The organism is Saccharomonospora sp. NB11 (genome assembly GCF_015910535.1).
In the GTDB taxonomy this organism is placed as follows: domain Bacteria; phylum Actinomycetota; class Actinomycetes; order Mycobacteriales; family Pseudonocardiaceae; genus Saccharomonospora.
The window spans coordinates 57,672-115,342 of sequence record NZ_JACBJG010000010.1; the positions used below are offsets into that span (position 1 = coordinate 57,672).

Below are 57,671 nucleotides of genomic sequence, written 5' to 3' on the forward strand. Positions count from 1 at the left end.
CTCGTCATCGCAGTGCGCTTCGACCGCCGGGATCCGACGTCGGTGACGACAGCCCACCACACTCTCGACCGGCTGTACGAGGGGCTCGTCGAGGCCGGCTACCACCCCTACCGCCTCGACACCGCGCACCGCCGCTCCGACGTCCTCCCCGACACCGACCTCACGTCCACTCTCGCCCGTCGGATCAAGTCAGCAGTCGATCCCGCCAACGTCTTCGGCGGCTCCCGCTATTTCGCCTGACAACCCTCGAGTGAACGGAAACGACATGACCGAGCAGAACATCGACTACGACGTCGTCGTCTGTGGCGGCGGCCCCGCCGGTTCCATCGCCGCCCGGCAGAGCGCCCAACTCGGGTTGCGGACCCTCGTGCTGGAGAAGGACGCATTCCCGCGCTTCCACATCGGGGAATCCCTCCTGCCCTACATGAGCGGACTGCTCCACGAACTCGGGCTCCTCGATCACGTGAAGAGGGAAGGCCACCCCGTCAAGACGGGCGCCGAATTCAGCGACACCACGGGCAAGTTCCACCGGGTCTCGTTCACCGACCAGGGCGAGGGTCGGTTCCACACCACGTTCCAGGTCGACCGCGCACGCTTCGACCAGTTCCTGTTGGACGCCGCGGTCGACGCCGGGGCCCGCGCGGTGACCCAAGCGAACATCACCGACATCGACCTGCAGGACGACGACACACCGCACGCCGTTCACTACACCGCTCCGGACGGCGAGCACGTGGTCCGCGCGAAGGTCGTCATCGACGCCACCGGTCGTGCCGGGTTGATCTCCGCCAAGCTGGGACTGCGCAAGACGGTGCAGCAGCTGAAGATGGTCGCCCTGTATCACCACTACGTCGGCATCCGGGAGGAGAACAATCCGGGCTGGCGGGGAGACATCCAGATCGGCAACCACGACGACGGCTGGGTCTGGGCCATCCCCAACGCCGCGGGCATGCTGAGCGTGGGAACCGTCATGCGACGGTCCACTTTGCGCGGTGCTGACCGCGAAGCCCTGTTCCAGGACCACGTGTCCCGGGTCCCCCGCATCGTGCAACGCCTCGGCTCCGCCCAGGTGCAGGGCCCGCTGCGCACGGAGTCCGACTACTGCTATTACGCAGAGCAGGTCGCCGGGAACCGGTGGTTCCTGGTCGGCGACAGCGCCGCCTTCGTGGACCCGGTTTTTTCCGGTGGCGTGTACCTGGCGATGGTCACCGGACGGCAGGCCGGTGTCGAGGCCGCCGCGATCGTCAACGGCTCCGAGCGCACGGAGGAGTGCGCGGACCGGTTCACCCGCCTGTACAAGACCGGGTACGACACCTACTTCCGTCTCGTCCAGGGCTTCTACGAGTACAACTTCGACTTCGGGGCGTTCAAGGCCGACCTGCCCGACGAGGTCGACGCGCGCTCGGTCTCCCTGCTGCTCGGCGGTGACTTCTGGGGTCACGCCAACACCTTCGCGAGCGAACTGCGCAAGGTCGAACGTTGGCGCATCTTCGAGCCGTTCGACGTGTACTACGGCTGCCCCGCCTACCCGGAGCTCGAACTGGCCGAACGCACCGCGCTGGCCGAGCGCAACGGTTCGATCGTCGGAGCGACGTCATGAGCAGCCTCGACGAGCGGACCGTCGACGTCGTCGTGGTCGGCGGCGGTGTCCCCGCACTGATTCTGGCCGGGCAGCTCGCCGAGCGGTCCCCCGGCCTCGTCGTCGAAGTTCTCGAACGCGCCGACGCCGGGGTTCGCCCGGCGCGGGGCGTGTTGGTCCACCCCGTGACCCACCTGCTGTTGGAGCAAGCGGGATACGGGCTGCCGGAAGGCACTCGGGTCGGCGTGGTGGAGCGGTTGGAGGAGTACGACCGCGGCGAGCTGCTCGGGGAGTACCCGGCCGGTCGCCGTGCGACGGACTCGGACCGGGTCCACCACCCGTACAACCTCAGCCTGTCCGTGTTGGCCGAGGCGGTGGAACCGGCGCTGTCCCGCTTGCCGAACTGCACCGTGCGGTACGGCACCACGGTGACCGAAGCCCGGTCCGACGACCACGGGTGGCGGCTGCGGACCACAGGCCCCGACGGCGATTCGTTGCTGTCGTGCCGGTTGCTCGTGGCCGCCGACGGCAAGGACTCGGCGTTCCGCGGGGCGGGCGCCTTCACGGTCCGGCAGCGGGGGTTCCCCGGGCGGGTCGACCTCTTCGCCGTCCCGCAACGGCGGCAGCGCCGCCCCGCGATCAGCATGGTGCTCGCGGAGAACGAGTCGACCACTGTCGTCGACAACGGGATGGGACCGAACACTCTGTTGTTCGACATGCGCCCCGACGGGAGCGAACCCACCACGAGCCCGACGATCAGGCGCGAGGTCGTCGACCGCGTCCGGGCAGCGGGGCTCGATCTTCCCGCCGAGCCGAAGCCGCTGTTCACGATGAGCTTCCGCTCCGTCGTCGTCCAGTGCGACACCTGGTACCGGGACCGCCTGTTGCTACTGGGGGACGCCGCACACGCCATGCACAACCTCGGTGGCCAAGGCTTCAACATCGCCGTCCAGAACGCGTTCGCACTGGCCGACCCGCTGAGCGCCCTGCTGGAGACCGGGGACGAGGCCCCGCTGCGTGAGTTCGAACGCTTCCGGCTGCCGTACGTGACAAACCTGCAGAACAGCCAGTCGACCTTCTACGACGACCTCTCCCGCGGAGCACCGACGGACCGCTCCTGGTTCCGCACGACCTACCTGTCACTCGTCGGCGGACAGCCCGGACTCTCGCGGTTCCTGCCGACAATGAAGGAGACCGTCGATGCATGACGCGAACATGAAAGTGCTGCTCGCGGTCACCGCGGCGCTGTTCGTCATCGTGATCGCAGCACGGCTCTGTGGCCGACTCGCACTCAAGCTCGGTCAACCCGCCGTGGTCGGCGAGATGGTCTCGGGTGTGTTGCTCGGCCCGACGCTGCTCGGCGCGCTGGCCCCGTCGTTCAGCGACTACGTCTTCGGCGAGACGACCAAACCCACGCTGTACGTGATCAGCATGACCGGCCTGAGCCTGTACATGTTCCTCGTCGGGCTCGAACACGAACACCACCCCGCCTCGCGCAAGGAGGCCCTGACCCCCATCGCGCTCGCCCTCGGGGGCATCACGCTGCCTTTGTTGATCGGCGGTGCGGCAGCCTACGCAATCGCCGACGACTTCCGCCCCCAGCACGTCAGCGTTCCCCTGTTCATGCTGTTCGTCGGCGGCGCGCTGTCAGTCACGGCGTTCCCGATGCTGGCGAGAGTCCTGCAGGAACGGCGTATGGTGCACACCGACTTCGGTGGGGTGGCGATCCGGGCGGCGGCCGTCGACGACGCCGCGGCGTGGTGCGTCCTGGCGATCGTGTCGGCGCTCTACGTCCACGGCAGTTGGGTCGACTCGTTGGAGACGATCGTGCCGGCCCTGGTCTTCGTCGTCGCGGCCTTCGTGTTGCTACCCCGGTTCTTCCGCAAGCCCATGCAGAGGGCCGTCGAGGCGGGTGCCGTCGGCGACGGGCTGCTGGTGGCGTTGCTGTGTGTCGTTCTGGGATCGGCGTGGTTCACCGACTACATCGGCATCTACTCGGTGTTCGGCGGGTTCGTCTGCGGTGTCGCCCTGCCTCGCGTTCCGGGCTTCGCCGAGCTGGTGAACGTGCGGCTGCTGCAGGTGGTGCGGTGCTTGTTCCTGCCGGTGTTCTTCGCGTTCTCCGGCCTCAACACCGACCTCACCAACGCGCTCGATCCGAGCTACCTGGTCGCGCTGGCGATCATGCTGGTCGCCGCGTTCGCCTCGAAGACGGTGGCCTCGCTGGTGGTGATGCGGTCGTTCAAGTGGAGTTGGGGCGAGTCGATGGCCATGGGCGGGCTGATGAACGCCCGGGGGCTGATGATCCTCATCTTCATCAACATCGGTCTGGCACTGGGCATCATCGGAACACAGCTGTTCTCGATCCTCGTGCTGATCGCCGTCCTCACCACGGCGTTGGCGCTTCCGGTGTACCGCTTCCACTTCACGCCCGAACGCGAGGCGGAAGCCCGGGACGTCTGGCGGCGGCGTAACCGACGTCCCGCGGTCGACTCGGAGAAGGAGGACGCGGTGAGCAGCGCGGTGACGTGATCACGATCGTCGAGTTCGCAGCTGGGTCTTGAGGAGGAATCAGTGAGTCGGGAACACGTGCCGACCGTGGAAGTACGCATCAAACAGGTGCGGGTCGAGAACCCGGACGTACGGACGTTCGTGCTCGAACCCGCGGACCCGCGCGAGACGACCCTGCCGTACCGGGCCGGGCAGTTTCTGACCTTCTTCCTGCCGGTCGAGAGCGAGAAGCAGGTCGTGCGCACCTACTCGGTGTCGACCTGTCCCGTCACCGACGACGATCTCGCCGTCACGGTGAAGCGGGAGCGCGGGGGCAAGGGTTCGGGGTGGTTCTTCGACGTCGCCGAGCCCGGGACCACGCTGCGGGCATACCGGCCCGCCGGGGACTTCACCCTCACCGACTCCGGCGACGTGGTGTTGTTCGCGGCGGGTGTCGGGATCACCCCGGTGTACTCGCTGTGCAAGAACGCGTTGGCCGCCGGGCGGTCGACGTACCTGCACTACTCGGTGAGCCGACGGGACGACGCCGTCTTCGCCGACCGCTTGGAGCAGCTCCGATCCCGTCATGAACGGCTCGCGCTGGACGTCCGGGAGACGAAGGTCGAGGGCAGGCTCGACCGGGAGGCGGTCCGCACCATCGGACGACGCCATGCCGGAGCGACCGCGTACGTGTGCGGGCCGAGCGAGTACACGACACTGGTGGTGGACGGCCTGCTCGACGCGGGCTGGCCGGTCGCGGCGATCAAAACCGAGTCGTTCGGACCACCGCCCGAGACGAGGTCGGTGGCCGAGCCGACCGCGGTGGCGGCGTCGAAGGCCGTCGCCACCGCGGTCGTGCGGGTCGACGGTCAGGACAACACCGTGTCCTGGCCGGAGGACACTCCGTTGATCCACGTCCTCGACGCGGCGGGCATCGACGTGCCGAGCTCCTGCAGGCAGGGTGAGTGCCTCACGTGCGAGTGCCGCGTCCTGAAGGGTCGGACCACCATGCGCAAGAACAACGTCCTCGACGAGGACGATCTGGAGGCCGGATATGCCCTCGCGTGTCAGCTCCTGCCGAAGGAGTCCGAGGTGGTCGTGAGCTTCGACGAGTAGCCGGCTGCGCGTTCCCGGGGCCTCACGCCTCGTCCTTCAGCCCTGCCGGGATCACGCCGTGATCGGAGATCGACAGGTCGACGACGCTGTCGAGCAGCCCCGGGAAGCGCTTCTCCAACTCGTCGGTGCGGAGCCGGACGAAGCACCGCGTGCCCTCCTCGCGGGTTCGCGTGATCCCCGAGGAGCGCAGGACCTTGAGGTGATAACTCAGTGTCGACTTGGCCACCGGCACGTCGAGTTGTCCCCACCCACGTTCCTCGCCGTCGCTGAGCAGTCGCACCAGTCCCAACCGAACCGGGTCGGCCAGGGCGTGGAGCACGGTCGGCAAATCCACGTCCGCCAAGTCGGGGTGCGTTGCAGGAGCCATGCTCGCAGACTACATTACGGTGCGTTATTCGATGTTCGACGAACATAGGAGATTGGATGTCGACCTCCACCACCGCGAAGTACCCGGTCTGGCTGCTGGCGTTATTCGTGGGGATGCTCGCCCTCGGGACCGACGAGTTCGTGATCTCGGGGATCCTGCCCGAGGTCGCGGACGACCTCGGCGTGTCGCTCGGGTCCGCGGGACAGCTCGTGACCGCGTTCGCCTTCGCGTTCGCCCTCGGCGCACCCGTGCTCGCGTTCCTCACCGACCGGCTCGACCGCAAGAAGCTGCTGACTGCCGGGCTGCTGGTCTTCGCACTGGCCAACGTGGCGGTGGCGATCAGTGACTCGTTCGTGCTCACGCTGGTGCTGCGCATCGTCGCGGGCCTCGCAGCGGCCGTCGTGTCGCCGACCTGCATGGCGATCGCGGGCATGGCCGCCCCCGAGGGTCGGAACGGTCGCTACCTCGCGGTGGTGACGGCGGGGCTCACCGTCGCGTTGTTCACCGGTGTGCCGTTCGGCTCGTTCCTCGGCCACGCCATCTCGTGGCGCGCGACGTTCGGTCTGATCGCTCTGGTCAGCGCGGTGGTCCTGGTGCTGTGCCACTTCCTGGCTCCCGCCGTTCCGGGTGGCACGACCACCGGTCTCGCTGCTCGCCTGGCCCCGGTCCGCAATCCCCGGGTGCTGTTCCTCGTCCTCGCCATGTTCCTGTCGGGGTGCGGCGGGCTCATGTTCTACAACTACCTCGGCGGCATCTTCACGGCTCAGCTCGACGCGTCGGCGACCCAGATCACCGTGGCCCTGCTGATCGTGGGGCTCGTCGGCGTGCTGGCGGTCTTCTTCGGTGGCACGCTCACCGACAAGACGGGTCCGCGACGGGCCGCCGCGACGATCCTCGGCGGGCACTGCCTCGCGCTGGGCGGCCTCGCGGTGTACCTCAGCACCACCGCGAGTGGGGTCACGCTCGCGATCTTCGTCCTCGTCGGCGTGTGGTCGGTCTTCGCGTGGGCGTTGAGCCCCGTCATGCAGGCCGGCATCATGACCGCCTCGCCCGAGCAGCCGATGTTGGCGATGTCGCTGGGCATCAGCGGCCTCTACGGCGGAAGCGCCGTCGGCGCCGCGGTCGGCGGTTACCTGCTCGACCAGCACGGCCCGTCGATGATTCCGGTGGTCGGGACCGTGTTCCTGGCCGTCGCCGTGGTGAGCGCCGTCCTGGGCACTCGCCCCGTCACCGCGACGCCGCCGGTCACCGAGCCTGCCCCCGCCCAGAAGCCGGCCGTCTGATTCGACTGCGGGGAGCCGGCGTGCGTCGGCTCCCCGATGTCCGGCGTTCGACGACGGCTCAGCGGATGCTGCCCAGGGTGACCGTCAACAGCTCCGGGTCGCCGTGGTTCACCTTGCCGCTGTGGTCCTCGTCCGGATTCGCGCTCACGTCGTCGTAGGCGAACGCGTAACCCTTGCCGTCCGGCAGGTTCTCGTGCACCACGCGGGCGTAGTGGTTCGTGATCGGATGCCGGTAGAAGGTCGCCGGGTCCTCACCGTGCGGCTGCCGGTTGTTGATCAGCAACGTGGTGCGGTTGAAGGCCGCGGCGAGGCGGGGAACGATCGCCTTCCGCTGCTCGCTGTCGGTGTCGGGGTTGTTCGCGAACGGTCCGCTGTTGCAGCCCCAGATGTCGGCGGTGCTCGGCTTGCCGAAGCGTTCCGCACCGAACACCAGCTCGTCGCCTTCGACTCGCCCTTCGAGAATGCCGATGTCGGCGCGCTGTGAGTCGACGAGCAACGGCTCGGCCGAGTACTTCTGCCACACCTCGTCGACGTAGCCCTCCAGGTATCCGGCGAACTCGCCCGCCCGGTGGTTGGGGTTCAGCACGCGCACCACGGTGCCGTCCGCCTCCTGTACGCACGTCGGCCAGGCCCCACCCTGGGTGCGCAGCGAGTCGGCGATGCGGTCGATCGCGCCCGCGGGCAGCCCCGGCACCTCCTGCGTACCGCCCGCGTGTGTCAGGTGCAGGCCGACCGGAGCGGCGACGAAGTCGACGTAGCTGATGTTGGCGTACACCTGCTCGGCGTTGAGCGTGAACTCGGCGAAGGTCCAGTTGCGGTGGAAGTTCGGGTCGGCGTCGGAGACGAAGTTCGGGTGCACGACCGCAGTTCTGCCGTCGGCGGCCTGCAACGCGAAGAACTCCAGTTTGTCGTCGGTCACGAAGTACACCCGCGCGCCGAACATGCGAGGCACCAGCACTTCCGTCGAGCCGTCCACCGGAACGGCCGGGTCCTCTCCCAACGGTTCCGGCACGGGACTGCTCGCCGTCGGCCGGAACACGCTGCCGTCGGCACGGACGAAGATCGCGCTGCCGTCCCCGTCCGCCTGACCGGTGATGTAGGCGAAGGCGGGCCGACCCGAGTTGTTGACCAGCCGGAACCGCAGCGTCTCCGGCGCGGCCGACGCGAACGGAGCGGTCACCGCCCCGGCCCACAGTGGCGAGGTGAGTGCAGCGGCGGACAATCCGAGAAACTGTCGGCGTGAAACCATGAATTCCCTCCGAGAACCGCGTGCCGTTTCGACGAATGGGATCCGCCACGCAGTGTTCCGGCCGCGCTCGACACGCTGGTACCGCCGAAAGTCGTTCCGAACGAGTGGTGACACGGCCAGGCCGTCAGCGAACTGCGTTCCCGTGGCTGCCCGGTAGAGTCGGTGAGCGGGACGACCACGAACGGAACAGGAACGCCATGCCGCGCTTCGCCACCGCCGAGCACGTCGACCGTGACACGCTTCTGCAGTTCTTGCGCCCCCGCCACAAGGGCGTGCTGGTCACCACGCGCTCGAACGGCCTCCCGCAGATGTCACCGGTCACCTGCGGCGTCGATCCCGAGGGTCGGATCGTCGTGTCCACCTATCCGCAACGGGCCAAGACCCGCAATGCGCGGCGAGACCCCCAGGTGTCGATCTGCGTTCTCTCCGACGACTGGAACGGCCCGTACGTGCAGGTGGACGGACACGCCCAGGTGCTGGACATGCCGGAGGCGCTGGAAGGGCTCGTCGAGTACTTCCGCTGCATCTCGGGTGAGCATCCAGACTGGGACGAGTACCGCGAGGCGATGGCCCGGCAGAACAAGTCGTTGCTACGCATCGAGATCGACCGCTGGGGACCCGTCGCCACGGGCGGCTTCCCACCCGACCTCGCCTGAGTCGAGTCCTCGTCTTCAGGCGCACCCCACCTCAACCGAGGCTCGTGAAGCACACGAGTGTCGCGTTCTCGTTGACGAGCAACGACCAGTACGGCCGGGAGTCTTACGGACCTTCCCGACAGTGGTCGGCGCTCGCGTTCGCCGGCGCCTGATACACGCCCGCCACGAGCAGGATGTAGTCGTACTCCACCGGAATACGGTCGGCTCCGCAGTCCACGGCGGTGAAGGTGCCGAGCGACGCGACCCCGCCCGCTCCGTCGCCCTGGGCGAGAATGCAGAACCGGGGCACCCACACGCGCTCCAGACACAACGTCGTGGTTCCCGACCTCCCCTGGTAGCTCCACCACGTGTGCCCGGTGCCCGTGCCGCACTCGGCGCTGCTGCTGCCGACGCCGGTCACCTGGAACAGTCCGGCGTAGCTGGAGCTGCACGACACCGGGTCGGGCGGCATGGAATGGCTCCACTCGCTTCCGTAGCCGGTCATGTAGACGGGCAGGCAATCGCCCACCGCGACTGATCGGAACGCCTCCTCCGTGGGGTCCGGAGGCAGCGTGGTCGTGGTGGTGGTCGGGACGTACTCCGGCGGCGGAGCGTCGATTCCCGCGTCCTCGTCGCCACCGATCTCGATGTCGGGGCCGAGGTCGATGTCGGGGCCGAGGTTCACCTCGGGGCGGAGGTCGACGTTCGGCCCGTCGTCGCCCCTGCTGTGCTTGCGACCGCATCCCGTCAACGCGACGACTAGCACCAGTCCGACCGCGCACCAGCGCCGAAATCGATTCCGTGCCTGTGCGTTCATGACGTCCCCTTGCGCCGCTGGGTCGATCGCGCGAGCGCGCTTCCGTAGGATGCCCGACGGCCTCGGTCGGTTCCCCTGGATTTCCACTCGGCCGACACCGGTTCACAATTTTCGCAGAGCGAAAACGATGATTCATTCTTCGGTTCAAGACAGTCGCTCGCGGCATCGACAGAACTCATTGCCAGCCTCGCTGCGCGCCCGGATGAGCCTCTGCCGACAGGTTTTCTCGCCGTGTCGAACGGACCGCATGTCCCAGCACGACCCCGACTTCTCCCACGATTCCGTGGCGCAACGCGGCTCATCGACGAATCTCCGACGCAACGACGGCACTCGGCGGCAGGTTCGAGGGCCGGCGGCTGTGTGTCCTCACCACCGGAGCCATCGCGACGTCCGGGCCTGCCGTACCACGGCGACTGACGTCGTGTCCGACCACGACTCGCGCATGGAGGGCGACGTGGCGAGACCCGTCGACCGACCTCGCGGTCGATCACCCGGCTCGCACCGCGGTCAACCGCCGATCCGCTTCGCCAAACCCTCGATGAGGTCACGGCACTCCAGCGAATCGAGCCATTCGGTCGGCACGGCCGCGACGCCGTCGCGGGCACCCAGGAGGTTGCCCGCGAGCGAACCCGTGGAGTCCGAGTCGCCGGAGTGGTTCACGGCGATGCGCACCCCCTCCCGTAGATCGGGCGCACACAGCGCCGCACACACTGCGATCGCGAGCGCCGACTCACCCGTCCACCCCCCGCCGAGGTTCCGCTCGACGTCGTCCGGATGCGGGATTCCGTGGCGGGCCAACGCCACCGCGGCACGCAGGGCCTGCTCGGTCTCCACGCGGTCGTGCTCGTCGGCGCTCTCACGCAGCACTGTGAGACCCACGTCGACCGCCGACTCGACCGACGCGGTGGTCAGCAAGCACCGCACCATCACCGCGAAGACCCCGGCGGAGAGCCAGCCCGACGGATGGCAGTGGGTCAACCGCGCAAGCTCCCCGGCGAGCGTGAAGACCGCCCGATCCGACTCCTCCGGCGCGGCCGTCAACGCCACCGGCGCGACCCGCATGACCCCGCCGCAACCCTTCGAGTCGTTGGCGGCGGTCTTGCCCGCGGCGATCGCCTCCAGCGCGGACAGGCAGGTCAATCCCGGAGCACGGCGAGCGTGCAGGCGTTCGTCGGTGACGAGGTCACCGGTCCGGTGCGGCACGGCTCCGCCCTGGGTGGCGAACCAGTCGAGGTAGGCCGCCCGGACCTCGGCCACGGGGTCGGTGCCCCGATCCCGGGCACGCAGCAGGCCCTCCAGCGTGAACAGGGTCATCTGGGTGTCGTCGGTGATCGCACCCAGCCCGAATCCGCCCCGGTCGGTGTAGTCGGTGATGCCACGCGGCCCGAACGTGCGCTCGATCGTGGGCCAGGCGTCGAACTCGACGGGCGCGCCCAACGCGTCACCGGCGGCACCGGACAGCAGGCATCCTCGGATTCTGTCTGTGTCGATCACGGTCATCCCCCACTGTCGTCGAGCGCCGATCGCGCGCCCGACACTACCGACCGACCACGACGGAAATCCTCCACGACGTCACTCGGCCGCCTCCTCGCGCCAGTAGTCCCGCGCGCCCCAGCGGTCCCACTCCGCATCGGCCCCGGGCGGCGGCGACCCCATGATCCGGTCGACGAGGGCGACGTAGCCGTCGCGGTACAGCCGTCGCTTGGCCGCCAGCGCCGTTCCCGAGAGGTTCGGCGGCCGGTTCTCCGAGTCGTAGGAGACCCACCAGGCACGGGAGTAGCCGTCGGCGGCGACGAACTCGGTCAACGCGTCGGCGGTGGCGTAGTGGTCGGGATGGTCACCGGGGTTCAGGCCGCGATCGTGGTCGGAGGCGTTGACCCAGGGGTGCGCGTTGGTGGCCCCGCCCCGTTCCAACGCCAGGACGGCACGCAGGGTCGACACGACGTCGGCCCACGACGCGTAGTGCTGCGACGGCAGTGCCCTGGTCGGCAGACTGTCGAGCCCGTCGATCTCGCCGTCCCGCAACCGCGCGAGACTCCGATGCCCGGTCGCGGGGAACCCGGAGCCGTCGACGTTGCCGTCGGGCAGCCGCAGGAAGTAGCACCCCCACCGGCCGGCGCGGTACCGCATCACCTCACGCCCGTTCACCGTCACCGGGTCCGCCTCGAACTGCTCCCCCGTGGACACGCGGAAGGCGTCGACGAGCCCGTGTTCGCGAGCCCACCACCAGTCGTCAAGCCGACCCGCGTCCCCGGCGGTGACGACGACGCCGACCACCTTCACGTCGGGCCAGTGCAGATCGCCGTGCAGCAGCTCGCCCTTGAACAGCAACACGTCGTCGGGATGTCCGGCCACGTAATACACGACGTGCGGCACGCCCCTCACCTCTCACCGATGTCGACGACCCTGACGTGGTGACTCTTCGGCGAGTGCGGAGAAGCACTGGACGGAACGAGCACGAGCCGTACCCGAACAGCCCAACCGGCGTGGCGTCAGTCCCCGAACACGGACACGGGGAGTTCCTCCAGACCGCGGATCAGCGTGCTGTCCCGCCAGCGCAGCTCTTCCGGGTCGACCGCCAGCGACAGGTTCGGGAAGCGTCGCACCAGGCGGCCGATCGCGATCTGTGCCTCCATCCGCGCGAGGGGCGCACCCAGGCAGTAGTGGATTCCATGCCCGAACGCGAGGTGGCCTCCGGACTCGCGATCGGGGTCGAAGCGGTCGGGGTCGGGGAACCGGTCACCGTCACGGTTGGCCGAGCCCAGCGCCACCACCACGAATTCGCCCTCGGGAATCTCCACGTCCCCGATGCGCACGGGGGCACCGGTGTAGCGGAAGGTCGCCTGGGTCACGGGGCTCTCGTACCGCAGGAACTCCTCGACGGCCGCAGGCACCCGCGACGGGTCCTCACGCAGCGCGGCGAACTCGTCGGGGTGCTGCAACAGACACAGCACGCCGTTGCCGATGAGGCTCATGGTCGAGTCGTGTCCCGCGATCATCAGCAGGAACGCCATGGCGATCAGTTCCGACTCGGTGAGCTTCCCATGGTCGGTGTCGCTCGCCTGGATCAGTTGGGTGAGCAGGTCGTCGCCCGGGTGTCGACGCTTGTTCGCCACCAACGACGTCAGGTACTCGGCCAGGGAAGCCGAGGCCTGAGAGACCGCGTCGGCGTCGCCGTCGCCCATCGCCAGCAACGTGCCGAACCATCGGCGGAAGTCCTCCCGGTCGTGCTCCGGCACGCCGAGCATCTCGCAGATCACGGTGATCGGGAGCGGGAACGCCAGTGCGTCGAGCAGGTTCACCGTGCGCTGCTCCGCCATGCGGTCGAGCAGTTCGTCGGTGATCTCCTCCACCCGGGGACGCATCCGCTCGATCGCCCGCACGGTGAACGCCTTGGCCACCAGCGTGCGCAACCGGGTGTGCTGAGGCGGATCGCTGTTGAGCATGTGCTCGGCGGTGTCCGCCGCGAACACCGGGCGGTCGTCGCCGAGAGCGCTCATGTGACGCTCGTAGAGGTCCAGGGTCGATTTCGCGTCCTTGCGCAGGTCCGGATGGGCGAGTGCCACTCGCGCGTCGGCGTATCGGGTCACCAACCAGGCGCGCAGCCCCAGTGGCATCACCACTTTCCGGACCGGCTCCTCCTCCGCCCGGAGCATGCGGTAGAGGTCGTACGGGTGCTGGATGAACTTGTCGTCCAGCTCGATCTCGGCCGTTCCGGTCTCCGGCATGGGTCCTCCCTCCTCGACGAGTCTTCGGCGCCTCACACGGGAACGGCTTCGATGATCGACGGCGATCCGGCGGTCGGGGTGACGTCGGTGAGCCGGAAACCGGCGCGGGCAAGCAGGTCCGCGTACTCGGCCCGGGTGCGATGCCGGCCCCCGAACGCGACCAGCACGTCGAGGTCGAGCAGCTTGCCGAAGTGCGGGGAGGCGTCCTCCGGCAGAACCATGTCCATCACCAGCAACGTCGCTTCGGGCTTGATGGCCGAGCGCACGTTGCCGAGGATGGCGAGCGCCTTGTCCTCCGGCCAGTCGTGGATGATGTGCTTCAGGATGTACGCGTCGCCCCCGGTGGGAACGGAGTCGAAGAAGGAGCCGCCGCGTACGGTCGCGCGGTCCTCGACACCGGCATCGGCCATGACCGTCGGAGCCGCCTCCACAACGGATTCGAGGTCGAACAACACGCCGTGCGCTGACGGCGTCCGCTGCAGGATCGCGGCGAGCAGCCGCCCCTGACCACCACCGACCTCGACGATCGTGCCGAACCGGGAGAAGTCGTAGGAGTCGAGGATCGCGGGGATCTCGATGGCGGAGCTGAACGTCATGGACTCGTTGAACAGGTCCGCGTAGTCGGGGTCCTTCGCCAGGTAGTCGAACACCGGCATCCCGTGCAGCTTCTCGAACGCGGACTTGCCCGTGTCGACCGAGTAGGCCAGCTCGCCCCAGTGTCGCCAGGTGATGGGGTGTCCGGCGACGAGAACGATGGGGCGCACGGAGTCGGGGGCGTCGGAGCGCAACGCCTGCGCCATCGGAGTGAGCCGGAACCGACGACCCGGTTCCTCGGCGAAGATCGAGCGCGTGGTCAGTGCCCTCAGTAGACGGTAGGTGGCGTCGGGATGCGAGCCGACCCGGTTCGCGATCTCCTCGGCCGTCGCGGGGCCTTCCGCGAGCACGTCGGCGATGCCGAGCTTCGCGGCGACGTAGACGGCTTGAGCGGTGGCACCACCGATGGCCATGTCGAGCAGCCGGGCGTGCTCGTCCGGCGTGGGCGCCGCTGTGGCGTCGGCGGTCATGGGATCTCCTTGCGTGTCCTCGCGTCCGATGGTCGGTGTCGGGTCGACCCGACCGCAGGCCCTGCGGCCGGAGGTCAGGCTAGCCACGCAAGTTGGCGGCTCGCGGACATGCGAGCGCCACCTTCTGCGCCACGACGTCGCAGGTCACGCCCGTGTCTGTCACCGGCAGTTCGGGCCGACTACGGAGAACGTGACGTGATCACGGAGAGTGCTCCGAGCCGGTAGGAGAAATGCACGGTGAATGGTCGACTCACGTCGATACGGGGCATGACCGGATCACAAACAGTCCTGATCGGACATTGAGAAAAAAAGTGAACACATGTACGCGAAAGTGGCGCAACTCGGCGAATTCACGCGGATTTCATCGACCTTCGCGCACCCAAGACCGCCCAGGTGGCCGAAGATTACCCGGTCGAGAACACGGTGATCAACTCTCCTTGCGAGCGCCACTGAAAACCACGTACAGTGCCCAAGGAGGCCACCCACACCGGGTGCGCCCACGGACTGATTCCGCCATTTGGGGGCATTGACATACTCCAGAGTAATCAGTCATCAAATTCTCGGATTTGATTTGGTCGATTACCGGGGGCGCGTGCTGGAGTGTGGTCTGTGCCGACTGTTCTAAGCAGAGTGACCGTCGTCTACAGGGGGCTCGATGCTAGGTAACGGGGCACATTGGGACTTGGCCCATGTGGTCCAACAGTTGCGACGCAACGCAGGGCTCACGCAGAAGGAGATGGCAGAACGAGCCAACATCAGCCTGGCCGGTTTGCGTGACCTCGAACAGCAGCGAGTCACCCGGCCCCGGGTGAGCACGCTGCGGCGGATCGCAGCAGCCCTGGAACTCTCCCCGAGCGAAGCGAAGGAGTTGGTGCGCCTGGGATCCCAGGGCCCGGTACTGGCCCACGACCTGCGCCTGCAGGTGCTCGGGCCCCTGTCCATCACGGTCGACGGAACCCCCGTGAACCTCGGCTCGGAACGTCAGCGGACGATGCTCGCCATCCTGGCGCTCTCCCCCGGTGTACCGGCGACGATCGACACTCTCGTGGACGCCGCGTGGGGCGGACAACCCCCACCCACGGCGGTCGACCTGGTGCGCTCCCAGATGTCCCGGCTACGGCGTCGTATCCAGCCCAAGGGCCGGACGGCGCCGGTGCTCGTCGCCATCAACGGCGGGTACGCGCTCCGCGTCGACGACAACCAGTTGGACCTCCTCGCCTGCCGTGGTCTGGTCGCCGACGCGCGGCGCGACCGCAAAGCAGGCCGACTCGATTCGGCGGTCAGCGCCTACAAGCAGGCGATGGACCTGTGGCGCGGCGAACCGTTGTGGGACCTGCCCGGTCTGCACGAACAGCCCGCCCTGGCCAACCTCCGAAGAGAGCTGGAGACCGCGCTGCTGGAGTACGCCGACACGGCGAGCGCCCTGGGCCGGCATGAGGAGGTCTTGACCCCGCTGTACCGATTCACCGAGGCGAATCCACTGCACGAGCCCGGCCACGCCCGGCTCATGACGGCGCTCGCGGGTGCCGGGCAACGAGCGGTGGCGCTGGAGGTGTTCGAGAACCTTCGCCGAGCACTGTCCGCGGAACTCGGTGTCGATCCCGGAGTGCTCGTTCGCGAGACCCACCAGGCAATCCTGCTCGGCGAGCCGACGCCCGCGCAGCTGACCGTCGTTCCGCCGCAGAGCACCACGACGGTGGCGAAGCAACCGGTTCCGACGCAGCTTCCCGCCGACGTGTACGGATTCACGGGCAGGGCACGGGAGTTGGCGCACCTCGACGCCGTGCTCGACGACGGCCGACGACAACCCACGATGGTGGTCGCGGCGTTGCTCGGCAGACCGGGAGTGGGCAAGACCAGCCTGGCGGTGCACTGGGCACATCGGATCGCCCGCCACTTCTCGGACGGCCAGCTCTACGCCGAACTCGGGTGTGCCGACCCGGCCGACGTGCTGCGCAACTTCCTGCTCTCGCTCGGGGTTCCACCGAACCAGGTGCCCGAGAGCCTCGCCAACCGTGCCGCGCTGTACCGCAGCCTGCTTACGGGCAGGGAGATGCTGGTTCTTCTCGACAACGCGAAGAACGCCGACCAGGTACGGTCGCTGCTGCCCGGCTCCCCGGGGTGCGTGGTCGTCGTGACGAGCCGCGATCCACTGGCCGGGCTGGTCACCGCGGAAGGCGCTCGGCCGTTGACCGTCGAGGCGTTGACCGAGGCCGACGCACTCACTCTGCTCCACCGCAGGCTCGGACCGGCCAGGATGATGGCCGAACCCGAGGTGGCGCGGGAGATCGTCGCGCGGTGCGAGGGCCTGCCCGCCGCACTCGCCGCCGTGGCCACCCGCGCCATCACCGACACCCAGTTGCCGCTGGCGAGCCTGGCCGAGGAACTGCGGGGCACGGCGGCGACCGGTACCTGGCCGGGACGCCCCTGGCGCGGACGCAACGTGTCCTGACACGACGAGAAGGAGGGGCCGTCGGCGACGACCCCTCCTTCGGTGTTCCGGCGCTCAGGAGCGCGTGGTGCGAGGTACGGCGTAGGAGAACCGTTCCCCGGACCAGGCCGACCGCGGCACCGTCTCCTCGATCTCCCGCAAGTCGTCGGAGGAGAGGACCACCTCGGCGGCCGAGGCGTTCTCCACCAACCGCTCGCGGCTGCGGGTACCGGGGATGGCCACGACGTCCTCGCCCTGAGCCAGCAACCACGCGAGAGCCAACTGGCCGGGAGTGATACCCCGCGCCTCGGCCAGCTTCGTGAGCTGGGCCAGCCGCGCGGTGTTGGTGGCCAGGTGCTCACCGTGGAAGCGCTGATCGGGCAACCGATCGTCGTCCTCGCTGAGCGCGTCCACGCTCAACTTGCCGGTGAGGAACCCCCGACCCAGCGGGCTGAAACCGACGATGCCGATGCCGAACTTGCGCGCCAACGGCACCACGTCGTCCTCCAGCTCCCGCCAGAAGAGCGACCACTCGTACTGCACGGCGCTGATCGGTGCCGTCCGTGCCGCCCGTTCGAGGTCGTCGGTGCTGCACTCGGACAACCCGAGATACCGCACCTTGCCTTCCTCGACTAGTTCCGCCATCGCACCGACGCTGTCCTCCACCGGCACCTGGGGATCGACCCGGTGCAGGTAGTAGAGGTCGATGTGGTCGGTGCCGAGACGGGAAAGCGATGCCTCGCAGAACTCGCGAATCCGCTCCGGCCGGGCGTTGAGGCTCGGAGGATCACCACGGTTCTCGCGGTAGATCCCGAACTTCGTCGCCAGCACCACCTTGTCCCGCCGACCCGCGATGGCCCGGCCGACGAGTTCCTCGTTGTGCCCGGCCCCGTAGCTCATCGACGTGTCGATCAAGTTGACACCGACGTCGATCGCCCGGCGCACCACCTCCACGGACTCCGCGTCGTCGGCCGGTCCGTAGTCCTGCGACATGCCCATGCAACCCAGGCCGATCGCGGAGACGGACAGGCCGTGACCACCCAGGGCACGCGTGATCATGACGGCAACCGGCCCGGGAGCGAGCAGTAGTTCACCACGAGCACGTCGCGGTGTGCCGGCTTGGTCTTGTCGACCGCCTCGATCGGCGTCACCTGGTGGTAGGTGCGCTGGTCGTCGCCCAGCAGCAGGTCACCGCGCTCGGAGAGCGTGACCGTGCGGAGCAGGTTCTGCTGCTCGTCGTACGTGGTGCTCTCACCGCCGGTGATGTTCAGCCGGTCGAGGAGAAGCGAACCGACGAACGTGACACCGTCCCGGTGGCGACCCTCCGGGGCGGGCTGTCCGATGTTCTCGCCCGCGATGATGCGCACCGGGTGCAACTTCACGAGCCACCGGCGGGTGTCGTCGACCGTGGTGAAGATGTGGCCGAGTTCGATGACGAGCTTGCGGAGCAGCGGGTCGTTGACGAACTCGTCGGTGAGCGGCTCGTAGACCCGGTCCACGCCACCGTTCAGCTTGTTGAAGAACTTTTCCTGCCGGTACGGCTCGTGCGGCAGCAGCGTGAGCTCGTCGGTGAACGGGTCCAGCTCGAACTGCCCGTACCGGCGATAGCGGTAGGTGCCGCCGTCGGCCATGAACGTGTCGAGCTTGAGATCCTCCCAGTTCTTCGCGAACCGGGCCCAGTCCTCGGCGCTGGCCCCGACGATCGCGGACAGGTCAGCGGACGCGACCAGGTGCTCGCCGGTGTTCGACAGACCGTCGACAACGGCGCGCGCCTCCGTACTCAGTGTGGTGATGCCAGACATGGCGGTCCTTTCGGCGCTGGTTGGAGCCTCGCTCCCATGCTCGCGGCGGCCACGGACGGCAGGTGGACAACTGTCCGACAGGACGGCCACGGCGATCCCACTGGTAGGGCGCGACACTGACGGCACAGAGATGGATCGGCTACGGGCGAGCCGTCCCCGTCGCGCGTCCGGGTGAGGGCCGCGGCACGTCGGTCCGTAGGAAGCCCGTAGCCGCTCGCGGCCCGCGTCGCCGCACGGTGGCCGACCTGCAGGACGCAGGCGACGAGACCGGCAACACGCCGCCCGGAGACCGGCGGGACGCCGGACCACCATGGTGCATCCGAGTCCACTTGTACGCGCACGCGGGAGAGCCATGACCTCAGGCCAGCTGATCAAGCCGACCATCCCCCGCCGCCGGGTGGCCGGCGGCCCCGCACCGTTGTCCTTCGCACAGGAAGGCGTCTGGCTCGCCGACCAGCTCGCCCCAGGAGAGCCGACCTACACCATGCCGATGGCGCTACGGCTGCGCGGGCACCTGGTGCGGTCGGCCCTCGCCGGGGCACTCACCGACGTGGTCGCCCGGCATCCGGCGCTGCGGACCACTGTGGTGGCTCCGGAGGGCACGCCGGTGCAGCTTGTCCGTCCCACGGCGACCTCCGTGCTGTCCACGACAGACCTGTCGTCGCTGCCCGGCGCCGAGCGCTACCCCGAGGCGCTGAGGCGCGCGGAACAGGAGGCGCGGCAACCGCTGGACCCGACCCGATCGATGCTGCGGACCCGGCTCTACCGACTCGACGACGACGACCACCTGCTGTTTCTGGCCGTCCACCACATCGTGTGGGACGGCTGGTCGATCAGTGTCTTCTTCCGGGACCTGTCGGAGTTCTACCACCGCCGGACGGTGGGTGGCGGCCCGGACCTGCCCGAGCTGCCCATCGAGTACGCGGACTACGCGGCCTGGCAGCGCGCGCAGTTCGACTCCGCCGCCCTCGCCGCCGACGTGGCGTACTGGCGCAGGGAACTGGGTGACGGACTACCGCCACTGGAGGTTCCGTCGGCACGTCCCCCTGACCCCTCCGACCGGGGTGCCGCCGTGGCACGACACCTCGTGCCCGCGGACACGGTCGCCTCGATGTCGGCACTCGCCAAAGCGGAGCGCGTCTCCCCGTTCATGGTGCTGACCACCGCCCTGCACGCGGTGCTCCACCGGCTCACCGGCGTGCCGTCGGTCCACACCTCGTTCGCCTCGGCCAACCGCGACCGCGCGGAACTCGAGGACCTGATCGGCCTGTTCGTCAACCAGCTCGTCCTGCGCACCGACTGCGGCCACGACCCGACGTTCCGCGAACTGCTCCGTCAGGTGCGTACCAAGACACTCCGGGCGTTCCAACACGCCGCACTGCCGTACGAGGCGCTGCTGCGCGAGCTCGGCGCCGGTCACGACGCCGACACCGACGTGGGCCAGGTACGACTGGGATACCAGAACGCCACCGACTCCTCGTTGCTGTCGCTGCCCGGCCTGGAGACCGAGGTGATCGATCTCCACAGTGGAGCGAGCCGCGAGAAGCTCGACCTGGTCGCCACCGAGGAACCCCGAGGGCTCGACCTGGCGGCGGTGTACGCGACGGGCAGGCTCGACGAGCGGTCCGTCACCCACCTCCTGCGACGCCTGGACCGGCTCACCGCCGCGGGGTGCGCGGACCCCGACCTACCGATCTCACGACTTCCGCTGCTGGTGGAGGGTGAGGCGGTCGAACTCGTCCGCACCGGCAGTGCCGATACACCCACCGAACCGGCCGACACCGTCATCGGCACCATCCGCGCACAGATCGCCAGGACCCCGGACGTGGTGGCGATCGTGGACGGCGACCAGACCATCACCTACACCGAACTCGGTGAGCGGGTGCAACGACTGTCCGCGATCCTGCACGACCGTGGGGTGCGCCCGGGCGACGCGGTGGCGGTGCGGCTGGAGCGCTCGACCGACTTCGTCGTCACCGCGCTGGCACTGTTCGACCGCGCCGCCCACTACGTCCCGCTCGACCCGAGCCTGCCGACCGCGCGGTCGGAGTTCATGCTCACCGACGTCGAGCCCGTGCTGGTGGTCACCGCCGACCCGGACGTCGACCTCCCGGTGCCCACGCTCGTGCTGGAACCCGGCTGGTTCGACCGCGCCGACCGTCCCGCCGTCCCGTCCGCGGACCTCGACCCCGGCGACTGCGCGTACGTCATGTACACGTCGGGCTCGACCGGGCGCCCGAAGGGCGCGATGGTGCCCCACGCCGGGGTGGTCAACATCGCCCGTCACCACCAGCGCCTCGTCCCGCTTGGTCCCGGCGACCGGGTCCTGCACAGCGCGTCGCTCGCCTTCGACCTGTCGGTGGTGCAGCTGTACTGGCCGCTCGCGACCGGTGCCACCGTGGTGATCGCACCGCACGAGGCCACCGCCGACGTCCGCGCGCTCACCGACCTGGCCGGCAGCCAGCGGGTGACCGTCGTGTCGATGGTCCCGTCGGTGCTGAGCACCTACCTCGCCACCGATCCTCCCCCGCTGCCCGAACTCCGCGTCGTCTTCGCCGCGGGCGAGGCCCTGAGCACGGAACTCGTGCGCCGCACCCAGCGGTACGCACCGGTCCCGGTGATCAACTGCTACGGACCCACCGAGGCCACGGTCATCGCCGTGATGTGGGAGCTGTCTCCCGACGACGACCTTCCCGCGACGATTCCCATCGGCCGTCCGGTCACCGGCGTGCGGTGTCACGTGCTCGACCCCGACCTGCGTCCCGTCCCGCTGGGCGCGGTGGGCGAGCTGTATTTGGGCGGGGTCGGCGTGTCGCCGGGATCGGGTTACGTCCACCGGCCCCGCCTGACCGCGGAACGCTACGTGCCGGACCCCTTCGGCGAACCGGGAGGACGCCTCTACCGCACCGGCGACCTCGTGCGCATGTACGGCGACGGCACCCTCTACTACCTCGGCCGCGCGGACCGGCAGCTCAAGCTGAACGGGGTACGCATGGAGCCGGGCGAGATCCAGGCCGTCCTGGAGGAGCATCCGGACGTGGCCGATGCCTACGTGACGGTGCGCGACGACCGGCTCGTCGCCTACGTCGTCGGCCGCGAGGGTCGGGTGCCCACGGACGGCGACCTGCACGCCGCCGCCTCGGCGTCCCTGCCGAGGCAGATGGTGCCCACGCGGTTCGTCACGCTCGCCCGGATGCCGTTGACCCCCAACGGAAAGCTCGACGTCAACGCGTTGCCCGACCCCGGAGCGGTCACGGCCGTCGAGCGGCCGTTCGTCGCACCTCGCACCCCGACGGAACGCACGGTGGCCGCGGCGATGGCGCAGGTACTCGGGCTGGACCGCGTCAGCGCCACCGACGACTACTTCCTCCTGGGCGGCACGTCGTTGCAGGCGGCACAGCTCGTCCACGACCTGCGCGAAACGCTCGGCCTGGAGGTACGACTGCGCGAATTGTTCGGCGCGCCGGTGGTCGCGGACCTCGCGGCCCGGCTCGACTCCCTCGGAGCCGCCTCGGACACGAGCTCGATGGTGCCGCTGAACGTCGGTGAGGCGGGTCCGCTGAATCTGGTGCACCCGGCCTCGGGGAGCGTGTTCTGCTACACCGACCTCGCCCGACGCCTCGACGGCACACTGGCCGTGACGGCGTTCCAGGCCACCGGCATCGAGGAGGACACCCCACCGCTCACGTCGATCGCCGACCTCGCCCGCCACTACGTGGACGCGCTCACGGCGCGGCAGCCGGACGGCCCGTACCTGCTCGGCGGCTGGTGCGTCGGCGGGATCGTCGCATTCGAGATGGCGAGACTGCTGGCGGAGGAGGGCCACGACGTGACCCGGCTTCTGCTCGTGGACCCGCACCTGCCCGAGGCCCGGCCGACGGACTTCACCGACGAGGAACTGACCTACGGCTTCGTCGAGGAACTGGCGGCCATCGCTCACGTCCCGGTGCCCGTCTCCGCCACCGAGGTCGCCTCCCTGCCGCCGGACGACCTCGCCGCGATGCTGCGCTCGGCGAACCTGCTGCCCGAGGGCACGGGAACCACGGCGTTGCTGCGGCGGATCGAGGTCTACCGGGCGAACGTCCGCGCGGTGACCGACTACCTGCGTGCACCAGCCGTCGCCCGGGACCTTCCCCATCCGGTGACGGTGCTACGCGCGGCGGAGTCGCCGTCGTTGGTGCCCGCCTGGCGCACCCGCGTGGCGAGCGAGCTCGACGAGCGGACGGTGCCGGGCGACCACTACTCGATGCTGCGGGAACCCGGGCTGGCCGAGGAGATCCGTCGCCTCACGACGTGACGACGACAAAAGGACGACGAAAGGACGACGAAAGAAGGGGGCGGCACCTGGTGGTGCCGCCCCCCTTCCCGCATCTCGGCGAGCCGGTGCTCACTCCGTCACGGCGGTCTCCGGGCTGCGGAGGCTGACGGCGCTCGGATCGGGCGCGTACCCGAGCAGCAGGATCAGCGCGATCTCTCGACCAGCCGGAACGTTCAACGCGGTGTAGAGGTCGCGCCGCATCCGCGCGAGTTCGTCGGTGTAACGTCCCCCGATCTTCGCCAGTTCGTCGTCGTGACAGGCGTACAGGAACAGCGGCACCGCGGGACGCGCCGACAACCCCGCCGCCGTGGCCGCCACCCACACGCTCTCCACCGCCTGCCCGCCCCTGACGTAGTCGACCGGCTCACTGCCCGGGGTGAGCACGGCCACGAGCGCCGGGTACGACGCCACGAGAGCCCGGTCCTGCAACCCCCGGGTGGTGGGGTCGTCGGTGGCGGCCAGTTCCGACATCACGTCGCCGCGCCGCACGAGGTCGAGGACGGGCGCACCCACCCCGAGTTCGAGCGATCGCACGTCCAGACCACGCTCGACCGACTCGACGCGCGGGTCCCGCAGTTCCGCCACCATCTCCCGATGCAGGTCGGGCACCAGATACCGCAAACGGTCGGCTCCGGCGAGGATCTCCCCCGCCGTCGTCGCGGCATGCCCTCCCGTCACGACCGTGAGATCACCTCCGTGCTGGCGGGCCTCGGCGGTGAGCGTGGCGAGAACGTCGTCGGGGACGGGCCGCTCGGTGTCGACGGCCTGCCGGTTCGTGACCCGACGCAGCATCGGCTCGTACGCCTCGGCGAGGCGCGTGGACCGGCCGCTCCCCAGCCGCAGCTCGGCGACGGCGGAGTCGTCGGGGAACAACTCGACGTCGCCGAGAACCGCCCTCGACGCGGCGGCGATCCGCATGTTCTGCACCGCCGCGCCGATCGCGACGTAACTGGCTCGACAGCCGACGTCGATCGCCGAGGTGTACTTCTCGTCGAGCTCGATCCGGACGGCACCGTCGTGGGCGGCGATCCGCCACGGCTGGGAGTTCCCCGGGGACGGAGCGAGTTGTGCCGCCCGCACGATCGTGTCGACGTCCGACGCGGGCTCGGACAGGTTGCGCCACGGTCCCACCGGCTCGAACGGGGGCAGCTCCTCGGGCACCGGCGGTTCGGACAGCTCGTCCAGTCGTGCGGCGACGTCGAGCTGCACCCGTCCGGACGGCAGCTCGTCGATCCGGCGCGCGGCCGCGACGACGCCCGCCGCAGCCTGCAGGACGTCCCCACCGAGTTGTGGCCACGCGGGCAGCGACTCGCCGATCACGAACATCGAGGCCGCCATGCGGGCCGAGATCCCGTCGGCGCCGAGGATTCTCGGCAGGAACGGCACCGAGGCCACGGCAGGGAGGCCGGCGAACATCTCGGCGGTGAAGTCGTTCAGACGACCGTGGAAGGGAGCGCGGTCCGGATCGAGGTCGAACCGCTCCACGTCGACGGTGCCGCGATCCGGTGTCGCCGACACCACCGGAACCCGCCGAGCACGCGCCTGTTCCCGCAGCGCCAACCGGATCGCCAACTCGTCGGTGGCATCGACGACGAGGTCGGCACCCTCGACGAACGACTCGACATCGGCCACCTCCAGTCCCTCCGACCGGACCTCCACAGTGAGGTACGGGTCGAGCTCGGCGATCCGGCGGGCCAACGCCACCGACCGGTTCAGACCGACGTCGACGAGCGCACCCGGGAACTGGTTGAGGTCGGTGACGCCGACCTGCTCGCGATCGGCGATGCGCACGGTCCCGGCCAGACCCTCCAGCGCCAGGCCGAGCGCGACGACGTGACCCGCCGCGGCACCGGCCACGGCGACGACCCGGCTCGCGTGGGCCCGCTGCTCACTCGGCAGGATCTTGTTGCGGTTACGGGAGAGGCGGAGCGCGCGATAGCCCTCCGGCCCGAGCACCCGCAACAGCGTGGCCCGCCACGGGTAGTACACCCACCGGCTTCCCTCGGCGTCGTCGACCGCGTGCTCGCCCGCCGCCGCGCGCAGCTCGGCGACCTGGCCCGGCCAGAGATCACGGACGGTGATCCGGGGCAGCGCGCGCAGTCTCTCGACCTCGGCCGCCTGGTCACGCTCGTCGAGCACCGTCGCCGAGCACGTCATGTCTGAGTGGACGGTCACGTCGTACCAACCTCTTTCGTTCCAATGACAGTACCGATGTGGCGGAGGAGACTGCGCCACGCGGGATCGTCCGGGGAGAGTCGTTCGCGAGGCACCCCGAGCTCCCTCGCCACCAGCTCCAACAGACGATCGGTCGCGATCGGCTCGGGGTAGGACACCTCGGCACCGGCCTCCTCCGGGTTCGGTACGCGCACCACGACACGTCCGATGAGGTCTCGGTCCTCCTTGAGGGCGTAGGCCTCGCTCACCCGGTCGAACGGCACCACGTGGGCCACGGTCGGCCGAACCTTGCCCGACGCGAGGTACTCGGCCGCCCGACGCAGGTACTCGGCTCGCCGCTCCGGGTGGCGAAGGAAGTACTTCTTGATGTTCAGGCTGTGGAAGCTCTGGTTCTCGACCAGCCGCGACAGATCCAGTCCCGTGGACGACTGGAGCCCGAACACCGCCGTCTCGACGTACCTCCCGCCAGGAGCCAGGACGTCGATCCCCTGCTGGGTCGCGTCACCACCGAGACTGTTGATCACCACGTCGACACCGACGCCGTCGGTGCGCCGCAGCACCTCCTCGACCACGTTCTGTCGCCCGTGGTCGATGGCGTGGCGAACCCCGAGCCGCTCCAGGTACTCGATCTTGTGGGGTGCGCTCGCGGTGGCGACGACCTCGGCACCGGCGAGCTTCGCCAACTGCACCGCGACGAGACCGTTGGTGCCGGTGGCGGCCGGGATCAGCACCCGCTCCCCCGGCCGCACCTCGGCGCGCTCGAACGCCAGGTACATCGCCAGGAACGGGACGGCGAAGCCGCACGCCTCCTCGTGGCCGACCTCGGGCGGCTTGGGCACGACGAAGCTCTCGTCGGTGACCACGACGGACGCCTGTCCTCCCATCTCCGGCCGAGTCAGCGCGATCACCTCGTCGCCGGGCCGCACACTCGTGACCCCCGGACCGACGCGGCGCACCACGCCGGACACCTCCACGCCGGGGGTGAACGGGAAGTCGGGCATCAGTGGGTAGAGCCCGCGGGCGAGCAGGAAGTCCGAGAAGTTGATCGGGAAGGCCTCGACCCGCACCTCGACCTCACCCTCGGCGGGTGCCACCGGCTCGATCGGCACGATTCGCAGCTCCCGTGGGCTTCCGGGACGCTCGAACCGCACCGCACGGAAGCCACCGCGCTCGGGGGCGACCGCTTGCGTGGCGATCGACTCCGTGGCCGTCGGCTCCGTCCTCGCGGGAGCGAACCGGGCCGTGAGTTCGGCGCCGTACCGGTCCACGAGGTGGGCGCTGAGCGCCGCCACCGTCGGGTGGTCGAACACGACCACGGTCTTGAGCACCACCCCGATCGCGTCGCTGAGCCGGTTCGCCAACTCCACGGCGACGATGGAGTCCACCCCCAGTGAGGGCAGCGAGACGTCGGGGTCGACCTGGTCGACCGCCAGCCCGAGGCACTCGGCGACCCGCTCGGTGACCAGTGCGCGCACCGTGCCGTCGAGCGAGTCGCTCCGCATCGGCCCGGCGTCCTCGGCGCTCGGCCGCACCGTGCTCGCCGGGGACGGCACCACCGTCGTCGGACGTTCGCCCACCGACGCCCGGGACGGCACCGGCGCGTCCTCCGGCACCGCGGCGGTGAACACCCGCTGCGGCAACGGAACCGGCGAGTCCGCCCGGCCGAGAACGGTCACGTCGGTGAAACCGGCGGTGTCCAACCGGTGCCGCCACAGGTGTTCGTCCAGCAGCGGCGAGTGCGGCAGCCTCCGGTGTTCGTCGGTGTAGTGCCACCAGCCGTCGAGCAACCCGAAGGTGACCGTGTGGAACGGCTGGACGGCGGTGACCTCGGTGAGCACGAGTCGTCCGTGCGGAGCGAGGAGCCGCCGGACCTCGCCCAGTGCGGTGTCGAGGTCGCGGACCGCGTGCAGCACGTTGCCCGCGAGCACCACGTCGTAATGGCCGGAGGAGAAGCCCTGTTCCTCGACCGACCGCTCCACGTCGAGTTCCCGGAACCGCACGTCCGCACCCGCGCGGTCAAGCCGCGCCTCGGCCTGGCGGACCAGCCCCCGCGCGACGTCGGTGAAGTCGTACTCGACGGCAACCCCGGCCCGCCGCAACGCGGCCAGCACCACCTCGCTGGTGGCACCGGTGCCCGCACCGAGTTCGAGCACCCGCAGTGCACGCCCGACGCCCCACGCGGCGGCCACGACCTGCTCGGCGACGACCGCATTGCAGTAGTCGACCAACGCCTCTCCCCGATAGATCGCGGTCACCGCCTCCATCGATCCCCGGGGGAACAGCACCTCCGTGCCCGGCCGAGCGCCGGTCAGGACTTCGGGCAGCGCCACGACGCACCGTTCCACCAGGTCGAGGCGCGCGGCGAGGCCAGGGAACCGCCGTCGCAACGGCGCAGCGTCGGGCCGTTCCGGGCGCGGTGCCGTGCCGGACACGGTGACACCACCGCCCTCCTCGACGAGGTACCCGGCGTCGAGAAGCAGGTGGAGCAGCGCGTCGACGAGCCTGCGGTACTTCGGCAGTGCCCCGAACCGGTCGGCGAGGTCGCCCCGGGACCGAGCCGCGCCCGCGTCGACCACTCCGAGCCGATCCACCACGTGCCACACCGCAGCACGCACGAACGCGTCGAGCGCCTCCTGCTCGGCGGGTTCCACCCCGAGGTCCGTCACACCCGTCGTCCGGGTCGCGGCGACCTCGCCTTCGACGCCGATCGCGTCGAGGACCGTGGTGTCGGCGTGCAGCGCCACCAGCTGCCGCTCGTCGGAGGACAGCACCCGCTCGACTGCGGCCAGCCCGAGCGACGTCGTGATGGGCGTGTAACCGCGCGCGGTCAGACTGTCCCGATAGGACTCGTCGGCCACCCGGCCGACGGAGGCCCACGGCCCCCAGTTCACCACGTACACCGGGTAACGCGCCTGGGTGGCGAGCCGGTGCGCGAACGCGTCCTGCGCGGTCGAAGCGGCGGCGTAGTTCGCCTGCCCCACCGCCCCGGTGAACGACTGCACCGAGCTGGCCACGAGCACGAAGTCCAGCGGCTCGGACGCGAGCACCTCACCGAGCACCCTCGTGCCGTCGATCTTCGGAGCCAGCACGGCGTCGAACTGCTCCTGGGTGAGCCGCTCGACGATGCCGTCGTGGAGGACCATGGCCGCGTGCACGACGCCGTGCAACGGGCCCTGCGCCCTCGCCTTGGCGACAACGGCCCGGAACGCGTCCACGTCGGTGATATCGGCTTGCTCGTAGGACGCCCGCCCACCGAGCCGGGTCAGCCGGTCGAGAGCGGCACCGATCCGGCTGTCGAGCGGTGAACGTCCCACGAGGATCACTCGCGCGGAAACCGTGGCCGCGAGGTGCTCGGCGAGCGCGAGCCCGATACCGCCCGCACCGCCGACCACGAGGTAGCACCCGCCCTGTCGGAAGGGCGTCCGGGAGGGCTTGGGCACGATCACCGGCCGAAGCCTGCGCACGAGGCGACGGCCACCGGTCAGAGCCACCTCGCGGTTGTTCTGGCGAGTGGGTTCGGCCAGCAGCAGGTCGGCGGCCCGGGGAGCGTCGAGGGGCTCGTCACCAAGGTCTACACAGGACACGTCGAGACGTGGGTACTCACGGGCCAGCGACTTCGTGAAGCCGAGCAACGCCGCGCCCGCCGGGTTGGTGATCCGACGGCCACCGGCGTCCTGCGCGCCGACCGTGACCGAGCGCAGGGTGTCGATCCGCTGCAGCAGGTCCAGCTCCGCCAGCACCCGAACGAGTCGGAACAGCAGACGCGCACCGTGCGCCTTGGCCGAGGAAACCCCGCCGAGGAACCACACGTGCCGGACATCCGTCATCCGGCGCAGGCAGTCGGTGAAGTCCGGGTCGGCGACGTCGACCTCCCAGGCTCGCTCGCCGACGGGCCGGTTCCGGTTGCCGAGTTCGATCCGCCACACCAGGCCGTCCGCACGTGCGGCGAGGGCCCGGTCGAGCCCGTGGCACTGCGCGGGGTGCACGATCAGGAAACCGCCACGCGGCCGTTCGGTGACCGGTGCGGGCCGTTCCGTCCATTCGGGGCGGTAGAAGAAGCCAGCCAACGGGTCCGGCTCGGCGCGCACGGACACCTCCCGGAAGACCACGCGAGGTGAGCCGTCCTCGTCGAGCACCGTCACATCGTGCGCACCGTCGGGCAACTCCCGCACGTGCACGTGGCCGCGCCGTGGCACCCGACCACGCACCTCCACGGCCTCCGCCGAGAACGGCAGGCGTGTGCGTCCCGGTTCGCCACCGTCGAGCACGGTGATCGCCTGCAACGCGGCGTCGAGCACGGTCGGGTGCCACGTCACGTCGGTCGGCTCGGCCTCGGCGACGAACCGGGCCAACACCTCGCCGTCACCCACCCAGGCCTCGGTGAGACCTCGGAACAGCGGGCCGTAGCGGATGTCCATCCGTTCGAACATCGCGTAGACGTCGGTGTCGTCGAGCTCGGTGGGGCAACGACGCCGCACGGCGTCCACGTCGACCGGGGACGACGCGGGCCACTCACCCTCGTCGCGCACCCAACGGCCGGTCGAGTGAACCACGACCTCACCGTCGTCGCCGGTCTCCACACGGTGGGTCAGCATCCCGTCGCTGTCCACGAGCCGGACCAGCACCTCCCGCCCCTCGTCGGGCACGAGGAGGGGACTCGTCCACGACAGGCCGGTGAGCCGGTAGGTGCCGGTGCGGTGCCGAGCCAGCGCCGACGCGACGAGGTCGAGCTGCACCACTCCGGCGAGCACCCGCTCGCCGTGCACGCGGTGCTGATCGACGCGCGGGTCGTCGGCGGCGAGATATGTCCGGACGACCACCTCACCGTCGTCCGCCGGAACGACCACGGCATGGTCGCCCTCCGACCTGCCCGCGAACCCGGTGTTCGTGGGTGCAGTCGGCACCTGCGACGGCGGACGCGGCACCCAGTAGCGGTCCCGGGCGAACGGGTAGGTCGGCAGGCTCACGCGGCGCGGTCGACGCCCGACGTGCACGGTGGTCCAGTCGACGGGCCCCCCGGAGACCCACCGGCGCGCGAGGGCGTGGAGGTCGCCCGAAGTCGCCTCCACCTCGGGTTCGGCGTCGGAGGTCCCGATCACCGTGCGTGGCCCGGGTGAGCCGGTGTCGGCGAAGGCACGCAACTCGTCGGCGAGGGTCGCGGCGGAGTCGGTGACCACGGCCAGCCGGTGCCGCATCGATTCCCGACCCACCTGGAGGGTGTAGGCGATATCGGCGAGTTCCCCGGCAGGCGACCCGGCGTCGGCGCTGTCGGGTCCCAGGGCGGCCAGGTCGGCGATGGTGCCTGCCGCGAGCACGCCAGGCTCGACGACCGGCCATCCGGCGTCGACCAGCCGGTCGGACAGCAGCCGCGCGTCGGTCCCCGAGACGCCGAGGTCGGTCAGTGGCTCGTCGACGACCACGTCCTCGGGGGTCACGTCGAGCAGGTCCGCCACCGCCAGGGTCAGCGCGGCGAGCGCTGAGGCGCCGGGCGCACGCTCACCAGTCGAGGGACGCACGGCGTCGGCAAGCGCGGCCGCGTACTCGCGCAACCGATCGGTGTCACGGGCCGAGAGCACGAACACCTGCTCACCGGTGCTCGGGCTCGCCGGGGCGGCCCGATGTTCCTCCAGCACGACGTGGCCGTTGACCCCGCCGAATCCGAACGAACTGACCCCCGCCCTGCGAGGGAGTTCGGTGCCGTCGGCCGCCGTGCGCCGAGGCCATGCGGTCGGTTCCTCCACGATGGACAGCGGGCTGTTCGCCAGGCGGATCTGCGGGTTGAGTCGGTCGAGGTGCAAGGTGCCAGGAAGGCGACCGTGCTTCATCGCGAGGATCACCTTGAAGATGCCGGCGAGCCCGGCTGCCGACTCGGCGTGCCCGATGTTCGTCTTGACCGAGCCGATCAGGGTCGTCGGTTCGGTGAGGCGTGGCAGTCCCGCACGGTCGCGCAGTTCGGCGAACGCCCGCTTCACCCCGTTGATCTCGATCGGGTCGCCGAGTGCGGTACCGGTGCCGTGCAGTTCCAGGTATCCCACGGTCGCCGGGTCGACGCCACCCTCCTCGAACGCGCGAACGATGACGTCCGCCTGGGCCGTCGGGTTCGGCGTGGTGAGCGTGTTGACCTTCCCGCCGTGGTTCACGGCGCTGCCCAGGATGACGGCATGCACGTGGTCGCCGTCGCGCTCGGCCGCCGACAACGGCTTGAGCAGCAAGGCGCCCACTCCCTCGGCCCTGACGTAGCCGTCGGCCGCGGCGTCGAACGTGCGGCACCGCCCGGTGGGGCTGAGCATCCCGGCCCTCGCGAAGGAGATGTAGACCGTCGGTGAGAGCAGGAGGTTGACCCCACCGACGATCGCGGTGTCGCAACTGCCCGCGCGCAGCGACTCCACCGCTGAGCGCAACGCCACGAGCGAACTCGAACATGCCGTGTCGACGGGGAAACTGGGACCGGAGAGGTTGAGCAGGTACGACACGCGATTGGCGAGGATGGCATGAAACATGCCAGTGGTGGTGAACGCCTCGACCGGCACACCCGCGTCCCGCAGCAGGTCGTAGTAGTCGTGGCTGCCGACCCCGACGAACAGGCCCGTGGTCCCCTCGGCGAGGTCGGACGGCCGGTAGCCCGCCTCCTCCACCGCCTTGTAGGCGGTCTGCAGGAACAGCCGTTGCTGCGGGTCCATCAACTCGGCCTCACGCGGTGAGATACCGAAGAAGCCGGCGTCGAACGTGTCGACCTCGGGCAGGAAACCGCCCCACTTGCTGTTGGTCCGGCCCGGGCCCGCTGTCGTGTGGTACCACTCGCGCCAGTCCCAGCGATCCGACGGAATCTCCGTGACCAGATCGCGTCCGGCGTCCAGGTTGCGCCAGAACTCGGCCAGATTGGAGCTGCCGGGAACAATGCCGTGCATGCCGATCACCGCTATCGGCTCCGGACCGGCCTCCTCCCGCGCAGGGGCCGGGGTGGTCGCGACGACCGGGGCCGGGGCGGCCGTGCCCGTGGTGGTCGTGCCTGTGGTGGTCGGGGGCGGGTTCGTGGCCGGTTCGGGCTTCGCCTGCGGGAGGTGCGTGGCGAGCTCGGTGGGATAGGTGGTGGTCAGGTGCTCGACAACCGCATCCACCGTCGTGTACTCGAAGAACAACGCGGGGGTGACGTCGACCCCGAGTCGGTCGACGAGCCGGTTGGCGAGCCTGCCGAAGGCGAGGGAGTCAAAGCCGTAGTCCCCGAGAGCCCGGTGCGGTTCGACCCGCTCACGGTCCAGTTTGACGACGTCCGCGATCTCGTCGACGAGCAGCGCCCGCACGGCCTCCGCGAGCCCGTCGGAGGTCGACGACCGGCCACCCTCGCCCGGACCGGCGGCTACTCGGCTCCCGGCCTGTTCCACGCCGAGCTGCCCGGCCACCGCGTCGCCGTCCCCCGGCACGAACACGACCTGGCGGTCGGGACCGCCGAGGATCGCGTTGAGTGCGTCCAACCCCGCCTCGGTCTCCAACGGCCGCAGGCCAAGGGTGGCGCGAAGCCGTTCGGCGACCTCGGCGTCCACTCCCATACCGCCGTCGGCCCACAGGGGCCAGTCGACGGACACGGTACGGCCCGGCCAGGCGTCCGCGTAGGCGTCGAGGACCGCGTTGGCGTAGGCGTACCCGGCCTGCCCCACGGAACCCAGCGCCGAGGCGAGCGAGGAGAACAGGCAGACGACGTCGAGGGACCGACCGCGCGTGGCGGCGGCCAGGTTCGCGGCGCCGAGCACCTTGCCCGCGACCACCGCTCGCAGCTTCTCCGGGGTCTGCCGCACCAGATAGTCGTCGCGCAACACACCCGCGCAGTGCATGATGCCGTGCAGGGCGCCGAATGCGTCGTCCGCGGCGGCGACCGCCGCAGCCGCACCGTCGCGTGTGGACATGTCGGCCGTCACGTAGCGAGCCTCGCCTCCGGCGGCGCGGACCCGGTCGAGCACGCGACGCACTCGTGCGTCCTCGGCGCTGCGTCCGGCGAGCACCACCCTGGCCTGGCAGGTGCGGGCGAGCCACTCCGCCACCAGGGCACCGAGTCCACCGGCGCCCCCGGTGACGAGGTACACGCCGCCCTGCCGGAGCACGGAGTCCCGACCGGCCTCGGGCCGGAACCTCTGCCAGCGGCGCACCAGTCGCCGTCCTCCGGTGTGGCGCACCTCCGACCCGGCTGTCGCCCCGAGCGTCTCGGCCACGAGCTGAGCCGACGTCGCGCCCTCGACGACCACGAACGAGATGCGCGTGCTCTCTAGCGCGACCGTGCGCAGGAAACCGCCGAGCGCCTGGTACTCCGGCACTGCGGACGGGATCGCGCAGACGAGCCGGACGGGGCGCTTGTCGGAGTCCGTCACCAGCGCGTGAACGAGGTGGAACAGCGGGAGCAGTCCCTCTTCGATCCTCGTCGTGACGTCTTGAGCAGGTCGACCGGTCCAGGCGAACACCACGGTGTCGACCGCTCCGAGGCGAGCAATTAGACGTGCGGCGTCCTCGCCGATCTCGGGCCGGAGCACGAATCGCTCGGGGCTGCGCTCGGCGAACGCCGCCCCGGGCACGGCGACCACGGTCCGCTCGGCGTGTCGGCCCAATCGTTCGGCGATCGCGCGGCCCTCGTCCTCCGCGTCGGCGAGCACGAGCACCGAGCCCGGGGAACGACGCTCGGAGATCTCCGCGTCGACCCAGTCGGGGCGGAAGAAACTGCCCGTTTCCGGTCGCGGGGGCGTGCCGACCGCTGCCTCACGAGGTGCCTGCCACGGACGCACCCAGAAGTCGTCCACCCGCAACACCACCCGACCGTTCTCGTCGGCCAGGCGTATCTCCAGCTTGGTGCCGCCCTCGGTGACCGTGCGCAGCACGACGTGGGCGAACCCGCGCGACGGTGTGGGACCGAGGACGTCCACCCGGCCCATGCTGAAGGGCAGGTACAACCGATCGAACCGCCGACCGAGCAGCCACAACGACGCCTGGAACGCCGCGTCGAGCACTCCGGGGTGGAGGCCGTAGCGGTCGGCGTCGTCGGTGACCGGGAGCCGCAGTTCCGACACCGCTTCGTCGGCGTTGTGATGCAGCCGCTTCACGGCCTGGTAGAACGCGCCGAGGTCGAGTCCCCGTCCCCGCACCTCGCGGTAGAGCTCGTCGCCGTCGACCGTCGTGGTGCAGCGGGCACGCAGCGCCTCGACGTCGAGCCGCGCGACGTCCGGTCGGGCGACGAACTCGACCCGCCCGGTGACGTGCGTGACGGCCTGGCCGTCGACGCCGGTGCCTGTCACCTCGACGGCGTCACCGGTGCGGGACACCCGCAGGGTCCGCGGCTCTGCCACGAGGATCGGAGCGGACCAGACGGTGTTGCGAAGCCGCAGTGTGCGTCCCGGCTCGCCCCCGTCGGCCACCGCCTCGCGGAGCAGTTCGAGGCATCCGGCCGCCGGGAAGATCGGGACACCGTCCACCCGGTGCTGCGCGAGCACCGGCTCGCGGCCGGTGAAGTCGACCCGCGCACCGTCGGCTGACGACCGGAGGCCGAAGGGACGACCGTCCGTGCCGGACACGACACCCGGCACGTCAGGCAACCAGTACCGCTCCCTCGCGAACGGGTAGAGGGGCAGGCTCACGTGTGGTGGGACCACGTCGTGCAGCGACTCCCACGGCACGTCCAGCCCGGCCACCCACGCAGCGGCGAGCACCGACCAGTCGCGGACGACCACGGCGTGCGGCAACGCCCTCCGGGCGCGGTCCTTGGCGTCGCGGTCGTGCGTGGTGGTCCAGTGCGGACCGGCGATCGGTCGGCCCTCGGCGAAGTCGGCGAGCCGATCCGCCAGCGTCGCCGGGTCGTCGGCGAGCAGCGCGAGCCGTTCGGCCAGTGGTTCGCGCCGTACCTGGAGCTGGTAGGCCACCTCGGACAGCCGGAGCTGTCCGGCTCGCTCCCGCAGCGCGGCGGCGAGGTTGGCGCAGTGGTCACGCAGTCGTTCGCGGTCGTTGGCTGAGACCACCACGAGGTGCTCGCCGCCCTCCGGACCGCGCTCCCGCTCGATGTGGGGCGCCTCCTCGACGACCACGTGGGCGTTCGCGCCACCGGCTCCGAACGAGCTGACCCCGGCCCGGCGGGGCAGCTCCACCCCGTCGCGCACCCGGCGAGGCCAATCGGTGAGAGTGCGTTGCACCGTGAACGGCGTCGCGGCGAAGTCGATCCGCGGGTTCAGGCGTTCGCTGTGCAGCGACGGCACGAGCTTCCCGTGCCGGAACTGGAGCAGCACCTTGGTCAGGCCCGCCATCCCGGACGCCGACTCCAGGTGCCCGATGTTGGTCTTCACGGACCCGATCGCACAACTGCCCGCGGCGAGGTCACCGTAGGCGCGGGCGAGCCCGGTGATCTCGATCGGATCGCCCAACGCCGTGCCGGTGCCGTGCGCCTCGACGTAGCCGATGGTGTCGGGGTCCACCCCGGCGTCGGTGAGCGCGGTCTCGACGAGGTGTCCCTGCGCGGTCGGGTTCGGCACGGTGAAGCCGGCGGTCCGTCCACCGTGGTTGACGGCGGTCCCCTTGACGACCCCGAGCACCCGATCACCGTCGGCCAGCGCGGCCCGCAACGGCTTGAGCAGTGCCGCTCCGACCCCCTCGCCCGGCACGAAACCGTCCGCGTCGGCACCGAAGGTGTGGCAACGACCAGTGGGCGAGAGCATCTGCAGCGAACAGAGCCAGTCGTACTTCGCCGGATGCAGGTACAGGTTCACCCCGCCGACGAGCGCCATCGAGCACTCTCCCGCGGCCATGCTGCGCGCGGCCAGATGGATGGCGGTCAACGACGCCGCGCACGCGGTGTCGACGGGCACGCTCGGTCCTCGCAGGTCCAACCAGTACGACACGCGGTTGGCGATCGACCACTGCGGTGACGGCGGCACCACGGCGTGTCCGGCCCGCTGCTGTTCGGGCCCCCACAACAGGTAGGTCTGGGTGGTGACGCCGACGAACACACCGACGGACCGGGCACCCGGCACGTCCGGGTCCCCGAGCCGTCGTGGCGGGTAGCCCGCGTCCTCGAACGTGTGCCACGCCGTCTGCAGGAACAACCGCTCCTGCGGGTCCATCACCTCCGCCTCACGCGGGGAGATCCCGAAGAACAGCGGGTCGAACTCGTCGACATCGTCGAGGAACGCGCCGGATCGGCAGTAGGCGTCGGCGGCGTCGGGGTCCCATCGGGCAGGCGGCACCGTCGTGACGCAGTCGCGGCCCGCCGCGAGGTTGTCCCAGAACGTGTCGAGGTCGGGCGCCATCGGATAACGCCCGGCGAGACCGATGATCGCCAGGTCGTCGTCGTCCGCCTCGGCGACGGACCGCTCGGCCGGGGCCGGGAACGGCACGACAGCGTCGCGGCTCCGGACCGGGGCCGGGGCGCCGTAGCGGGCCGCGAGCTCGGCCGGACGTCGTTCGGCGATGCGGTCGGCCGCGGCGGCGAGCGTGCGACTCTCGAACAGCAACGTCTCGCTCACCGCGCCGAGCTGAGCCTCGACCTTCGCGTTGAACTCGCTGACCACGATCGAGTCCAGACCGATGCGGTCGAGCCCGACCTCCAGGTCTACGTCCTCGGGTGGCACCCCACGCAACTCACCGATGAGCGTGGCCACGTACTCCCTCGCCCACGCCCGCACCTGTTCCGGGGTCGGCTCGTCACCACCCGCAGGTGCCTCCGGCGCGGCCACCGTCTGGTCGGGTACGGGCGGAACGGGCTCACCTCGGGTGGCCTCCGTCGCGGGTGGCGGGTCCACCAGCGCGGACACCCGGTCGGCAAGACCGTGGACGAACGGGCGTGCGCCACGACCGGACGCCAGCAGTCGGTCCAGTGCGGCCAGCCCGGTCTGCGTGGGCATCGGCAGCACCCCGTTGCGCTCACCCAGCACACCGCCGTCGGTGACGGTCATGCCGCCGTCCCTCCACACGGGCCAGCCGATCGAGACGCTGCGGCCGGACCGTTCCCCCGCCGCACGCAGCGTCTCGCGGACCTCGGCGAACTGGTCGAGGAACGCGTTGGCCATCGCGTAGTCGGCCTGGCCCGGGTTCCCCACGGCCCCGACCATCGAGGAGAACAACGCGAACACGTCGAGCGGCTCGTCGCGGGTGGCGCGGTCGAGGTTGAGGGCACCGAGCACCTTCGGGGCGAGCACGGCGCGCACGTCGTCGGCCGACTTGTGCACGAGGTGCCGGTCGCGCAGCACACCCGCGGCGTGCAGCACCCCGGTGAGCGGACCGAACCGCTCGCGCACCCGGGCGACGACGTCGGCGACCTGCGCGGCGTCGGACACGTCGGCCCGGAAGTAGGCGACCCGGTCCGAGGACGGGACCGTCGCGTCCGGGGAGCGACCCACCAACGCGACGCGCACGTCGGGAACCGTGAGCAGGTGGGTGGTGACGAGTCGGCCCAGTCCACCGGTTCCGCCGGTGACGAGGTAGGTCCCGCCCGGGCGCACCGCCCGTCCGGCCGACTCGGCAGGCTCCTGGTCCGCGACGACCCAGTGGCGTGTCGTCCGCAGCCCGTCGTGATGACACACCAGGTCGGTACCGTCGGCGCGGCCGAGTTCGTCGGCCACGACGTCCCAGGTGGACGTGTCCGTCAATTCACCGGGCACGGCGACGGCCCGCAGCCGCACCGTGTCGGTCTCCCGCGCCAGCGTGCGTGCCAACCCGGTGAACGCCGCGAGCTCGGGCCTGACCGTGCCGCCGACGTGCCTGCCCACTGTGACGAGGCGGACGTGCCGCCCGTACGCGGCCTTTGCGAGCTGCACGGCGACGACCGCCTGCTCGGACACGTCGCCGTCGACGACTTGCACGACGGCGGACAGTCCGTCCCGCGGCCCAGTGTCGAGAACCCGGTGCCACGCCTCGGTGTCGTCCGCCTGCACGATCCAGGTGCCGCCGTCGAGGCGCGTGTGCTCACCCAGTTCGACCACTCGACGCGCACCCGGCAGCCGCCGTGCGGCCCGGGCCACCTCGGGCCTGCCCTGAGGCACGACCACCACGACCATGCCCGGTGGCTCGACCGCGACCCGCCGGGTCTGCTCCCACCGCTGCCGCAACTCGACGATGCCGGCACCGGGCCGGTCGTCGGTCGTGGACGAGGAGCTCGGCGCGCTCGCGGACACCGGCGCGACCCGGTGTTCCGCCCTGACGAACTCGGTGGTGGGCAACGGCACCTTGTGCCCCTCGGAGCCGACGGGATGTCGGTCCCAACGCACGTCCACCCCTCGCGTCCACAGCTCCACCAGAGTCTCCGTCATCGAGTCGACGGCGCCGGTCACGACGCGAACCTCTGCATCGGCGATGCCGCCGCCGACCGACACCACCGACAGCCCCGGGGCCATCGACGTGTCCGTCGTGGATTCCATCGCGGCCCACGCCTCGACGGAGCAGAGGTCGTCGGGCAACCCGCCGACACGGCGCAGCAGGGGATAGCGGGCCGGGTCCGTCAGATCCGGCCGGTCCGGTCGAGCGGACACCGACTCGGCGACCCGCTCGGCGACGTCGTCGAGCACGAGAGCCAGCACCTCGCTCGGCTCCAGCACGCCGTCGAGCAGCAGATCGAGCAGCTCTACCGTGCGGTCGTCCCGAACGAAACGGTTCAGCGGAAGGTCCCACTTGCGGTTCAGCCGGTCGAGGGCGTTCTGCGTCGCGAGTGCGGTCACCAGCCGGGCGCGCGGGCCGGTCGGCTCCAGCTCCAGCTCCTCGTCCCGGTCGGCGAGGGCACGCTGCCAGTCACGGAGATTGGCCTGGAACGTGCGCTGGCCGCCCAACCTGGCGACGAGGTCGAGCAACGGGCGCAGCTCGTCCTCGGTCGGTGCGGAAGCCGCACGCAGCTCCTCCAGGTAGCGCCGGTCCACCGCGAACGGCGTGACGACGCGGTCCGTTCCCGGCACCAGCACCGGCAGCTCCGGTGTACCCGGTCGTGCGTCCGGCCGCTCGCCCCGGGCGAGGGCCGCCGCGGTGTCCAGATCGAGGACGCCGGCCACGGCAAGGGCGGGCCACAACCCGGCACCGTCCCCCACCACGAGTTCGGGTCGAAGCCCGAACCGCAGCAGCGCCGATGCCACCAGCGCCGTGTAGACGCAGCGCTCCCCCGGGCCACGACGCCCCTGCCGCAACGACGCCGCCGCGGGGTCGTCGAGAAGCTTCCGGAACACCTCCCAGGACGCCAGTTCGTCGAGCACGTCCCGCTCGGGCACGTCCAACAGTGCCGTCCGTAGCACCCATCGCCGAGAGACCGGCGCGTGCGGGGTCCCCGACTCCAGCAGAGCCCTCACGTCGGCGGCCTCGCCGACCACGCCCCCGAGGCGATGGGGCAGGTGGGTCCGCCCGACCGCGAGGGTGGTCGCGGTGTCCGCCAGCGGGGTGTCGAGCCAGTCCCCCTCCTGCCACCGGGCGGACAGTCGACGCAACGACTCCGCCGACGCCGCCGACAACAGGAACGGGCGCGGCCCGGCCGGTGCGGGCGCCCGCTCGGGAGCGCGGAACTGCTCGACCACGAGGTGTGCGTTGACGCCACCGAACCCGAACGAACTCACGCCCGCCACCAGCGGTCGCCCCGGTGCGGACGGCTCCCAGTCGGCGTTGTCCAGCGCCAGGCGGAACGGTCCACCGTCGAGGTCGATGAGCGGGTTGAGGTTGCGCAGATGGAGGTTCGGGACGATCCGACGCTGGTCCATCATCATCAGCACCTTGATCAACCCGGCGATGCCCGCGGCGCCCTCCAGGTGACCGATGTTGGTCTTGACCGCGCCGAGCGTGCACCAACCACGGTCGGTGGACGCCGCACCGAACACCTGGCGCAGCGCCTCGACCTCGATCGGGTCGCCGAGAGCCGTCCCCGTCCCGTGGGTCTCCACGAACGTGACATCGCGCGGACTCACTCCCGCCCGCGCGAGCGCGGCCGACACGACCTCCTTCTGGGAGGCGACGGTCGGCGCGGTGATGGTGCTCCGCTTGCGCCCGTGGTTGACGGCCGTGCCCCGGATGACCCCGTAGACGTGGTCGCCGTCGGCGAGAGCGTCCTCGAGTCGTCGCAGCAGCACCATCCCGACCCCGTCACCGGGCACGAACCCGTCGGCGTCGCGGTCGAAGGTCTGGCATCGGCCGGTGGGACTGAGCATGCGGGCCTTGGAGAAACCCACGTACTTCCACGGGTGCAGGTTGAGGTTAACTCCGCCCGCGAGCACGGCGTCGGCCTCACCGGTGACCAGCGCCTGGACACCGAGGTGGACCGCGACGAGCGCCGACGCGCACGCCGCGTCGACCGACGTGCTCGGGCCGCTGAACCCGAACGACTGGGACAGCCGATTGGCGAGGAGGCAGTCGTAGACCCCGAGGACCGAGTGGCTCTCCACGTCGTGGCCCGGGCTGGTGAGCTCGGCCATGTGGTCGCGTTCCATGTTGCCGACGTAGACGGCCGTGCGAACCTCACCCAGCGCCGCGGCCGTGGTGCCCGCGTCCTCGATGCAGGACTGGGTCACCTCCATCAGCAGCCGCTGCAACGGGTCCAACAGCTTGGCCTCTCGCGGCGAGACTCCGAAGAACTCGTGGTCGAACGCGTAGGGCTCGGCCACGACACCACACCACTTGCTGATCGACTTGTTGGGTGCGGCGCGGTCGGGGTCGTAGAACTCGTCCGGGTCCCATCGGTCGGCGGGGATCTCGGTGACCGAATCGACTCGATCACGCAGGTTCGCGTAGAACTCGCGGTGGTCCCGCGCACCCGGCATCCGGCAGCCTATACCGACGACCGCGATCCGAGGCCCGATGCCCGTGTTGTTCGACTGCTCGCTCATGCGCTCGCTCCTGCCGGGCGGAACGCGACGGAACCCCGGCCGAGCTGCTCGGCCGCGGCGCTCATCAACCGTTCCGCGATCTGGTCGACATGTCGATCGCGCCAGCGCGCCAGTTCGGTCTTCTCGACCCACTGGTTGAATGCGCCCAGCGCCGGTCCACATTGGATCTGGAAGTCGGTTTTGCGGTCCTCGTCGCCCTCGACGGCCAGGCGCCGGCTCTCCGCGAGGTACCAGCGGAACACCAGCGCCATACGGTGGCGTGGGTCCCGCTCGGCTCGCTCGATCTGGGAGAGGTCACGCTCGGCGAAGTAGGCGCGTGTCTCCCGCCACACCGCCTCGAAGTCGCGGCGGAACCACCGGTCCTGGATCACCGCGGCGGTCTCGGCGTCGAGGTCGTCGAGCGAGGTGTGACGGAGGTACAGCTCGCGCAGTCTGCGTGCCCGCGCGGGGAAGAACACTCCACGCCGCACCACCTGTGCCTGCTCACCGGCCTCGAAGCCTCCCGCGGTCGGCACGTGGTCGGTGTCGGCGACCGTGACTCGTTCGAGCAGGTCCTTCGCCACGGCACTGAGTCCCGCCTCGGCGGTGCACAGGTTGACCGATCCGGTGAGCACGAAGTCTGCACCGAGGAAGAAGGCGGTCGCCACGGCTTCGGGCGTGCCGAGCCCTCCGGCCGCGCCCACCCGTACCTCGGGGGCCAGCCGGTCACGCAGTCGCTGCACGGCGGGAAGGAGCACCGGGTGGGAACCCCGCTCGGTGTGTCCGCCGCAGTCGGCGACCACGCAGACGTCGTCGACCGCGGGCACCGTGGCGGCGAGCTCGGCCTCGTCGTCGGTCACGACGCCGTCGTCCCGCAGCGTCCGCAACAGCGGGTCCGGGACCGGGCGCAGGAACTGCTCGGCCACGTCGGGCCGGGTGACCTTCACGAGAATCCGGTGACGCGGAACCACCGTGCCGGTGTCGTCGCGGGTGAGTCGGCTCGCTCGGTACCGGGCGAGCGCGCGCGTGACACGGGTGTATCCCGACGCCTCGATCACCCGCACCCCACGGTCGAGACACAACGCGACCAGTGCGTCCTCGGTGTGGGGGTCGGGGGACACGCCGATGCCGAACGGGTGCGCGCCGAGTGCGGACCGGAGGTGGTCGACGGCAGCGGCGACGCGGTCGACGGTGAGTCCACCGGCTCCGAAGAACGCCAACAGCCCGGCCCGGCCCGCCCGGACGACCAGCTCCTCCGAGGCGATCCCGTGCGACATCGAGCCGCACACGTAGGCGTGTCGGAGGCCGTAGGCGGCGCGGAACGCGGCACTGCCGGGAGTCGTGGTGTCCTGCGCTGACCGCGTCGCGGCGACGGGCCGGGCCGGCACCGTGGCGGGCGTGGGTGTGCGGGCGACCGGTGCGGTCGCGGGGGTCGCGGCCCGCTCGGCGGGTGCCTGCACCCCGCGGATCGCCGTCACCAGCTTCGTCAGCACTCGGCCCGGCCCCACCTCCGTGAAGTCGGTGACGCCCTCGGCCAGTAGCCGCCGCACCCCGTGCTCCCAGCGGACGGGACTGACGAGCTGGTCGACGAGCATCGGCCGGACGTCGTCGGGATACGGCAGTCCGGTCACGTTCGCGATCACGGGCACCGCCGGAGGCCGCAGCTCGCAGCCACGCAGGAACCGCTCGAACTCCGCCGCTGCCGGAGCCATGTGTCGCGAGTGGAACGCCCCACTCACGCGCAACGGCACGTATCGCTGCGCACCCGCAGCGAGGAACGCCTCCTTCGCGTTCACCACGACGTCCCTCGGTCCGGAGATCACCACCTGGTCGGCGGAGTTCACGTTGGCCACGTCGATCCGGGTGAGCGGCTCTTCGGAGAGCACCTTTCGGACCGCGTCCTCGTCGAGACCGATCACCGCGGCCATGGCGCCGTCCGCCATCGCCGCCATGAGCTCGCCACGCCGACGCACCATCCGCAGTCCGGTGCCGAAGTCGAACGCGCCCGCGGCCCACAGGGCGTTGAACTCGCCGAGGCTGTGGCCCGCGAAAAAGTCCGGTGTGGTGTCGTGTTCGCTCTGCCAGGCCCGGTAGTGCAGGGCGTTGGCGACGAACAGGGCGGGCTGGGTGAACTCGGTGCGGTTCAACTCCTGGCGAGGGTCCTCGGTGCACAGCCGCTCCACCGAGTAGCCGAGGACGTCGTCGGCCTCGGCCACGAGGTCGGGGAACCGCGAGAACAAGTCTCCGGCCATGCCCACGGACTGCGACCCCTGCCCGGGGAACAGCACGGCCGTCCGACCGCTGCGGCGACTCGCCGTCGACCTCGTGCGGAACATCTCGCGAAGGCGCGTCAGAGCCGTCTCCGCCGGAGCGAACGGGTCGATCATGGCCACCGTCGTGGCCCCGGAACCGGGACGAAGGTTGTGGGTGGCGAAGGTCGCCAACGTCGGTGACGGCCCGAGGTCGACGTAGCAGAGCTCGTCGTGGTCCCGTTCCAACAGCCGGACCGCGTCGGCGAATCGGATCGGCCCACGCACCGTGTTCCACATGTGTGCGGGGGTGACCTCGTCGACGACGGAGCCGGTGGCACACGACACCAGCGGCATCGTCGGCGCGTGCAGCGGAATCGTCGCCATCATGCTCTGGTAGGGCTCCGCCACCCGGTCGACCTCGGCCGAGTGGAACGCGAACCGCACGGGCAGTCGCTGGCACGCGACGCCCTCCGCGCGCAGCCGCGACTGCACCCGGTCGAGCGCCGAGGGCGCACCCGACACCACGAAGTGCCGGTCGTAGTTCACCGCGGCCAACTCCAGGCCGCTCCACTCCGGACTGTCGGGGTCGAACCGGGACACGTCATCGAGGACGGCGGCCATACCGCCCGGCGGACACAGCTCCTCGGTGAGCTTGACCTGGGCGACGATCGCGCGAGTCAGGTGCTCACGGTCGAGGACCCCGGCCGTGGCCGCGGCGGCGTACTCCCCGAGGCTCGTCCCCAGCACGTGATCCGGGCCGATCCCCTCGGCCAGCAGCATGTCCAGCAGGGCCAGCTCGACCATGAGGATCGCCGGGTGGGTGTGGGCGAACCGGTCGAACGGGTCGGTGACACCCCGGTCGCTCCGGTGCATCTCGTCGAGCATCCCGGGCAGCCCGGCGTCGGCGAACATCGTGTCCAGCTCCCGCAACGTGCGGTCGAACACCGGATGAACGGCTCGCAACTGCCGCCCCATGCCGTAGAACTGCGACCCCTGGCCGGCGAACATGAACACAGTCCGCTTCGGCAACCCTCACCACTCCCTCATCCGTCGAACCCCGACCTCACCGGTCTCTTGAGCCGAACCGGCGACGCAACTCGTGCTTGAGCACCTTCCCGGCGCCGGAGAGCGGCAGTTCGGCCACGAAGTCGTAGCCACGGGGGACCTTGTAGTTGGCCAGCCGCGCCCGTGTGAAGGCGTCCAGCTCTTCCGGGCTCGGACTGCCCGTCTCGGCAGGCACGACGACGGCGTGCACCCGCTCGCCGTAGCGCGCGTCCGGCACGCCGACGACCGCACACGTGGCCACCAGCGGATGCTCGTGCAAGACGCTCTCCACCTCGGCGGAGTAGACGTTCTCGCCGCCCGTGATGATCATGTCCTTGATCCGGTCGACCACGTACAAGTAGCCGTCCTCGTCGAGGTAGCCCGCGTCGCCGGTGTGCATCCAGCCGTCCCGTACCGCCTCGGCGGTCAACTCGGGTTTGCCCCAGTACCCGAGCATCAGGTGCCCACCGCGCGTGACGATCTCCCCGACGGTTCCCCTCGGCACCTCGCGCCCGTCCTCGGCGACGATGCGGACCTCCGCGTGCGGGGCCGCGCGACCCGCCGAGTAGCGGTGCGGTCCCGCGTGGTCGGCCGGGCTCAGCAACGTGATCGCGGGCGACAACTCGGTCATCCCGTACGCCTGCACGAGCTCCACGTGCGGGAACAGTGCCGAGAACCGGTCGAGCAGTTCGGCGGGCATCGGCGCCGCGGCGTAGACCAGTCGGCGCAGTCCGGCGAACGCCGCCGGGTCGAAGGACGGGTGGTCGAGGACGAGCCGCACCATGGTCGGCACCAGGAACAGGTCGGTGATCCCGTGCTTCGGCAACGCGGTGAGCAGCGCGGCCGGTTCGAAGGACGGGATGGTCACCTGGGTGTTGCCCGTGAGCGACTGCATCACCCAGTGCGCGAGGTCCCCGAGATGGAACATCGGGGCGGCGTGCAGGAACCGGCCGCCGGGTGTGGTCATGAAGCCGGACGCCACACACCCGAGCGCGGAGGTCAGCATCCCGGCGTGGCTCAACGCCACCCCCTTCGGCGCGCCCGTGGTGCCTCCGGTGTAGAACAGCGCCGCCAGCTCGTTCCCACCGCGTCGGGCGTCCGGAACCGGATCGGAGCTCGCGACGAGGTCCTCGTAGGACACACACCCCTCGGGTGTCGCGCCCTCACCGGCGTACACGACGTGCTTCACGCCCGGACACTCGGCCATCAGGGTGGGCACGGCCGAGGCGAAGGTGTCGTCGACGACGAGCACCCTGGCGTCGCAGTCGTTGAGGCCGTACACCACCTCCGGCTCGGCCCAGCGCGTGTTCACCGGGGCCAGGACCGCATCCGCCCAGGGCACCGCCATGAGATGTTCCAGGTACCGGTCCGAGTTCAGGGCGTACATCGCCACCCGGTCGCCGGACCCGACCCCCAGCGAACGGAGCCCACCGGCGAGCCGAGCGACTCGCTCGACGTGCGTTTCGAAGTCGCGAACCCGGTCGCCGTGGATCGTGGCGATCCGGTCAGGGTGCTGCTGCAACGCGCGGTGCAACGGCTGGGTCAGGTACATCCGGATTCCTCCGTGCGGCTACTTGTGCGGGGCGGAGAACACGGGCGCGGGCAGGGGCAGTTGAGCAGCCGTCGCGCCGCACTCCAGCGCCCAGAGCGCCGCGTCCGCGCCCTGACGGCGGGCGTAGGCCCTGATCGCCTCCGGGTCGGGTGCGAGCATCGCCATCTCCTCCACCCCGTCGGCGAACGCGTCCACGTCGGGCCCGGGCGGGGTGCTGGCGTCGAACGGGCGGGCGTTCTCGGCCATGGCCTTGACCGTGCCGGGGTCGAACCGGTCGGAGAGTCCGAGTGCGGCGTACGACCGTTCCCCCGCTACCGCGCCCATCAGCGCGGACGTCTCCGGGGTCAGCGCGGGCGCCTCACGGCGCGGTGCCGCCGCACCCCGGCGCGACGGCGGGCCGGACGCCGCCCACCGCGCCGCCCACTGGGCCACGATGCCCGCGGCGTTCCGGTCGGCGGGGTTGTGCAGCCGCATCATGTCCCACTTGTTGGCCATGGCGACGACCACCAGATCGAGGTGCGGATACACCCGCGCGTCCCACCAGTAACCCCACGGGTAGGCCGCGGAGTGTCCCCACCACCACAGCCGCCCGTCACGGTCGGGATTGCTGATCTCCAGTCCGATCCCCGCGAAGGTGTCGGGCGTCACCGGGCTCGACCGGGTCACCCGGGGCCGCAACATGGCGGCGAGGCCGTCCGGACTCACCACACCGTCTCCGTCGCCGTTCGCCGTCCTCAACAACGACTGGAGCAACCGGGCGTAGTCCACCGGTGAGGTGATCAACCCCGCTCCCGGATAGGTCGCGGAGTGGAACACGGGGGACGGCACGCACCAGGGACCGAAGCCCATGTAGCCGGTGGCGTACGCCGCCGACCCAGCGAGCTCGTCCCACCGCGAGCGTCCGGGGTTGCCGGTCGGCAGAGCGGAGTCACGCATCCCGAGTGGCGTCAGCGCGACGTCGTCGACGAAGGCGGAGTAGTCACGCCCGCTGACGGTCTCGACCGCGCACCCGACCACCGACATTCCGAAGCTGGAGTAGGCGTAGGTGCCCGGCGGGCCGTAGAGCGGGCACACACCGCCGTACTCGGGTGTCGTGCCCACCTCATGGCGCCACGCCACGTACTCGGCGATCGGGCGCGGTGAGGTCAGCTCGGCGTCGATGATGTCGGTGCGGTAACCACCCACGTGGGCGGTGAGCATTCCGGGGGTGATCGGCTCGGTGGCCTCCGGGTTGGCGGGCCGTGCCTGCGCGGGCAAGTGCGGGTCGATCGGCCCGTCGACGTCGATCTCCCCGGACTCGGCGAGCCGCATCAGGGACAGCCCGACCAGAGGCTTGCTGAGCGACCCCGCGGTACCCACGGAGTTCCCCGTCATCGGCACCCGGCGGGCCAGATCGGCGTACCCGGCGCCCATTCCCCGCAATTCGGTGCTCGACGCGAGGGCGACGGCGACACCCGGCGTGCCGGTGGCGGCCACGATGCGGGGCAACGTCTCCTCGATCGCGTCGGCCAGGTCGTGGAACATGCGTTCTCCCGTGGAGCGGTCAGGACGCCCTGGCGGCGTCGATGTGGGCCATGACGTCGGCGGGCGACTCGGTGGTCGGATCGATGAGCGCCGTCAACGCGGCGGTCAGGCTCCGGTCGAGCACCCTGATCGAGTTCGCGTCGATCCGGGCCGCGTCGTACATCAGGTGCACCCGCAGCACCGGTCCGTCCTCCACGACGAGGGTCAGCGGGTAGTTGTTGGAGTCGTCCACGCGCAGCTTGTCCGGGGCGAGGCCGTGGAGGGCGTCGCGGACCGTGTCGTCGACCGGGTAGTTCTCGAACACCACCACGCTCGTGAACAGCGGCGTACGCACGTTCACCTCGCTCCACCGCGCCACGTCGGGCAGCGCGGCGTGTTCGGACGGCATCCGCCGCCTGCTCTCCTGCAGGTCGGCGAGCCACGGCCGGAGCCGACTGGTGGCCGTGACCTTCACCCGCAGCGGCAGGGTGTTGATGAACATGCCGATCATGTGCTCGATGCCGGAGAGCCCGGAGCGGCCCGACGTGGTCACCCCGAAGACGACGTCGTCGGTGGCCGCGTGGCTGGCGAGGACCAGACCCCACGCCGCCTGGAACACGGTGTTACGGGTGAGCCGGGCGTCACGGACGAACGCACCGAGCCGGTCGGCGAAGTCCGAAGGCAGGTCCAGATGTCGCAACACGTGTCGAGGCCGTCCGCCTTCGCCGTCGTCGTTCACCGGCAGCGGAGTCTGTCGTCGGAATCCGGCGAGGTACGGCGTCCAGAACGCCCGATCGGCCGCGGTGTCGCGCTCGGACAGCCAGCCGACGTAGTCGCGGAACGGTCGCCGGAACGGAATGGTCAGCGGCGCGCCGTCACGGATCGCGCGATAAATCGCGAGGACGTCCTGGATCAACGCTGCGCTGCTCCAGCCGTCGATGACGACGTGGTGGGCCTCCAACAGCACCCGCCACCCGGTCTCGCGGATCAGCGTGACGCGCAACAGCGGCCCCCGCTCCAAGTCGAAACCGCGAGTCGCCGCGTCGGCGAGAAGATCGTCGAGAGCCTGTTCCCGTTCCCGTGGGGACAGGCCGGACCAGTCGAGCCGCGCCACGGGGAACCGCACCCGCTCGGACACGACCTGCAGCGGGCGGTTCACCAGCCGCCAGGCGATGCTGCTGCGCAGGACCGGGTGCCGGGTGGCGGCCTCCTGCCAGGCCTGCGTGAACGCGTCGGGATCGAGGTCGTCGAACTCCCAGGAGAGCCGCGTGGTGTACAGCCGGGCGTCCGCGCTTTGGATGGTGTGGAAGAGGATGCCTTCCTGCGCCGGGGACAGCGGATGGAGGTCCTCGATCCCCCGGCAGGACCCGAACGCCCGGGTCAATTCCGTTGTGGACAAGCCTGCCAACGGGAAGTCGGCGCCGATGCGGAACCCGGCGTCGGGCTTACTGGCCGCCTCGGCGATCTCGGCGCACACGGTGAGCATGCGCCAGCCCAGCTTCTCGATCGTCGCGGTGTCGAACGCGGCGGTGTCGTGGGACAGGCTGATGCGCAGTCGGCCGTCTTGCACCCGAACCACCACCTCGATCGGATACGGCCGGGGGCGGCTGGGAGCTCCGAACGCTCGCAGCGGGTCGCCGACGAGCCGGAAGAAGTCGCCTTCGGACTCCGCCGAGTCGGCCCGGCCGAGATAGTTGAGCTGGACCTCGGCCGCCGGCAACGCAGCCAGCGGGTCGGCCTCGCCGAGTCGGCGTGCGATGCCGTACCCGATCCCCCGGTTCGGGATCACGGCCGCGGTCTCGCGCACCGTCCGCAGGCACGCCTCGACGTCGTCCGGGTCGGGCAGGTCGACGGCGAACGGGAACACCGAGGTGAACCAGCCCACCGTGCGGGTGAGGTCGACGTCGTCGAACAGCGCTTCCCGCCCGTGGCCCTCGACGTCCACCCGCACGCGCGACGAGCCGGTCCACCGACGCAACGCGAGCGCCAACGCGGCCAGCACCACGTCCTTGACCTCGGCGCCGAACGTCGTCGGCACGTCCGTCAGCAGCACACGGGTGTCCCCGACCGGCAACTCCGTCTCGACGACCGCCATGGTGGCGCGCGTGCCCGGGCTCCCCGGCTCGCCCCGATCCCGGGGCAGCGCAACGACCTCGGCCGGGACGAGCGAGGTCCAGGTCTCGATCTCGGCAGCGAGTTCGGAGCTGGTGGCGTAGGCGCGCAACCGCTGCGCCCAGGTCCGCACCGACGTGGTCTTGGCTGGCAGCGGGTCGCCGCCGCACAGGCGGGCCAGATCCTCCAGCAGCACTCGCCAGGACACGGCGTCGACACACAGGTGGTGGACGACCAACACCAAGGTGCGCCCGGACGCCACGGCCCGGACGAGGTGCCCGGCGGTGAGGTCGAATCCATCGACCGCGAGCCGCACCAGCTCGTCGACGTCCCGCTCGCCGGCGACGCGCTCGATTCGGGGAACCGTACGGTGCGGCAGGATGCGCTGGGCCCACCCGTCGGCTTCGCGCGTGAATGCTGCCCGCAGGCCGTCGTGATGCGCGACGAGCCGGTCGAGCGCCGTGTCGAGGACGGACAGGTCGAGGTCCGAAGAGAGGTCGAGGACGACGTACTGGGCGAGGTGATCGCGTTCCGGGTCGCCCTCGGCGAAGTAGTCGAGCTGGATCGGGGTCAGCGGGACCGGACCGCTGATTTCCGTCTGTTCCGCCGTGGTCGTCGACTCCGCCTCGCACGGAACCGCCGCCACCGCGAGTTCGGCCAGGGTCTGGTGTTGGAAGAGCTGGTTCGGGGTGATGCGATAGCCGGCCGTCTCGGCACGCGACGCCACCTCGATCGCCTGCAGGGAGTCGCCGCCCAGCCCGAAGAAGTTGTCGTCGACACCGACCTGGTCGAGGCCGAGCACCGCGGCCCACACCTCGGCGAGTGCCCGTTCGGCGGGGGTTCTCGGCGACGCCACCGTACGCCCGGCCGTGACGACGGTGGGTTCGGGCAGGGCCTTGTGATCCACCTTGCCGTTGGCGTTGAGCGGGAACTCGTCGAGCAGCACGACCGCGCTCGGCACCATGTACTCCGGCACCCGCTCCACCAGGTGGGCCCGCAGTGTCGCGGGGGAGGCCGCCTCCGAGTCGTCGGCGACGACGTAGGCGACGAGGCGCTTGTCGCCGCGACCGTCCTCCCTGGCGACCACGACAGCCGCACGCACGGCGGGATGGGCGCGCAGGTGCGCCTCGATCTCACCGGGCTCGATCCGGAACCCACGGATCTTGACCTGGTGGTCGGCTCTCCCGACGAACTCCAGGTTGCCGTCTCCGATCCACCGCACCAGGTCCCCGGTGCGGTACATCCGGGTGCCGGGAGGGCCGAAAGGGTCGGGCAGGAAGCGTTCCGCGGTCAGCCCCGGCCGATTGTGGTAGCCCCGGGCGACACCACGCCCCGCCAGGTACAGCTCACCGGTCACCCCGGGCGGCACGGGAACCCCGTTGGGGTCGAGCACGTACTGACGCGTGTTCCAGGTCGGCTTGCCGAGCGGAATCCGCACGACCCCCGGCTCCAGCCGCCAGAAGTTGGTCTGGCCCGACACCTCCGCGGGACCGTACTGGTTGTGCAGCTCGGCCCACGGCAGCACCTCATGGAACCGCTCGACCAGGTCGGGTGTGATCGCCTCACCGCCGCAGTGCACCTGCCGCAGGGACGAACACCGCGCGGCCTCCGGCTCGTTGAGGAACGCCCGCAGCATCACGGGGACGAAGTGCACGAGCGTGACCTGCTCCTCGCGGATCAGGCGAGCAAGGTACTTCGGGTCTCGCTGCCCGCCCGGCTTGGCGACGACGACGGTGGCGCCCGCCGTGAGCGGCCAGACGACCTCCCACATGGACGCGTCGAACGTGAACGGCGCCTTCTGGACGAGCCGGTCGCCCTCCCCGAGTCCGAACTCGGCCGTGTCGCACGCGATCAGGTTCGCAGCCCCACGGTGAGGGGTGAGGACGCACTTCGGCTTCCCGGTCGAGCCGGACGTGTAGACGGCGTGCGCGGCGTTGTGGGGCAGCACCCCCGTCCGCGGGGGAGTGGTCGGGTGATCCGCGAGCACGGTCAGGTCGGCGTCCAGTTCCACGATCGGGACGACGCCGTCCGGCAGGTTCGTGTGCTCCCCTCGCCGCGTGATCACGGCGAGGGCACCGGTGTCGGCGAGCAGCTCACGCAGTCTGCTCTCGGGCTGTTCCGGGTCGAAGATGACGAGGACCGAGCCCGCCTTCATCACCCCGACCAGCGCCACCACCGTCTCCACCGAGCGTTCCGCGCACACGGCGACCATTCGCTCGGGACCCGCGCCGAGTTCGCGCAGGCGGTGGGCCAGCGCGTTGGCGTGGGCATCCAGCTCGGCATAGGTGAGCTGCCGGCCCTCGCCGCGCACCGCGACGGCCTCGGGGATGCGACGCGCCTGTTCGGCGATCAGCTCGTGCAGGCACGCTTCGTCCACATCAGACCGCGTGGTGTCGTTCCACTCCTCCAGGATTCGGTGAAGATCGCGTTCCCCGAGCATCGGCAGTTGCCCGATCCGCGTCCGCGGCCGAGCCGCCGCGGCGTCGAGGAACACCCGGAATCCCTCACCGAAGCGTTCGATGGTGGACGCGTCGTAGAGATCGGTGGAGTACTCGATCCGCGCGACCAACCCGTCCGCACTTTCCGCGAACCCCATCGCGAGGTCGAAGTGGTTCGTGCCGGTGCCGGTCGGGAACGCCTCGACCTCGACGTCCGGCAGGACCAGGGCCTCTTCCCCGACCCCGCCCTCGACCTGGGCGAGCAGCAGCCCGGACGACCGGTCGCGCCGCTCGGTCACCTGGAAGCTGATCTGGTGCAGGGGGTGGATGCTGAGCTGACGCACCGGCTGCAGCTCGTCGACGAGCATGTCGAACGGCAGCTCCTGGTGGTCGAACGCGTCCAGCGCGGTGTTCCGGACCCGCCGGAGCAGGTCGAGGAACGTGGGATCGCCCCCGACGTCGGTGCGCAAGTTGACGCTGTTGATGAAGAACCCGATGAGGGGCTCCAGCTCCACCCGGTCGCGCGCGGCGACCGGCGACCCGACCACGACGTCGGTCTCACCGGTGTAGCGGGCGAGCTGTGCCTTCAACGCGGCCAGCAGCACCATGAAGAGCGTGGCGTTCTCGTCCCGCGCGAGCGCACGCAGGCGTTCGGCGGTCTCCGCCGACACGGTGAACAGGTGCTCGGCGCCGTTGTACTCCGGCACCACGGGACGCGGCCGGTCCGGCGGCAGCGTGACGATCTGCGGCGCCCCCCGCATCGTCTCGACCCAGTGGTCCAGCTCGGCCTTCAGCCGCTCCACGTTCTCCGGCGACCGCTGCCACGCGGCGAAGTCGGCGTACTGGACGGGCAGCTCGGGCAGCCCGGACAGACGGCCGGCGCGCGCTGCCTCGTAGCTCGCACGCAGCTCACGGAACAGCACCCCGACCGACCAACTGTCGGTGATGATGTGGTGCATGGTGAGCAGCAGGACCCGGTCGTCCCGGGCCAGCTCCAGCACACCGACCCGCAGCAACGGGCCTCGCTCCAGGTCGAACGGCCGGGCGGCCTCCTCACGGGCGAGCTGCCGGGCCCGTGCCTCCGCTTCGTCGGCCGGGAGATCGCTGAGGTCCACCACCTCGATCGGTACGGCGCGGGGCTTGCCGACGACCTGCACCGGTGCGCCGTCGTGCACGGCGAACGTGGTCCGAAGACTCTCGTGGCGGGCCACGATCTCCGTGAACGCGGTCCGCAGTGCCTCGACGTCGAGGTGTCCGCGCACACGGTAGGCCAGTGGCGCGGTGTAGACCTGACTGCGCGTGATCAGTCGGTCGAGCACCCACAACCGTTGTTGGGCGAACGACAGCGGAAGCGGTGCGCTCCGGTCCGCCCGTTCGATGGTTCCGGAGGATCGACCCTCGCGCCGCAGGAGCAGGTCGAGCAGCTCCCGTCGGCGTGCCGCCGCCTGATGTGCCGCTGTCATGCGCCCATCGTTGCGGAGCGAACTGGCGGGCGGTGGGCACGCGCGTGACACGGCGTTCCCTGCGAAACCGCAGGTCCGCGGCCCACTCCCGGCCCGCCACATGGACCGGATACGGGAGCGCGACCGCACCCGAGCGCAGGCACGCCGGGAACCCGTAGCGGACCCCGGTGCCCGTCCGCAGGACCGGCCCTGACCTGGAGTCCCGCTCGGAGTCGACTGTCCAGCCGCTGCCCACCTTCCCCCGCACGACGGCACCACCATGGTGGAGCAGACGACGGGAGGACCATGACGACCGAAGTCACCACATCACAGATCACCGGCGAGGCGTTGCCCGACGACCGCTTCCGGCTGCACGAGACGGTGGGCACGCTGGACATCGACCGGGTGCTCGACGTCCTGCACGGCGAACTGGCCGCCTACCGGGTGAGGAACTTCCTCTCCGAGGACCAGTGCCGGACGATCAAGGACAACTTCTGGAACTCCTCACGGCGCACACCCCGCTACGGCGAGGGAGCCGACGGGGTCGAGGCGTACATCCTCGGCGCCTCGCACATCGAGAAGTCCACTAAGGACTACCTTGACGAGGCGGCCGCGCAGGCCGACGCCGTCGCCGAGCTCTACGCGGGCACCACCGACCCGATGTCGGCGCTTTGCGAGCGCATCGGGAAGACGGTCGGCACGGGTCGAGCCGCTGCCCACGAGGGTCGCACCGCGGGTGGTTCCAAGGCGGTGTGCTGGAACAACGACGGCGGCGAGTACCTGCTCCTGCCGCACGACGACCTCGCCCAGCTCAGCGACCCGTTGCAGGCCGGGTTCGAGATCCAACGCATCGAGCGCGTGATGGCCGTCAACGCCTACCCTTACGTGCCTGAGGGCGGCACCGGCCAGTTGAAGCTGTGGAACGTGTTCCCGGACGCCGAGACGAAGCACCGACTCGGGCTCACCCACAGCGGATTCCCGTACCCACCCGACCTGCTCACCGATCACCCGAGCATGGTCGTTCCCGTGGCCACGGGCGATCTGTGCGTCATCAACGGGAACCTGGTGCACGCGGTGCTCGGCAGCGGCTCGGCCACCGACCGGGGCCGACTGCTGCTGACCTGCTTCACCGGGACTGTCGGCGACGAATTCCTGTGGTGGACCTGACCCCGCACCGACCAGACGCCCGGCACCGAGTGCCGAACGACCGTCGCATGGCACCGTGATGCCGGGTGGGCCACGCACCACCCGGCATCACCGTCAACCGTTGTGGGCTGCCATCCGCTCGCGCAGGCTCTTGGGACGCATGTCCGTCCAGACCCGCTCGATGTGGTCGAGGCAGTCCTCTTTCGACCCCGACACACCCGTCTCGTGCCAGCCTGCCGGGAGTTCCCGGTGAGCAGGCCAGATCGAGTACTGCTCCTCGTCGTTGACCACCGCGTGGTACCGCGTCTCGCCCGTGTTGTCGGTCTGCTCGCTCATCGTGCTCCCTCGGTCAGTGTGCCTGCGCGCCGGCGGCCTTCTCGACCGCGGCACGGAAATCTCCGAACGTGGGCGTGTCCCACACCTGGAGCATGTCCACCTCGACACCGAGTTCCCGGCGCAGGTAGGACACGATGCGGGTCACCATGATGGAGTTGCCGCCCAGTTCGAAGAAGTCGTCGTCGTCGTGCACCTCCGTCACGTCCAACACCGTCCGCCACGAGGCTGCGACCACCTCGGCGAGGTCCGGCCGGTCAGACATAGTTGCTCTCCGTTCGCAATTCGGCGTTGTCGAATCGCCGCGCGTCGAGTCGCCCCACGTCGACGAACGGCTCCCGGCCCAGCACGAGATCCCGGACGACCTCACCGACGGCCGGCCCCTGCATGAAGCCGTGGCCGGAGAATCCCGTGGCGTAGAGGAATCGACCCACGTCCGGCGCCTCACCGATGAGCGCGTTGTGGTCCGGGGTCACCTCGTAGAGCCCCGCCCACCCGCTAGCCAGGCCGACGTCCAACAGGCTCGGCGTGCGGACGGCGATGGCTTCGGTGAGCTTTTCCAACCAACGTTCGCTGCGGTCGGTGCGGAACCCCGGAGGCTCCTCGGGATCGGACATCCCGAACATCACCCCGCGTCCCTCGCGCCGGAAGTAGAAGGCCGAGGAGAAGTCGATGGTCATCGGGATCGGCACGTCCGCGTCGATGGGCTCCGTGAACGCGAGTTCACGCCGGTACGGGGTGACCGGTAATCGGACCCCCACCATCTCGCCCACGGCGGTGGACCAGGCGCCCGCCGCGCACACCACCGTGGACGTGGCGATCGATCCGCGCGTCGTCTCGACGGCGTGGATGTCGTTGCCGGAGGTCTTGAGCCCGGTCACCTCGCAGTGCGTGACGAGCGTGGCACCGTGCCTGCGGGCACCGGTGGCGTAGCCGAGCACCACGGACTCGGGCGTGCAGTACCCGTCGTCCGGCGAGAAGGCCGCGGCGAGGACGCCCTCGGTGTCGACGAGCGGGGACAGGTGCCTGGCCTCGGCCGGATCCACCAGCCTGCTCGGCACCCCCAACGAGTTCTGCAGGGCCACGCTCTCCTCGAAGGACGTCACCTGCTCCGGTGTGGACAGCAGGAACAGGTACCCGGAGGTGTGCAGGTCGATCTCCTGCCCGGGGCGATCGGCGAACCGCCGGTACGCGGCCATGCTGTGCGCGCCGAGGCGGATGTTGAGTTCGTCGGAGAACTGCGCCCGCACCCCGCCCGCTGCCCGGCTGGTCGATCCGGAACCTAGCTCACCTCGTTCGAGCAGGACGACGTTCCGCATTCCGGCCTCCGCGAGGTGGAAGGCGATGCTCGTCCCGATCACACCACCGCCGATGATCACGACGTCGGCGGACGACGGCAGGATCACGCCACGACTCCCTCCACGCGTGGGACAGGTGGCTTCCGATGGTCACCGAACGGGCTGGCGAGTACCGGTCACCCGCGGGTCCGGCCACGCCCGGTGGAGAGCGAGAACAGTCCACTCCGGTGGACGTGCGCGGCGGATTGGGTACGGGAACCGGTGCCCGCCCGCGGACGGGCCGGGTCGACGCCGCCACCGCCGTGGGAAACCCGTGGTCCTCCCGGCACCGACGGGCCTGAGCTGCGCCGATCGGTGACGTCGTCGGCGGGTTCGCTGCCATCTCGGTGATCCGCGCCACCGCCACCATCGACTCTCGTGGCAAGCGCAGGCACGACGACGAGCGTCACCATTCCTCGCGTCTACAACGGTCCGGCCGAGTCGGCTCACGGAGGCTACGCCTGCGCCGTCTTCGCGCGGGCCTCGGGCCTGCCGTCGCCGGCCGCGGTGACCCTCCTCGCGCCGCCACCGTTGGACGTGCCGCTCACCGTCGTTCCCGGGCCGCACCGCACCACAGTCCGGGCGGACGACACGCTGGTCGCCACGGTCGCTCCGGCAGGGCGGGAACCCACCGCCGTGCCGCCGGTCGACCTGTCCACCGCCACGGCGGCGGCCCAGGCGTTCCCGGGGTTCACCCGTCACCCCTTCCCGACGTGCTTCGTGTGTGGTCACGACCGCCCCGACGGCTCGGGTCTACGGCTGACTCCGGGCCCCGTACCGGGGAGTCCCCACACCGTCGCCTGCCCCTGGACGCCCCGGGAGGGCACCGAGGAAGAGGTGTGGAGCGTGCTCGACTGCCCTGGCGGATGGGTCGAGCCCTCGCGGCACCCGATGGTTCTCAGCAGGTTCGCGGTGGCGTCGCACGGAGTTCCGGAACCGGGCGCACCACACCTCGTGGTCGCCACCCGACTCGGTACGCACGGTCGCACGACGACCGTCGGCAGCACGGTGTACACCGCAGCGCGACGTCCGATCGCGACGGCCACGGCGGTCTGGACGGCGATCCCGCAGGGGCTGCCGACCGAGGCGCGCGACGACTTGGGCGAGTAGGAGGAAGGCAGTCGGATGGATCCCGCGGAAACGATCACCGCAGCGTTCGCACGTCAGGTCGCGGCTCGACCCGACGCCGTCGCGGTCAGCACGGGCGACTCGGAGCTCAGCTACGCCGAGCTGGACGCGCGGTCCGATCGGCTCGCCGACCACCTGCTCGGCCTCGGGGTGTCCCCCGAGGACGCGGTCGGGGTCGCTCTCCCCCGGTCGGTAGACCTCGTCGTGGCTCTGCTCGGGGTGCTCAAGACCGGCGCGGCCTACCTCGCCCTCGACCCGCAGCAACCGGAGGAGCGTCGGGCCCTCGTCCTCAAGGACGCCGAGGTGGACGTCGTCGTCACCCCGGACCTGCTGGCCCGGGTGCCGGAGCAGGGATCCCGACCGCCCGCCCCGCCTGGCGGGGGCGAGCGCACCGCGTACATCGCCTACACCTCCGGCTCCACCGGCGTCCCGAAGGGCGTGTGCGTACCCCAGCGCGCGGTGTTGCGCCTGGTGTCATCCCAGAACTTCCTCGACATCCGTCATGACGACGTCTTCCTCCAGCTCGCCCCGGTCGCCTTCGACGC

General features: G+C 70.4%; 30 protein-coding genes (2 of these 30 cut by a window edge). 12 read left to right on the forward strand and 18 right to left on the reverse strand.

The genetic code is table 11. The features are described 5' to 3' along the window. The 5 genes in view from JAV51_RS15865 to JAV51_RS15885 are tightly spaced (at most 42 nt apart) and all read left to right on the forward strand, a layout consistent with a single transcriptional unit that may run on beyond the window. On the forward strand, positions 1 to 240 hold the final stretch of the coding sequence (locus tag JAV51_RS15865) for a hypothetical protein (RefSeq protein WP_197321511.1). The gene continues 477 nt to the left of window position 1, outside the view; only the last 240 of its 717 coding nucleotides appear in the window; the start codon falls outside the window, past its left edge; its stop codon occupies positions 238 to 240. A 25-nt stretch (positions 241 to 265) separates the two neighbouring features. Next, on the forward strand, positions 266 to 1,597 hold the full coding sequence (locus JAV51_RS15870) for an NAD(P)/FAD-dependent oxidoreductase (protein WP_197321512.1): 1,332 nt from the start codon (positions 266 to 268) through the stop codon (positions 1,595 to 1,597). Further along, positions 1,594 to 2,784 (forward strand): NAD(P)/FAD-dependent oxidoreductase, encoded by a 1,191-nt coding sequence (locus JAV51_RS15875; RefSeq protein WP_197321513.1) that lies wholly within the window; start codon positions 1,594 to 1,596, stop codon positions 2,782 to 2,784. The genes JAV51_RS15870 and JAV51_RS15875 overlap by 4 nt, the downstream gene beginning before the upstream one ends. Beyond that, positions 2,777 to 4,105, forward strand: a complete 1,329-nt coding sequence (locus tag JAV51_RS15880; protein WP_197321514.1) for a cation:proton antiporter — start codon at positions 2,777 to 2,779, stop codon at positions 4,103 to 4,105. The genes JAV51_RS15875 and JAV51_RS15880 overlap by 8 nt, the downstream gene beginning before the upstream one ends. Before the next feature lie 42 nt (positions 4,106 to 4,147). Continuing rightward, positions 4,148 to 5,179, forward strand: coding sequence for a 2Fe-2S iron-sulfur cluster-binding protein (locus JAV51_RS15885; protein ID WP_197321515.1), 1,032 nt, complete (start codon positions 4,148 to 4,150; stop codon positions 5,177 to 5,179). Positions 5,180 to 5,201: 22 nt separating this feature from the next. Here the strand turns inward: JAV51_RS15885 and JAV51_RS15890 are convergent, their stop codons facing one another. Beyond that, complete coding sequence (locus tag JAV51_RS15890; RefSeq protein WP_197321516.1) at positions 5,202 to 5,546, reverse strand: helix-turn-helix transcriptional regulator; 345 nt, start codon at positions 5,544 to 5,546, stop codon at positions 5,202 to 5,204. 56 nt (positions 5,547 to 5,602) lie between these two features. Between JAV51_RS15890 and JAV51_RS15895 the strand changes: the two genes are divergently transcribed. Further along, positions 5,603 to 6,829, forward strand: coding sequence for an MFS transporter (locus JAV51_RS15895; protein ID WP_197321517.1), 1,227 nt, complete (start codon positions 5,603 to 5,605; stop codon positions 6,827 to 6,829). A gap of 58 nt (positions 6,830 to 6,887) precedes the next feature. On the opposite strand, the gene JAV51_RS15900 is transcribed toward JAV51_RS15895, so the two are convergent. Continuing rightward, entirely contained in the window at positions 6,888 to 8,078 is a 1,191-nt protein-coding gene (locus JAV51_RS15900; RefSeq protein ID WP_197321518.1) for a glycoside hydrolase family 64 protein, read from the reverse strand. A gap of 197 nt (positions 8,079 to 8,275) precedes the next feature. Between JAV51_RS15900 and JAV51_RS15905 the strand changes: the two genes are divergently transcribed. After that, on the forward strand, positions 8,276 to 8,734 hold the full coding sequence (locus JAV51_RS15905; RefSeq protein ID WP_197321519.1) for a PPOX class F420-dependent oxidoreductase: 459 nt from the start codon (positions 8,276 to 8,278) through the stop codon (positions 8,732 to 8,734). A gap of 103 nt (positions 8,735 to 8,837) precedes the next feature. Here the strand turns inward: JAV51_RS15905 and JAV51_RS20315 are convergent, their stop codons facing one another. The 5 genes from JAV51_RS20315 to JAV51_RS15930 form a co-directional block, all read right to left on the reverse strand. Then, a complete protein-coding gene (locus tag JAV51_RS20315) occupies positions 8,838 to 9,479 on the reverse strand; it encodes a hypothetical protein (protein ID WP_231642400.1) in 642 nt (213 codons plus the stop codon). 558 nt (positions 9,480 to 10,037) lie between these two features. Continuing rightward, entirely contained in the window at positions 10,038 to 11,024 is a 987-nt protein-coding gene (locus JAV51_RS15915; RefSeq protein WP_374059053.1) for an ADP-ribosylglycohydrolase family protein, read from the reverse strand. Between the two features lie 78 nt (positions 11,025 to 11,102). Beyond that, positions 11,103 to 11,906: a PIG-L family deacetylase gene (locus JAV51_RS15920; protein ID WP_197321521.1), complete on the reverse strand. Its 804-nt coding sequence runs from the start codon at positions 11,904 to 11,906 to the stop codon at positions 11,103 to 11,105. Positions 11,907 to 12,022: 116 nt separating this feature from the next. Then, complete coding sequence (locus JAV51_RS15925; RefSeq protein WP_197321522.1) at positions 12,023 to 13,258, reverse strand: cytochrome P450; 1,236 nt, start codon at positions 13,256 to 13,258, stop codon at positions 12,023 to 12,025. Positions 13,259 to 13,290: 32 nt separating this feature from the next. Further along, positions 13,291 to 14,322 carry a methyltransferase gene (locus tag JAV51_RS15930; RefSeq protein ID WP_197321523.1) on the reverse strand — a complete coding sequence of 344 codons (1,032 nt, stop codon included), beginning with the start codon at positions 14,320 to 14,322 and terminating at the stop codon, positions 13,291 to 13,293. Positions 14,323 to 14,977: 655 nt separating this feature from the next. Between JAV51_RS15930 and JAV51_RS15935 the strand changes: the two genes are divergently transcribed. Continuing rightward, positions 14,978 to 16,774: a BTAD domain-containing putative transcriptional regulator gene (locus tag JAV51_RS15935; protein WP_255534972.1), complete on the forward strand. Its 1,797-nt coding sequence runs from the start codon at positions 14,978 to 14,980 to the stop codon at positions 16,772 to 16,774. A 54-nt stretch (positions 16,775 to 16,828) separates the two neighbouring features. On the opposite strand, the gene JAV51_RS15940 is transcribed toward JAV51_RS15935, so the two are convergent. Then, a complete protein-coding gene (locus JAV51_RS15940; RefSeq protein WP_197321525.1) occupies positions 16,829 to 17,812 on the reverse strand; it encodes an aldo/keto reductase in 984 nt (327 codons plus the stop codon). Further along, positions 17,809 to 18,555 carry a 2OG-Fe dioxygenase family protein gene (locus tag JAV51_RS15945; RefSeq protein ID WP_197321526.1) on the reverse strand — a complete coding sequence of 249 codons (747 nt, stop codon included), beginning with the start codon at positions 18,553 to 18,555 and terminating at the stop codon, positions 17,809 to 17,811. Before JAV51_RS15945 ends, JAV51_RS15940 begins: the two co-directional genes overlap by 4 nt. A gap of 352 nt (positions 18,556 to 18,907) precedes the next feature. Between JAV51_RS15945 and JAV51_RS15950 the strand changes: the two genes are divergently transcribed. Then, positions 18,908 to 22,852: an amino acid adenylation domain-containing protein gene (locus JAV51_RS15950; protein ID WP_197321527.1), complete on the forward strand. Its 3,945-nt coding sequence runs from the start codon at positions 18,908 to 18,910 to the stop codon at positions 22,850 to 22,852. A 90-nt stretch (positions 22,853 to 22,942) separates the two neighbouring features. On the opposite strand, the gene JAV51_RS15955 is transcribed toward JAV51_RS15950, so the two are convergent. The 6 genes from JAV51_RS15955 to JAV51_RS15980 are packed head-to-tail and all read right to left on the reverse strand — an operon-like array spanning position 22,943 to position 53,203. After that, positions 22,943 to 25,048, reverse strand: coding sequence for an Rv1355c family protein (locus JAV51_RS15955; RefSeq protein WP_197321528.1), 2,106 nt, complete (start codon positions 25,046 to 25,048; stop codon positions 22,943 to 22,945). Then, positions 25,045 to 40,860 (reverse strand): SDR family NAD(P)-dependent oxidoreductase, encoded by a 15,816-nt coding sequence (locus JAV51_RS15960; protein WP_197321529.1) that lies wholly within the window; start codon positions 40,858 to 40,860, stop codon positions 25,045 to 25,047. The genes JAV51_RS15955 and JAV51_RS15960 overlap by 4 nt, the downstream gene beginning before the upstream one ends. Further along, positions 40,857 to 44,120, reverse strand: coding sequence for an ACP S-malonyltransferase (fabD, locus tag JAV51_RS15965; protein WP_231642404.1), 3,264 nt, complete (start codon positions 44,118 to 44,120; stop codon positions 40,857 to 40,859). Before fabD ends, JAV51_RS15960 begins: the two co-directional genes overlap by 4 nt. Positions 44,121 to 44,154: 34 nt before the next feature. Beyond that, on the reverse strand, positions 44,155 to 45,687 hold the full coding sequence (locus JAV51_RS15970; RefSeq protein WP_197321530.1) for a long-chain-fatty-acid--CoA ligase: 1,533 nt from the start codon (positions 45,685 to 45,687) through the stop codon (positions 44,155 to 44,157). 18 nt (positions 45,688 to 45,705) lie between these two features. Further along, positions 45,706 to 47,211: a serine hydrolase gene (locus tag JAV51_RS15975; protein WP_197321531.1), complete on the reverse strand. Its 1,506-nt coding sequence runs from the start codon at positions 47,209 to 47,211 to the stop codon at positions 45,706 to 45,708. Positions 47,212 to 47,230: 19 nt separating this feature from the next. Beyond that, on the reverse strand, positions 47,231 to 53,203 hold the full coding sequence (locus JAV51_RS15980) for a non-ribosomal peptide synthetase (RefSeq protein ID WP_197321532.1): 5,973 nt from the start codon (positions 53,201 to 53,203) through the stop codon (positions 47,231 to 47,233). A gap of 285 nt (positions 53,204 to 53,488) precedes the next feature. On the opposite strand from JAV51_RS15980, the gene JAV51_RS15985 reads away from it, so the two are divergent. Then, positions 53,489 to 54,349: a hypothetical protein gene (locus JAV51_RS15985; RefSeq protein WP_197321533.1), complete on the forward strand. Its 861-nt coding sequence runs from the start codon at positions 53,489 to 53,491 to the stop codon at positions 54,347 to 54,349. Between the two features lie 93 nt (positions 54,350 to 54,442). Here JAV51_RS15985 and JAV51_RS15990 read toward each other — a convergent pair whose 3' ends face one another. From JAV51_RS15990 to JAV51_RS16000, 3 genes are read right to left on the reverse strand one after another with little or no spacing between them, the layout of a single operon-like run. Beyond that, a complete protein-coding gene (locus JAV51_RS15990) occupies positions 54,443 to 54,664 on the reverse strand; it encodes an MbtH family NRPS accessory protein (protein WP_197321534.1) in 222 nt (73 codons plus the stop codon). 13 nt (positions 54,665 to 54,677) lie between these two features. Beyond that, positions 54,678 to 54,926, reverse strand: a complete 249-nt coding sequence (locus JAV51_RS15995) for a phosphopantetheine-binding protein (protein WP_197321535.1) — start codon at positions 54,924 to 54,926, stop codon at positions 54,678 to 54,680. Next, positions 54,919 to 56,067, reverse strand: a complete 1,149-nt coding sequence (locus JAV51_RS16000) for an FAD-binding oxidoreductase (RefSeq protein ID WP_197321536.1) — start codon at positions 56,065 to 56,067, stop codon at positions 54,919 to 54,921. Before JAV51_RS16000 ends, JAV51_RS15995 begins: the two co-directional genes overlap by 8 nt. A 309-nt stretch (positions 56,068 to 56,376) precedes the next feature. Between JAV51_RS16000 and JAV51_RS16005 the strand changes: the two genes are divergently transcribed. Further along, positions 56,377 to 57,108, forward strand: a complete 732-nt coding sequence (locus JAV51_RS16005; protein WP_197321537.1) for a hypothetical protein — start codon at positions 56,377 to 56,379, stop codon at positions 57,106 to 57,108. A 15-nt stretch (positions 57,109 to 57,123) separates the two neighbouring features. Next, on the forward strand, positions 57,124 to 57,671 hold the beginning of the coding sequence (locus JAV51_RS16010; RefSeq protein WP_197321538.1) for a non-ribosomal peptide synthetase. The gene runs 1,168 nt beyond the window's last position; the window shows 548 of its 1,716 coding nt (coding positions 1-548); the start codon lies at positions 57,124 to 57,126; its stop codon lies beyond the right edge, outside the window.

Bases quoted from the DNA above. Each gene is read 5' to 3' on its own strand.
- JAV51_RS15875 (WP_197321513.1), top strand. From the start codon at position 1,594: ATGAGCAGCCTCGACGAGCGGACCGTCGACGTCGTCGTGGTCGGCGGC.
- JAV51_RS15945 (WP_197321526.1), bottom strand. From the start codon at position 18,555: ATGTCTGGCATCACCACACTGAGTACGGAGGCGCGCGCCGTTGTCGAC.
- JAV51_RS15930 (WP_197321523.1), bottom strand. From the start codon at position 14,322: ATGACCGCCGACGCCACAGCGGCGCCCACGCCGGACGAGCACGCCCGG.
- JAV51_RS15870 (WP_197321512.1), top strand. From the start codon at position 266: ATGACCGAGCAGAACATCGACTACGACGTCGTCGTCTGTGGCGGCGGC.
- JAV51_RS15995 (WP_197321535.1), bottom strand. From the start codon at position 54,926: ATGTCTGACCGGCCGGACCTCGCCGAGGTGGTCGCAGCCTCGTGGCGG.
- JAV51_RS15975 (WP_197321531.1), bottom strand. From the start codon at position 47,211: ATGTTCCACGACCTGGCCGACGCGATCGAGGAGACGTTGCCCCGCATC.
- JAV51_RS15925 (WP_197321522.1), bottom strand. From the start codon at position 13,258: ATGCCGGAGACCGGAACGGCCGAGATCGAGCTGGACGACAAGTTCATC.
- JAV51_RS15900 (WP_197321518.1), bottom strand. From the start codon at position 8,078: ATGGTTTCACGCCGACAGTTTCTCGGATTGTCCGCCGCTGCACTCACC.
- JAV51_RS15890 (WP_197321516.1), bottom strand. From the start codon at position 5,546: ATGGCTCCTGCAACGCACCCCGACTTGGCGGACGTGGATTTGCCGACC.
- JAV51_RS15880 (WP_197321514.1), top strand. From the start codon at position 2,777: ATGCATGACGCGAACATGAAAGTGCTGCTCGCGGTCACCGCGGCGCTG.
- JAV51_RS15960 (WP_197321529.1), bottom strand. From the start codon at position 40,860: ATGAGCGAGCAGTCGAACAACACGGGCATCGGGCCTCGGATCGCGGTC.
- JAV51_RS15895 (WP_197321517.1), top strand. From the start codon at position 5,603: ATGTCGACCTCCACCACCGCGAAGTACCCGGTCTGGCTGCTGGCGTTA.
- JAV51_RS15935 (WP_255534972.1), top strand. From the start codon at position 14,978: ATGCTAGGTAACGGGGCACATTGGGACTTGGCCCATGTGGTCCAACAG.
- JAV51_RS15905 (WP_197321519.1), top strand. From the start codon at position 8,276: ATGCCGCGCTTCGCCACCGCCGAGCACGTCGACCGTGACACGCTTCTG.
- JAV51_RS15940 (WP_197321525.1), bottom strand. From the start codon at position 17,812: ATGATCACGCGTGCCCTGGGTGGTCACGGCCTGTCCGTCTCCGCGATC.
- JAV51_RS15980 (WP_197321532.1), bottom strand. From the start codon at position 53,203: ATGACAGCGGCACATCAGGCGGCGGCACGCCGACGGGAGCTGCTCGAC.
- JAV51_RS15985 (WP_197321533.1), top strand. From the start codon at position 53,489: ATGACGACCGAAGTCACCACATCACAGATCACCGGCGAGGCGTTGCCC.
- JAV51_RS15990 (WP_197321534.1), bottom strand. From the start codon at position 54,664: ATGAGCGAGCAGACCGACAACACGGGCGAGACGCGGTACCACGCGGTG.
- JAV51_RS15950 (WP_197321527.1), top strand. From the start codon at position 18,908: ATGACCTCAGGCCAGCTGATCAAGCCGACCATCCCCCGCCGCCGGGTG.
- JAV51_RS15970 (WP_197321530.1), bottom strand. From the start codon at position 45,687: ATGTACCTGACCCAGCCGTTGCACCGCGCGTTGCAGCAGCACCCTGAC.